Raw genomic sequence first — 55906 nt, forward strand, 5'->3', positions numbered from 1 at the left:
CATCAGGTTTGGTGGCGATAGCGAAGAGGTCACACCCGTTCCCATACCGAACACGGAAGTTAAGCTCTTCAGCGCCGATGGTAGTTGGGGGTTTCCCCCTGTGAGAGTAGGACGCCGCCAAGCTTTTCTAAAGGATCAGTTCCACAAGGAACTGGTCTTTTTTGTGTTTTTGAGAGGTTTGACACCATATAAATGTGGAAATAATATTGTTAGTTGAGCGATTATCTTGAAAAATCGATCGAAAAAATTTATAGTAAGATTAAAGTCAAATATAGTCAAAGTCAATGGAGGAGGAGGCGGAGTGGCACAAAATATTTCTGATATCATCGAGCAGTATTTGAAGGAAGTCTTGGATCAGAATGGTCGAGAAATATTAGAAATTAAGCGCAATGAGATTGCAGATAAGTTTCAGTGCGTACCTTCACAAATTAATTATGTTATCAATACACGCTTTACGAGCGAAAGAGGCTATATCGTTGAAAGTAAGCGTGGCGGCGGTGGCTATATCCGCATCATTAAAGTCAAAATGAATGATGAAGTCGACTTATTGAACCACATTATTTCCCAAATCTATCATCGTTTATCACAGGCTGCATCTGATCATATCATCATGCGTCTTGTGGAAAACAACATTCTATCCGAAAGAGAAGCTAAGATGATGATCAGTGTCATGGACCGTTCTGTTTTGCACATTGATTTACCTGAACGAGATGAACTGCGGGCTCGGATGATGAAAGCGATGTTAAATGCTTTGAAATTAAAGTAAAGCGGGTGAAAAGATTGATTTGTCAAGAATGCAATGAGAGACCAGCCACTTTTCACTTTACAAAAGTTATAAATGGAGAAAAACAAGAAATGCACATATGTGAACAATGTGCAAAAGAAAACAGTGATTCATATGCTATGAGTGGAAACCAAGGTTTCTCGATTCACAACTTATTATCAGGCTTACTGAATATTGATCCTAGCTTTACCACAAGTGCTAACAAAGGATCATCTATTTTTCAAGAAGCGAGAGAAGTGGATCAATGTCCTAAGTGTGGCTTAACCTTTCAGCAGTTCAGAAAAACAGGCCGTTTTGGCTGTGCAGAATGTTATCGTACATTTGATCAGTACCTCAATCCTGTTTTACGGAAAGTCCATAGTGGAAATACAGTCCATAATGGAAAAGTTCCTAAACGGATTGCCGGCAGCCTGCATGTACGCCGGAAACTTGAGTTGATGCAGCAAGAGCTGAAGCAGTTGATTGAACAGGAAGAGTTCGAAAAAGCAGCGGAAGTTCGAGATCAAATTCGTGCATTAGAGCATGAGCAATCTCAGCAGAGGGAGGGAGATTAACGATATGTCGCTCCAGCATTTTATTCAAGACGCTTTAAGTCAATGGATGAAACAAAAAGGGCCAGAAAGTGACATTGTTCTAAGCAGTCGTATTCGGCTAGCGCGCAATCTAGAGCATGTTCGTTTCCCAACTCAGTTTTCTCAAGAGGAGGCTGAAGCTGTTCTCCAGCAATTCGAGCAAAAGTTTGCTAGCCAGGAAGTGAAGGACATTGGAAACTTTGTTCTGATTCGAATGAATGAAACACAGCCTTTAGCAAAGAGGGTACTCGTTGAAAAGCATTTGATTAGCCCCAACTTGGCAGAATCAAGATTTGGCGGCTGCTTGCTTTCTGAAAACGAGGAAATCAGTGTCATGCTAAATGAAGAGGACCATATTCGTATTCAATGCCTGTTCCCAGGTTTTCAGCTGGCCAATGCACTTAAAGTGGCTAATCAGGTAGACGACTGGATTGAAGAGCAAGTAGATTATGCGTTTTCGGAAAAGCGAGGATACTTAACAAGCTGTCCGACCAATGTAGGTACAGGTATAAGGGCTTCGGTCATGATGCACTTACCAGCATTAGCTCTCACACGACAAATGAATCGGATTATTCCTGCAATTAATCAATTAGGTCTTGTCGTCAGAGGAATTTATGGTGAGGGTAGCGAAGCAATAGGAAACATCTTTCAAATTTCAAATCAAATGACACTTGGTCAAGCAGAAGAAGATATTGTGGATGATTTGAATAGTGTGACAGCTCAGCTCATTGAACAAGAGCGATCTGCACGAAAAGCCTTATATCAAACATCTAAAATTGAACTTGAGGATAGAGTGTACCGCTCCTTAGGGATATTGGCCAATTGTCGTATGATTGAATCAAAAGAAACGGCAAAGTGTCTGTCTGATGTGCGGCTTGGAATTGATTTAGGTATCATTAAGGGGCTTTCAAGTAATATACTGAATGAACTCATGATTTTGACACAGCCTGGCTTCCTTCAACAATATTCAGGAGGAGCCTTGGAGCCAAATGAACGAGATATAAAACGAGCAGCGATTATCAGAGAAAGGCTGCGCTTAGAAATGCATAGGAATGGACAGGAGGATGAAACGATATGATGTTTGGAAGATTCACTGAAAGAGCTCAAAAGGTATTAGCACTTGCACAAGAAGAAGCCATTCGCCTAGGCCATAAGAACATTGGAACAGAACACATTTTACTTGGTCTTGTACGTGAAGGTGAGGGCATCGCCGCAAAAGCGTTAGAAGCACTGGGCCTTGTTTCAGATAAAATCCAAAAAGAAGTCGAAAGCTTGATTGGAAGAGGGCAAGAGGTGTCTCAAGCTATTCCTCATTATACGCCTAGAGCGAAGAAGGTCACGGAGCTGTCTATGGATGAAGCAAGAAAGCTAGGTCATTCCTATGTAGGGACAGAACATATTCTTTTAGGTCTTATTCGTGAGGGAGAGGGTGTAGCTGCCCGTGTCTTAAATAACCTCGGAGTGAGCTTAAATAAAGCACGTCAGCAAGTGTTGCAGCTGCTTGGCAGCAATGAAACTGGTGCATCAGCGGCAGGATCGAATAGCAATGCAAATACACCAACCTTAGATAGCTTGGCAAGAGACTTAACGGCTATTGCAAAAGAGGACAGCTTGGACCCTGTCATTGGCAGAAGTAAAGAAATTCAGCGTGTCATTGAGGTGCTAAGCAGAAGAACAAAGAATAACCCAGTTCTGATTGGTGAGCCTGGTGTTGGTAAAACCGCGATCGCAGAAGGTCTTGCACAGCAAATTATTCATAACGAAGTGCCTGAAATCCTGCGTGATAAACGAGTGATGACACTCGATATGGGAACCGTTGTAGCGGGAACGAAATATCGTGGTGAATTCGAGGATCGTTTGAAAAAAGTCATGGACGAAATTCGTCAGGCTGGAAATATCATTCTCTTCATTGATGAGCTTCATACACTGATTGGCGCAGGTGGAGCAGAGGGTGCGATTGATGCGTCTAATATTCTGAAACCATCCCTGGCACGTGGTGAGCTTCAATGTATCGGTGCTACAACGTTAGATGAGTACCGTAAATATATCGAGAAGGATGCGGCACTAGAACGTCGTTTCCAACCAATTCAAGTGGATCAGCCGTCCGTTGATGAAAGTATTCAAATCTTAAGAGGACTTAGAGATCGTTATGAAGCACATCACCGTGTGTCCATTACAGATGAAGCGATTGAGGCGGCAGTGAAGCTGTCTGACCGTTATATCTCTGATCGTTTCCTTCCAGATAAGGCGATTGATCTAATTGATGAGGCAGGTTCGAAGGTACGTTTACGTTCATTCACGACACCGCCTAATCTAAAGGAACTAGAGCAAAAGCTGGATGAAGTACGTAAGGAAAAGGATGCGGCTGTTCAAAGTCAAGAATTTGAAAAAGCAGCTTCCCTACGTGACACAGAGCAGCGCTTGCGTGAAAAAGTAGAAGTCACAAAGAAATCGTGGAAAGAAAAGCAGGGACAAGAGAATTCTGAGGTATCTGTAGATGATATCGCAATGGTCGTCTCTAGCTGGACGGGAGTGCCTGTTTCGAAAATTGCTCAAACCGAAACAGATAAGCTTCTGAATATGGAACAATTGCTCCATTCTCGCGTGATTGGTCAGGATGAAGCGGTTGTCGCTGTAGCGAAAGCTGTGAGACGTGCGCGTGCTGGTCTAAAAGACCCGAAACGTCCGATTGGCTCCTTTATCTTCTTAGGCCCAACAGGTGTTGGTAAGACTGAGCTTGCAAGAGCACTGGCCGAGTCTATTTTCGGTGATGAAGAAGCGATGATCCGTATTGATATGTCTGAATACATGGAGAAACATTCTACATCAAGACTTGTTGGTTCACCTCCAGGCTATGTTGGCTATGATGAAGGTGGCCAGCTGACTGAAAAAGTGAGAAGAAAACCTTATTCTGTAGTGCTTTTAGATGAGATTGAAAAAGCGCATCCTGATGTGTTTAATATCTTACTGCAAGTATTAGAAGATGGTCGTCTTACTGATTCTAAAGGACGTACAGTTGACTTTAGAAATACTATTTTGATTATGACTTCAAACGTTGGGGCTAGTGAACTGAAGCGCAATAAATATGTTGGCTTTAACGTACAGGATGAAGGTCAAAATTACAAAGATATGAAAGGCAAAGTAATGGGTGAGTTGAAACGTGCGTTTAGACCTGAATTCATCAACCGTATTGATGAAATCATTGTCTTCCACTCGCTTGAAAAGAAACATCTAAAAGAGATTGTGTCTCTCATGTCTGATCAATTAACAAAACGTTTAAAAGAGCAAGACCTCTCAATTGAACTGACAGAAGCAGCAAAAGCGAAGATTGCCGACGAAGGTGTAGACCTTGAGTATGGTGCTCGTCCGTTAAGAAGAGCGATTCAAAAGCACGTTGAGGATCGACTTTCTGAGGAATTGCTGAGAGGTAATATTGAAAAGGGTCAACATATCGTATTAGATGTGGAAGATGGAGAAATTGTCGTAAAAGCGACGGCTGCTACGAACTAATATAGTAAGAAAAAAGTGTGAGGCATACCAGTCAGATGTATGCCTCCCTTTACTTATTTTCTGATCAGTATAAGGAGTTGTATTCTTCAATCTATGGCTAAGACAAAATCAAAATTTATATGCCAATCGTGCGGTTATGAGTCAGCCAAATGGATGGGGAAATGTCCTGGCTGCGGCACGTGGAACAGTATGACAGAAGAGGTCGTTCGCAAAGAGCCGGCAAACCGTCGAAGTGCTTTTAATCATTCTGTTCAAACCATTCAAAAACCTTCACCTATTTCTGCAATTGAAACATCCGAAGAACCCCGAATTAAAACGAATTTAGAAGAATTTAACCGAGTATTAGGAAGTGGAATTGTCAAAGGCTCTCTCGTTCTCATTGGCGGAGACCCTGGGATTGGGAAGTCCACATTATTATTACAAGTATCAGCCCAGCTCTCAGACCAAAATCAGAATGTGTTATACATATCTGGTGAGGAGTCCATTAAACAAACGAAGCTAAGAGCGGATCGCCTCGGCATTGATAGCACCTCTTTACATGTTTTGGCTGAAACCGATATGGAGTATATAACGTCTTCTATACAAGAGATGAAACCCGCTTTTGTGGTGGTGGATTCGATTCAAACCGTTTATCAAAGTGATATTACGTCAGCTCCTGGATCTGTTTCTCAGGTAAGAGAATGCACAGCGCAGCTGATGAAGATTGCCAAAACGAATGGTATTCCGATTTTTATCGTTGGTCACGTGACCAAAGAAGGCTCGATCGCAGGTCCACGCCTTTTAGAGCATATGGTGGACACGGTTCTTTATTTTGAAGGGGAGCGGCATCATACGTTTCGCATCTTACGAGCAGTGAAAAACCGATTTGGTTCAACGAATGAATTAGGGATTTTTGAAATGAGAGAAGAAGGGCTCACGGAAGTATTAAACCCATCAGAAATTTTCTTAGAAGAGCGGTCAGCAGGTGTATCTGGTTCGTGTGTTGTTGCCTCAATGGAAGGAACAAGACCCGTCCTTGTGGAGATACAAGCATTAATTTCGCCGACAAGCTTTGGCAATCCACGGAGAATGGCTACAGGCCTTGATCATAATCGTGTGTCATTGCTAATGGCCGTTTTAGAAAAACGTGTAGGGCTGCTTTTGCAAAACCAAGATGCGTATTTAAAGGTCGCAGGCGGTGTGAAGCTTGACGAACCAGCGATTGACTTGGCCATTGCTGTCAGTATTGCATCAAGCTTTAAAGACGCAGCGCCACAACCAGCGGATTGCTTTATAGGAGAAGTTGGTCTGACGGGAGAAGTCAGAAGAGTATCAAGAATTGAACAGCGTGTGCAGGAAGCTGCTAAACTAGGATTTAAGCGAATGTTTATTCCTCAGGCGAATATAGACGGATGGAAAAAGCCGAGAGGGATTGAGCTAGTCGGTGTAGAAAATGTAGCGGAGGCACTTCGTATTTCACTAGGGGGATCATAGAAATGGAAAAAGAGAAAAAAGGAGCGAGAGAAGTTGATCTCTTAGATATCGTACAGTTTGTGGCACCAGGGACACCTTTGCGAGTAGGGATTGAAAATGTCCTGAGAGCCAATACTGGCGGGCTCATTGTTGTTGGTTATAACGACAAAGTAAAAAGTGTGGTGGATGGAGGATTTCATATTAATTCCGCCTTCTCCCCAGCACACTTATATGAATTGGCCAAGATGGATGGGGCCATTATTTTAAGCGATTCTGGTCAAAAAATCTTGTATGCGAATACACAACTGATGCCAGATGCAACGATTCATTCATCAGAAACAGGCATGAGACACCGAACGGCTGAACGTGTAGCCAAACAGACAGGCTGCTTAATCATTGCCATTTCTGAACGGAGAAACGTCATTACTTTATACCAAGGAAATCGTCGTTACACGTTGAAAGATATCGGCTTTATTTTAACAAAGGCCAATCAAGCCATTCAAACACTTGAGAAATATAAAACCATTTTAGATCACGCCATTTCAGCGTTAAGCGCCCTAGAATTTGAAGAGCTTGTCACCTTTGGTGATGTACTATCCGTGCTGCATCGCTACGAAATGGTGCTCAGAATCAAAAATGAAATTAACATGTATATCAAAGAGCTCGGGACAGAAGGACACTTGATCCGTCTTCAAGTCAATGAGCTGATTACAGATATGGAGCAGGAAGCGGCTCTATTTATTAAAGATTACGTGAAAGAAAAGATTAAAGATCCATATGTTTTGCTTAAACAACTCCAAGATATGTCTAGCTTTGAGCTTTTAGATGATTCCATTCTGTACAAGTTACTTGGATATCCAGCATCTACAAATGTTGACGATTATGTGTACACAAGAGGGTTCAGATTACTTCACAAAATCCCTAGATTGCCAATGCCTATTGTTGAAAATGTGGTCGAAGCGTTTGGTGTGTTAGATCGAATTATGGAAGCAGATGTACAAGAATTGGATGAAGTAGAAGGAATTGGAGAAGTAAGGGCGAAAAAGATAAAAAAAGGATTAAAAAGGTTACAAGAAAAACATTATATTGACCGTCAGCTGTAGAAGAGAAATTTTCCTCAATTACGGTTAAAAATGGATGAATATGGGTATATTAATGATGCTTTTTGTTTTCTGTTGATCATGATAGAAAACTTAAACATATATCAATGTTAGATGAAGGTGGATTGACAGATGAAAAATAAAGGAGGTGAAGGTATGTTAAAAAGAATCGTTCAGGCGTTTTTTATCATTTTTGGTGCAGTTGTAGGGATTTTTATCATTCCAGAGTTATTTCTGCTGTTAAATGTAAAGGACATACCTCTCATAACAAATGCTTACTCTTCAGCACTAATAGGAGCCGCTGTGTTCTTTATCATCGGCCAATGGTGCACAGGCTATGTTGTTAATTGGGTGAAATGGATCGAGGATTCTCTATTAAAGGCGCCTCTTCCTGATCTTATATCTGGAAGTTTCGGTTTAGTATTTGGACTTATTCTAGCATATCTTATTGTAAACGTGATCCCGCTAAACAATATCCCATATCATATTTTTGGTACCATTATTCCGATTTTTCTGGCTTTCTTTTTAGGATACCTTGGATTTCAGGTAGGGTTTAAGAAGAAGGATGAAATGATGGGGCTGTTCTCTCGATCTGCAAAGGTCAGCAAGAAAAAAGGTGCAGCTGATGATGAACCTGAAATAGAAGATAAAAAGCTGAAAATTTTAGACACAAGTGTTATCATTGATGGAAGAATCGCAGATATTTGTCAAACTGGATTTTTAGAAGGAATAATGGTAATTCCTCAATTTGTTCTCGAGGAACTACAGCATATTGCAGACTCTTCTGATGTATTAAAGAGAAATAGAGGCCGAAGAGGTCTTGATATTTTAAATCGTATCCAAAAAGAATTGGATATCAAAGTTGAAATTTACGAAGGTGACTTCGAAGACATTCAAGAGGTTGATAGCAAGCTTGTGAAGCTCGCTAAATTAACTTCAGGTGTTGTTGTGACAAATGATTTTAATTTAAATAAAGTATGCGAACTTCAAAAAGTAGCAGTGTTAAACATCAATGATCTAGCCAATGCGGTCAAACCGGTTGTACTGCCTGGGGAAGAAATGAAGGTACAGGTCATTAAAGATGGGAAAGAGCATAACCAAGGTGTTGCCTACTTAGATGACGGTACGATGATTGTGGTCGAAGAAGGACGCAATTACATTGGAAAAGACATTGATGTGCTTGTCACAAGTGTGCTGCAGACTGCTGCTGGAAGAATGATTTTTGCGAAGCCAAAACTTCTGGAGAAGGCGCTCTAAAGGGAGAACGAACATGTATTATGAAGTAGTTATTCCGGCTGCGGGGCAGGGGAAACGAATGAAGGCCGGTCGCAATAAGCTTTTTATTGAATTGAAAAGAATGCCGGTCATCATTCACACACTAAAGGTGTTTGACGCCCATTCACAATGCAAACGCATGATCTTAGCGATCAATGAAGAAGAGCGTCGTGACTTTGAAAGGCTACTAAAGGTACACGCTTTTCAAACGCCTGTTTCACTTGTCACTGGCGGTGAAGAACGTCAGCAAAGTGTATATGAAGGATTGAAGGCTGTGAAAGATGCGGACATCGTGCTTGTTCATGATGGAGCAAGGCCTTTTATTAAGCATACACAGATCGACTTGCTCGTTAAGGCAGCGATTGAAAAAGGCTCCGCAGTCGTAGCGGTACCAGTGAAAGACACAATCAAACGCGTTCAAGAAGGCAAAGTGGAGCAAACCATTGAACGTCAGAGCTTGTGGGCAGTCCAGACCCCACAAGCTTTTCGTCATTCTATTTTAAAAGAGGCGCATGAATATGCGGAGCGGACAGGCTTCCTTGGAACAGACGACGCCAGCCTTGTGGAACAATTACATGGTAAGAGTGTGTATATTGTCCAGGGAGACTATACCAATATTAAACTGACAACACCAGATGATTTACTGGTTGCCAAGGCAATTATGGATGCGGAAAGAGGGTACTAGATCATGTTGAGAATAGGACAAGGCTTTGATGTACATCAATTAACAGAGGGAAGACCTCTTATTATCGGCGGGGTTACCATTCCCTATGAAAAGGGCCTGCTTGGGCATTCAGACGCTGACGTACTGCTTCACACGGTGGCAGATGCCTGTCTAGGTGCGATTGGTGAAGGAGATATCGGCAGACATTTCCCAGATACTGATCCCGAGTTTAAGGATGCAGATTCTTTTAAATTACTTCAGTATGTGTGGGCACTTGTGAAAGACAAAGGCTATACACTGGTGAATATTGACTGCACCATCATGGCGCAAAAGCCAAAAATGGCACCTTACATTCAACCAATGTGCGAGAAAATCGCAGAAGCGCTTGAGGCAGATGTCACACAGGTAAATGTCAAAGCAACAACAACTGAGAAACTTGGATTTACAGGTAGAGGCGAAGGAATTGCTTCTCAGGCGACAGTGCTTCTTCAGAAAAAGTAAAATCCATTTTGATGAGAATGGTATTTGATGATAAAATACGTTTATAAAAAAATGGTGTCAGACAACATGATGCAGATGAAAGGAAGTTAAACTCATGGGAAATGAAGTGCGTGTTCGTTATGCACCGAGTCCAACTGGGCATTTACATATTGGGAATGCTAGAACGGCTCTTTTCAACTATTTGTTCGCCCGCAGCCAAGGCGGCAAATTTATTATTCGAATCGAAGATACGGATCAAAAGCGTAATGTAGAAGGTGGAGAAGAAAGCCAGCTTCGCCATTTGCAGTGGCTCGGCATTGATTGGGACGAGAGTATTGATAAAGATGGCGGCTATGGCCCTTACAGACAATCAGAGCGTAATGATATTTACAAAAAATATTATGACGAGCTGCTAGAAAAGGACTTGGCTTATAAGTGCTATTGTACGGCTGAAGAATTAGAAGAAGAGCGTGAAGCACAAATCGCCCGCAGTGAAATGCCTCGATATTCTGGTAAATGCAGTCATTTATCAAAAGAAGAAGAGGATAAGCTCATTGCTGAAGGAAGAGAGCCAAGTATTCGCTTCCGTGTTCCAAAGGGAGAAATCATCAAATTTGGCGATATGGTCAAGGGTGATATTTCGTTTGAAACAGACGGCATCGGTGACTTTGTCATTGTGAAGAAAGATGGTACACCAACTTATAACTTCGCTGTAGCAGTGGATGATCATTTGATGAAAATGACTCACATTCTTCGCGGAGAGGATCACATTTCGAATACACCTAAACAAATCATGATTTTCAATGCATTTGGCTGGGATGTTCCGCTGTTCGGACATATGACGTTGATTGTGAACGAGAACCGTAAGAAATTAAGTAAGCGTGATGAATCGATTATTCAATTCATCGAGCAATATAAGAACTTGGGCTATTTACCAGAAGCCTTGTTTAATTTCATTGCATTACTTGGATGGTCTCCAGTTGGCGAAGAAGAACTATTTACAAAAGAGCAATTCATCGATATTTTCGATGTAAACCGACTTTCTAAGTCACCAGCTCTATTCGATATGCATAAACTAAAATGGGTGAATAACCAATACGTGAAAGCACTTGATCTTGATCAAGTCATTGCATTAACACTTCCACATCTTCAAAAGGCTGGCAAGGTAAGCGAGCAACTGACAGAAGAAGAAAACACGTGGGTACGCAAACTTATTTCTCTATATCACGAACAATTGAGCTACGGAGCAGAAATTGTTGAGTTAACAGAGTTGTTCTTTAAGGAGCAAATTGAGTATAATCAAGAGGCAAGCGAAGTTCTAGCAGAGGAGCAAGTACCAGAAGTCATGGCCTCTTTTGCAAGTCAGCTCGAACGTCTTGAGTCTTTCACACCTGATGAAATCAAGGCTGCCATTAAAGCGGTACAAAAAGAAACAGGGCATAAAGGCAAGAAACTATTCATGCCAATTCGTGTGGCTGTCACAGGACAAACGCATGGCCCAGAACTTCCGCAAAGTATTGAACTACTAGGTAAAGAAACGGTATTAAACCGCATTAAACAAATATAAGGAAAATCGTTGCGAGGGAGAAGTACAATGTTTTCGTCCATCACAGAAAGAGTCTTCACCGGCTGAAAGAGACTTATGGGCAGACGTTGGAAATGCACCCTCAAGACCCTTGAGGAACACGTACGTTAGTATGCAAGGGCGGTACCCTCCGTTACGGGATTAAGTTGAGAAAGCTTGCAAGATAAGGAGCTTTCTAAACAGAGTGGAACCGCGTTTTCAAAACGTCTCTGTCATATGGCAGAGACGTTTTTTATTTGTCCAAAAAAGAGAGCAAGTCCTAAGAGAGATTCATGGGGAAGAACGGGGGGAGCATGTGTTTTTCAAAATGCTGAAAGAAGATATTGATACTGTGTTTGATCAAGATCCTGCTGCTAGAAGCTATATTGAAGTAGTGCTAACCTATTCAGGGCTTCATGCGATTTGGGCTCATCGTATCGCGCACGCATTTTATAAACGTAAGCTATATTTTCTTGCGCGGATCATTTCTCAGGTCAGCCGATTTTTCACAGGGGTTGAAATTCACCCAGCGGCAACCATTGGCAGGCGCTTCTTCATTGATCACGGCATGGGTGTCGTGATTGGGGAAACATGTGAAATTGGAGACAACGTCACTGTTTTCCAAGGCGTGACATTAGGGGGAACAGGGAAAGAAAAGGGAAAGCGGCATCCGACCATTTTAGACGATGCCCTCATTGCGACAGGTGCAAAGGTGCTTGGTTCCATTACAGTAGGAAAAGGGTCCAAGATTGGTGCAGGGTCGGTTGTGTTAAAGGACGTCCCAGACCATTCCACCGTTGTAGGTATACCTGGGCGCGTGGTCGTTCAAAATGGAAAGAAAATCAATCGCGATCTCAATCATCAAGATTTGCCAGATCCAGTTTCCGATCGTTTTAAAGAATTGGAACGAGAAATGGAAAAGCTAAAACGTGAGCTGGCTTCATTGAGCAGAAAGGAAGAACAATCATGACGATCAATATTTATAATACATTAACGCGTAAGAAGGAAGAATTTGTCCCGCTTGAACCAGGAAAGGTCAAGATGTATGTGTGCGGACCGACCGTTTATAACTACATTCATATCGGGAATGCAAGACCGGCGATTGTATATGACACCGTACGTAAGTATTTAGAATACAGCGGTTATGATGTAAATTTTGTATCAAACTTTACAGATGTAGATGATAAACTCATCAAAGCAGCCAATGAGCTCGGAGAAGATGTCCCGACCATTGCTGATCGGTTTATCCAAGCCTACTTCGAAGACGTCAGTGCACTAGGCTGCAAAAAAGCAGACCTTCACCCGCGAGTAACAGAAAACATGGATGACATCATTGCGTTTATCGCCACATTGATTGAAAAAGGCTACGCCTATGAAGCGGATGGCGACGTGTATTACAGCACGCGTTCTTTTGAAGGCTACGGAAAGCTTTCTCACCAATCGATTGATGAACTGAAGACAGGTGCTCGTATTCGTGTAGGTGAAAAGAAACGAGATGCACTGGACTTTGCTTTATGGAAGGCTGCAAAGGATCAGGAAATCTCATGGGATAGCCCGTGGGGCGAAGGACGTCCAGGCTGGCACATCGAGTGCTCGGCAATGGTCAAAAAATATTTAGGTGATACGATCGACATTCATGCTGGCGGACAGGATTTAACGTTCCCTCACCATGAGAATGAGATCGCCCAATCTGAGGCTTTGACAGGGAAACCTTTTGCGAAGTATTGGATGCATAACGGGTATATTAATATTGAGAATGAAAAAATGTCAAAATCACTTGGTAATTTTGTGCTGGTGCATGACATTATTAAAGAACAAGATCCAGATGTACTTCGATTCTTTATGTTATCTGTTCATTACCGTCACCCTATTAATTACTCAATTGATTTATTGGACAGTACAAATAGTGCTTTTAACAGACTCAAAACATCGTATGCCAATTTACATCATCGTCTTGAGAGCAGCACCAATCTAACAGACAATAATACCGAATGGCTGGCTAAGATTGAAGAGCAGCGCGCGACATTTATTTCTGAAATGAATGATGACTTCAATACTGCGAATGCCATCTCTGTCTTATTTGAACTAGCGAAGCAGGCAAATTACTATATGGAGAATGATCATACTTCTGAGGAAGTGATCAAGGCATTTATCAGCTTGTTCCAAGAGATCACAACTGTTCTTGGCTTCTCATTAGAAGAAAAGCACACGCTTGACGAAGAAGTAGAAGCGTTAATTGAGAAACGAAATGAAGCTAGGAGAAATCGTGACTTCGCACTGTCTGATCAAATTCGTGACCAGTTAAAGAGCATGAATATTGTATTAGAGGACACTCCTCAAGGTACTCGCTGGAAAAGAGGAGAATAGGCATGTTGAATTTTGAAAAGCTGAAAGACGGTAAACAGTTGAACGGACTTGCGCTTGCTTATATGGGTGATGCCATATTTGAAGTATATGTGAGGCATCACCTCCTCCAAACGGGGGCGACAAAACCAAATGAGCTGCATAAACGAGCAAGCAAGATTGTTTCAGCTAAATCTCAGGCCGCTATTTTATTTACTCTTCAGCAGCAGGGCTTTTTCACTGAGGCGGAAGAAGCGGTGCTGAAAAGAGGAAGAAATGCAAAATCAGGCACAGTGCCTAAAAACACAGACGTTCAAACGTATCGTTATAGTACGGCGCTTGAAGCGCTTATGGGTTATTTATTTATTGAACAGCAGGACGAACGCTTAGAAGAGCTGATTAGTCAGGCGATTGAAATCGGAACGTCAGGGAGGAAGACAAATGAGTCAGCAACATGATTATGTGATTGGGAAAAATGCAGTGATTGAGACACTGAAGTCAGATCGAGAGTTATACAAGCTCTGGATGGCTGAAAACACTGTAAAAGGACAAGCCCAGCAGGTCATTGAACTCGCTAAAAAGCAAAATATCACCATTCAGTATGTTCCGAGGAAAAAGCTTGATCAAATGGTATCAGGTCAGCACCAGGGAATCGTTGCACAAGTAGCGGCATATGAATATGCGGAATTGGACGATCTGTATCAAATCGCTGAAAAGCGGAATGAACAGCCATTTTTCCTTATTTTAGATGAAATCGAAGATCCTCATAATTTAGGGTCCATTATGCGTACGGCAGATGCTGTAGGTGCGCACGGGATTGTCATTCCAAAAAGGCGAGCAGTCGGCTTGACGACAACCGTTGCCAAGGCATCTACTGGGGCTATCGAACATATTCCTGTCGCAAAAGTGACCAATCTCTCAAGAGCTCTTGATGAGATGAAAGAAAGAGGAATCTGGGTCGCAGGAACAGATGCGTCTGCTAAGCAGGATTACAGACAATTTGATGGAACAATGCCTCTAGCTCTTGTGATCGGCAGTGAAGGAAAAGGAATCGGTCGATTGATCAGGGAAAAATGTGATTTCCTGATTAAACTGCCAATGGCCGGGAAGGTCACTTCATTAAACGCATCAGTTGCCGCTAGTCTATTGATGTATGAAGTGTATCGAAAACGTTATCCGTTAGGAGAATAGAGATGGACATCCTCTTAGTCGATGGATACAACATGATAGGTGCGTGGCCTCGTTTGCAGCACTTAAAGGAAAACAGCTTTGAAGAAGCCAGAGACGTATTGATTCAAAATTTAGCAGAATATCAAGCATACACAGGGTATCGAGTCATTGTCGTATTCGATGCCCATATGGTTAAAGGAATCGAGAAAAAGCGGACAAACCACCGAGTAGAGGTCATCTTTACGAGAGAGAATGAAACGGCTGATGAGCGGATTGAAAAGCTGGCGCAAGATTTAAATAATATTCGGACGCAAATTCATGTAGCGACCTCTGATTTTACGGAACAGTGGGCGATCTTTGGACAAGGTGCTCTTCGCAAGTCGGCTAGAGAGCTTTTAAGAGAGATTGAAGTGATTGAACGAAAGATTGAAACACGGGTCAAAAAGATTACTTCTGATAAACCAGCATCCAAAATTGAATTGTCAGAAGATGTATTGAAAACGTTTGAAAAATGGCGGCGTGGGAATTTGGAATAGCTTGACGATATTTCAACCATTAATGTATAATATTTCTATCTAGGTGCGGTCGGGGGGATCGAAGTGAATCTAAACAACAGCAAGGGTAAGTCCATCAGAGAGCAATTTTGCCAGTTGGAAGATGAACAAGTCATTGAAAGGGTTCATGTCGGAGATAGTGATGCGCTAGATTATTTAATTACGAAATACCGCAATTTTGTACGTGCGAAAGCAAGATCTTATTTCTTGATTGGAGCGGATCGAGAGGACATTGTCCAAGAGGGGATGATCGGACTTTATAAGTCTATCCGCGATTTCAGAGAGGACAAGCTTACTTCATTTAAGGCTTTTGCAGAATTATGTATTACCCGCCAAATTATCACCGCAATTAAAACAGCTACTCGCCAAAAACATATCCCGTTAAATTCCTATGTATCATTAGACAAGCCGATATACGATGAAGAATCGGACAGAACATTGTTGGACGTCATTTCCGGTGCTAAAGCGCTTAACCCAGAAGATTTAATCATTAGCAAAGAAGAATTTGATGATATTGAAATGAAAATGGGTGAACTATTAAGCGAGCTGGAAAGAAAGGTACTTGTGCTTTATCTTGATGGCAGATCCTATCAGGAGATTTCTGAAGATTTAAACCGTCATGTGAAATCAATTGATAATGCACTCCAAAGAGTAAAGAGAAAATTAGAGAAATATTTAGAGCTGCGCGAGATCAGTCTCTAGTCAAACCTATATTGACAGCTTTTTCGACACTGTGATAAGGTACTAAGGAAATGATGTCGAGAAAATAGGTGTAAATATGAGGAAAAGAATCACTCTAGCCTGTAAAGACTGCGGAAGCCGCAATTATACGACAATGAAAAGTGTTGCTTCAGCAGCTGAAAGATTAGAAGTTAAGAAATATTGCAAGAATTGTAATTCACATAAAACACATTTAGAAACGAAGTAAGATTTGCGTTCTTTAATCTGTGGAGGTCTTTTACATGCGTATTATCAGTTTCTTAAAAAGTGTCGGGAAAGAAATGAAAAAGGTCAGCTGGCCAAAGAAAAACGAAATGGTCCGCTACACAATCACTGTTATTTTAACAGTTGTATTCTTTGCAATCTTTTTCTCTTTTCTTGATATAGGAATCTCACAATTAATCGAATTAATTCATTAATACTTGAATAATGGTCTGCTGAACGTGCTATAATAGATCATAATATGACTTGCCAAAAAACCCGTTTTACGGGTTTTTTCAATTGCTTGAAAATATTTACGGTACTCGATATTCGTCAAATAGACATTATGAAATGTGGGGAGGGAAGGACTGAATAGTCCTGATCTAAAATGGAAAAGAATTGGTATGTTGTGCATACGTACTCTGGTTATGAAAACAAAGTAAAAGCGAACTTGGAAAAACGTGTTGAATCAATGGGCATGCAGGATAAAATCTTCCGCGTAGTCGTACCAGAAGAAGAAGAAACTGATTTTAAAAACGGTAAGAAAAAAGTGGTCAAAAAGAAAGTATTCCCTGGCTATGTCCTAGTGGAAATCGTCATGACTGACGATTCTTGGTATGTTGTTCGTAATACACCAGGTGTGACAGGGTTCGTTGGATCAGCTGGATCAGGCTCAAAGCCGACTGCGCTGCTGCCAGGCGAAGCTGAAACCATTCTGAAGAGAATGGGTCTAGAAGAACGCAAAACAGAAATCGACTTTGAACTGAAAGAAACAGTCAAGGTCATCGATGGACCATTTGCTAACTTCACAGGATCTATCGAAGAGATTGATTACGATAAAAGCAAAGTCAAAGTATTCGTTAATATGTTTGGTAGAGAAACACCTGTGGAACTTGAGTTCACGCAGATCGACAAATTGTAATTTAAAAGAGCTTGAAATGAGTGTATAGAAGTGGTAATATAGCAAAGGTACGTCTTGAGTTCACTCAAGATCGCTAGCTAGTTATTTCGTCATTCATATAAAGAATGAAGTTGTTGAGTGGGAGGGGGATTCCCCTATTACCACATCACGGACTTTAAGGAGGTGTGTCTCGTGGCTAAAAAAGTAGTAAAAGTTGTTAAATTGCAAATTCCTGCTGGAAAAGCTAACCCAGCTCCACCAGTTGGACCTGCACTAGGTCAAGCCGGTGTTAATATCATGGGATTCTGTAAGGAGTTTAACGCTCGTACAGCTGACCAAGCTGGTCTTATCATTCCTGTTGAAATTTCGGTTTTTGAAGACCGTTCATTTACATTTATTACTAAAACTCCACCTGCTGCAGTATTACTTAAAAAAGCAGCTGGTATTGAGTCTGGTTCTGGTGAACCTAACCGTAATAAAGTGGCAACTGTTAAGCGTGATAAAGTACGCGAAATCGCGGAAACAAAAATGCCTGACTTAAACGCTGCTAGCGTTGAATCAGCTATGCGCATGGTTGAAGGTACTGCACGCAGTATGGGTATTGTCATCGAAGATTAATTTTTTGTCTTGTTGGGTTGCGAGTTTGGTTTTGACAAGTTCGCAACCCTTATTCGTGGGAGGTTATTCCGCTAAAACCACATAAGGAGGATTTTTATAATGGCTAAAAAAGGTAAAAAGTATGTAGAAGCTGCGAAGCTAATCGAACGTACTAAAGCGTATGATGTAGCTGAAGCTGTTTCTCTTACAAAAAAAGCAAATACAGCGAAATTTGATGCGACTGTAGAAGTTGCTTTTCGTTTGGGCGTAGACCCTCGTAAAAACGATCAACAAATCCGCGGTGCAGTTGTACTTCCTAACGGAACTGGTAAAACTCAACGCGTTCTTGTGTTCGCTAAAGGCGAAAAAGCAAAAGAAGCAGAAGCTGCTGGAGCAGACTATGTTGGAGATTCTGATTACATCACAAAAATCCAACAAGGTTGGTTCGATTTCGATGTAATCGTTGCGACACCTGACATGATGGGTGAAGTTGGTAAGATCGGTCGTGTACTTGGACCAAAAGGTCTTATGCCAAACCCTAAAACAGGAACTGTTACATTCGAAGTAGAAAAAGCAATCAATGAAATCAAAGCTGGTAAAGTAGAATACCGCGTTGATAAAGCTGGTAACATCCACGCGCCAATCGGAAAGGTTTCTTTCGAGGACGAAAAGCTTGTTGAGAACTTTGCAACAATCTATGAGACAATCCTTAAAGCAAAACCTGCAGCGGCTAAAGGTGTATACGTGAAAAACGTTTCTGTTACATCTACTATGGGCCCTGGCGTGAAAGTGGATCCATCTTCTTTCTCTGCAAAATAATTCTTGACTTATCACAATCGTTTTGATAATATCAAAATGTTGTAAAATAGAATAATGTCCATTTATACCGTAGACAGCAGGGGCCTTATGGCTTAATTAACCCGCCGAGGTGTATATGTCACAGTCTTACGTTAACGTATGCTTGTATATACAGCCTCCATGTCTTAATGGAGGCTTTTTATATGGAGAACCGTTCGTTAGGAACGTGATGGCCTGATCGGTATAAGTGTTACACAAAGAATGTACAGGAGGTGTAACCATGAGCAATGCAATCGATACTAAAAAAGTAGTCGTTGATGAAATTACTTCTAAATTTAAAGACAGTATGTCTACTGTAATTGTAGATTACCGTGGTCTTTCAGTTTCTGAAGTGACTGAACTTCGTAAGCAACTTCGTGATGCTGGCGTAGAATTCAAAGTTTACAAAAACACTTTGACTCGCCGTGCAGTTGAACAAGTTGAACTAACTGGTTTAAACGATTTCTTAACAGGTCCAAACGCTATCGCATTCAGTAACGAAGATGTTATCGCACCTGCGAAAATCATCAACGAATTTGCGAAAAGCCACGAAGCTTTAGAAATCAAAGCTGGTGTCATCGAAGGAAACGTAGCGACTGTAGAAGAAGTGAAGGCTCTTGCGGAACTTCCGTCTCGCGAAGGCTTACTATCTATGTTGCTTAGCGTTCTTCAAGCTCCAGTTCGTAACCTTGCTCTTGCTACTAAAGCAGTTGCAGATCAAAAAGAAGAACAAGGCGCTTAATGCGTACTTTACGTAAAATAACTTTAAATGGAGGAATTACAAATGGCTTTAAATATCGAAGAAATCATTGCTTCAGTTAAAGAAGCAACTGTACTTGAGTTAAACGACTTAGTAAAAGCAATCGAAGAAGAATTTGGCGTAACTGCTGCTGCTCCTGTAGCTGTAGCTGCTGCTGGTGGTGCTGCTGCTGAAGAAAAAACTGATTTTGATCTAGTACTTTCTGGTGCTGGGGACCAAAAAATCAAAGTTATCAAAGTTGTTCGTGAAATCACTGGTCTTGGCTTGAAAGAAGCTAAAGAACTTGTTGACAACACTCCAAAACCACTTAAAGAAGGTATTGCTAAAGAAGAAGCTGAAGAACTTAAAGCTAAGCTTGAAGAAGTTGGCGCTTCTGTAGAAGTTAAGTAATCTTCGCCTAATCTTTTGGGAAAGCTCGCTTTTACTGGCGGGCTTTTTCTTTTCTAATCTCCTGAAACGATTGAACCAAGAGGAGGTCCATTCATCGTGAGTGACCACTATTATACGGAAAAGCCATCAGTGAAAAGCAATAAACAGACATGGGACTTCACCTTGAGAAACCGTACCTTTACTTTTACAAGTGACAGTGGAGTGTTTTCTAAGAAAGAAGTCGACTACGGTTCAAGGCTATTAATTGAAGCTTTTGAAGAACCTGAATTGGATGGCGATGTGTTAGATGTCGGTTGCGGTTATGGACCGATCGGCTTATCGTTAGCAAACGAAATGACTAGCCGCACCATTCATATGATTGATGTGAACGAAAGAGCAGTCGAACTTTCAAAGGAAAACGCTAAGCATAATCGCATCGATAATGTCCGCATCTATCAAAGTGATTTATTCTCGAATGTTCATTCATCAGCTGCTTTTGCCTCTATACTGACCAATCCCCCAATACGGGCAGGGAAGAAAGTTGTACATGCGATCTTTGAAAAAAGTGCTGATCATTTATTGCCAGAAGGTGAGTTGTGGGTGGTTATTCAGAAAAAGCAAGGTGGGCCATCTGCGATTGAAAAATTAGAGCAGCTCTTTGGAGAAGTCGCGGTCGTTATGAAAAAAAAGGGCTACTATATTATCAAAGCTAAAAAAGTTTGACGCAGTTTCCTAGCTGTGTTAACATTATAAAATGCCAATGTGTATATTTTGCTTGATAGGCTTAAAAAACAACTATTTTGTATAAATTATGCATACTTGGGAAAACTAATAAAATCGGTATTTGTTTTTGGATGTGGTTTTCTTATTTTAGAAACCCTTTTTTCTTTTGTCTTGTAAAAGTATTTCTTTACTGACATTTGAAAGACAGAAATACTTTTTACACATATAATACGCATGATTTGAGGGGTGAATCAGTTGACAGGTCAACTAGTTCAGTATGGACGACACCGCCAGCGCAGAAGCTACGCACGCATAAGCGAAGTGTTAGAATTACCAAATCTCATTGAAATTCAAACCTCTTCTTATCAGTGGTTTCTTGATGAGGGTCTTAGAGAGATGTTTCAAGATATATCCCCAATTGAGGATTTTACTGGTAACCTTTCTCTTGAATTCATTGATTACAGCCTAGGGGATCCTAAGTATCCTGTAGCAGAATCAAAAGAACGTGATGTAACTTACTCTGCTCCACTAAGAGTGAAAGTTCGTTTAATTAACAAAGAAACTGGAGAAGTAAAAGACCAAGATGTGTTCATGGGGGATTTCCCAATCATGACAGACACAGGTACTTTTATCATTAATGGTGCGGAACGTGTAATCGTTTCTCAATTAGTGCGTTCTCCGAGTGTATATTTCAGTGGTAAAGTAGACAAAAACGGTAAAAAAGGTTTTACTGCGACTGTCATTCCAAACCGTGGCGCATGGTTAGAATACGAAACTGATGCGAAGGATGTAGTTTATGTACGCATCGATCGCACACGTAAGTTGCCGGTTACGGTTCTTTTGCGTGCTCTCGGCTTCAGCTCTGATCAAGAGATTCTTGACCTCATTGGCGAGAATGAATACTTACGCAACACGCTGGAAAAAGACAATACAGAGAATGCGGATAAAGCACTTCTCGAAATCTACGAGCGCCTCCGTCCTGGAGAGCCGCCAACTGTTGAAAATGCGAAAAGCTTGCTAGACTCTCGCTTCTTTGATCCGAAGAGATATGACCTAGCAAATGTTGGTCGCTACAAGATTAATAAGAAGCTTCATATTAAAAATAGACTGTTCAATCAAAAGTTGGCTGAAACACTAGTTGATCCTGAAACAGGTGAAATTCTAGCAGAAAAAGGTCAAATTTTAGACAGAAGAGTTCTTGATAAAGTTCTTCCATACTTAGAAAACGGCATCGGATTTAGAAAGCTTTATCCGAACGGTGGCGTAGTAGAAGATGAAGTAGAACTTCAATCTATCAAGATTTATGCACCAACTGATCAAGAAGGCGAGCAAGTGATCAACGTGATTGGTAATGCATATGTAGAGGAAGCTGTGAAAAATATCACGCCTTCTGACATCATTGCTTCAATCAGTTACTTCTTTAACCTGCTTCATGGAGTAGGTGACACAGATGATATCGATCACCTTGGTAACCGTCGTCTGCGTTCTGTAGGTGAACTTCTGCAAAACCAATTCCGTATTGGTTTAAGCAGAATGGAGCGTGTTGTTCGTGAAAGAATGTCGATTCAAGACACGAACACGATCACACCTCAGCAGCTGATTAACATTCGTCCTGTGATCGCTTCTATCAAAGAGTTCTTTGGTAGCTCTCAGCTTTCTCAGTTCATGGATCAAACAAACCCGCTTGCTGAATTGACGCACAAACGTCGTCTGTCGGCGCTTGGACCGGGTGGTTTGACACGTGAGCGTGCAGGAATGGAAGTTCGTGACGTTCACTACTCTCACTATGGCCGTATGTGTCCTATTGAAACACCAGAGGGTCCAAACATCGGTTTGATCAACTCTCTATCTTCATTTGCAAAAGTGAATCGCTTCGGATTTATTGAAACACCTTACCGCCGGGTTGACCCTGAAACAGGTAAAGTGACACCGAGAATCGATTACTTAACTGCTGATGAAGAGGATAACTATGTTGTAGCACAAGCGAACGCTATATTAGGTGAAGATGGTTCGTTTATCGATGATAATATCATTGCTCGTTTCAGAGGGGAAAACACAGTTGTTCCTCGAAACCGCGTTGACTACATGGACGTTTCGCCAAAGCAAGTTGTTTCTGCGGCGACAGCATGTATCCCATTCTTAGAAAACGATGACTCTAACCGTGCTCTAATGGGAGCGAACATGCAACGTCAGGCTGTGCCTTTGATGCAGCCGGAATCACCGATTGTTGGTACAGGTATGGAGTATGTATCAGGGAAAGACTCTGGTGCTGCTGTTATCTGCCGCTATCCAGGTGTTGTAGAACGTGTTGAAGCGAAAAACATTTGGGTTCGTCGCTATGAAGACGTTGACGGACAACAAGTCAAAGGAAACCTAGACAAATACAGCTTGCTGAAATTTGTCCGGTCTAACCAAGGGACTTGCTACAACCAGCGTCCAATCGTAAGTGTTGGAGATGAAGTCGTTAAAGGAGAAATCCTTGCAGACGGTCCTTCTATGGAAAAAGGTGAATTGGCTCTAGGACGTAACGTGATGGTCGGCTTCATGACATGGGACGGTTACAACTACGAGGATGCGATCATTATGAGTGAGCGCCTTGTAAAAGATGACGTCTATACTTCTATCCATATTGAAGAATATGAATCAGAAGCTCGTGATACAAAGCTTGGACCAGAAGAAATCACACGTGATATTCCAAACGTTGGGGAAGATGCTTTACGCAACCTTGACGAACGTGGAATCATCCGTATTGGTGCAGAAGTAAAAGACGGAGACCTTCTTGTAGGGAAAGTAACGCCTAAAGGTGTAACAGAACTGACAGCTGAAGAACGTCTATTACATGCAATCTTCGGTGAAAAGGCTCGTGAAGTTCGTGATACGTCTCTACGTGTTCCACACGGCGGCGGCGGAATTATCCACGATGTAAAAGTCTTTAACCGTGAAGATGGAGATGAATTACCACCAGGTGTGAACCAGTTAGTCCGCGTATACATCGTTCAGAAGCGTAAAATTTCTGAAGGTGACAAAATGGCCGGACGACATGGTAACAAAGGGGTTATCTCTAAAATCCTTCCAGAAGAAGATATGCCGTATCTTCCAGATGGAACGCCGATTGATATCATGTTAAACCCTCTAGGGGTACCATCTCGTATGAACATCGGTCAGGTGCTTGAGCTTCATATGGGTATGGCTGCACGTTACCTTGGCATTCACATTGCGTCACCTGTATTTGATGGTGCTCGTGAGGAAGATGTTTGGGAAACGCTTGAAGAAGCAGGTATGTCCCGTGATGCGAAAACAGTCCTTTATGACGGTCGAACTGGTGAACCATTCGACAACCGTGTATCTGTTGGAATCATGTATATGATCAAACTGGCTCACATGGTTGACGATAAACTTCACGCACGTTCAACTGGACCATACTCACTTGTTACGCAGCAGCCACTTGGCGGTAAAGCACAGTTTGGTGGTCAGCGTTTCGGAGAGATGGAAGTATGGGCACTTGAAGCTTACGGTGCTGCATACACACTTCAAGAGATCTTAACTGTTAAATCGGATGACGTTGTGGGTCGTGTGAAAACATACGAAGCCATCGTCAAAGGGGATAACGTACCTGAACCAGGTGTCCCTGAATCATTCAAAGTGTTAATCAAAGAACTTCAAAGTTTAGGTATGGATGTCAAAATCCTATCTGGTGATGAAGAAGAGATAGAAATGAGAGATTTAGAAGACGATGAGGAAACGAAGAAAGCAGACGGATTAGCGTTATCTAATGACGAAGATGCTGCAGACCTCGCACCTGTCGATCTTGAACGTGACGCAGTCACAAAAGAATAGCAGAAACGATTAGAGCAAGTGACTAGGGTATAACCCGAAGATTAAAAGGGAGGTAGGCCCCTTGCTAGATGTGAACAATTTTGAGTATATGAACATCGGTCTCGCATCACCTGATAAAATCCGTTCTTGGTCTTTTGGTGAAGTGAAAAAGCCTGAAACGATTAACTATCGTACACTGAAACCTGAAAAAGATGGTCTCTTTTGTGAACGTATCTTCGGACCACAAAAAGACTGGGAATGTCATTGTGGAAAGTATAAACGCGTTCGTTATAAGGGTGTTGTATGTGACCGTTGTGGTGTAGAAGTAACACGGGCAAAAGTCCGTCGTGAGAGAATGGGGCATATCGAACTGGCTGCCCCAGTTTCCCACATTTGGTATTTCAAAGGTATCCCAAGCCGTATGGGTCTTGTTCTTGATATGTCACCACGTGCGTTAGAAGAAGTGATCTACTTCGCTTCTTACGTCGTGACAGATCCGGGCAACACACCGCTTGAGAAGAAACAACTTCTTTCTGAGAAAGAATTCCGTGCTTATTTAGATAAATACGGTAATACGTTCCAAGCAGCTATGGGTGCTGAAGCAATCAACAAACTTCTTCAAGATATCGATCTTGTAAAAGAAGTGGATACACTGAAAGAAGAGCTGAAAACTGCCCAAGGACAGCGTCGTACTCGTGCGATCAAACGCCTTGAAGTGTTAGAAGCCTTCCGTAACTCAGGAAACAAACCGTCTTGGATGATTCTTGATGTACTTCCGGTAATTCCACCAGAATTACGTCCAATGGTTCAGCTTGATGGTGGACGTTTTGCTACTTCTGACTTGAACGACCTTTATCGTCGTGTCATCAACCGTAACAATCGTCTGAAACGTTTATTAGATCTTGGCGCGCCAAGCATCATCGTTCAGAACGAGAAGCGTATGCTTCAGGAAGCTGTCGATGCCTTGATTGATAATGGACGTAGAGGTCGACCAGTAACAGGACCAGGAAATAGACCGTTGAAATCTCTTTCTCACATGTTGAAAGGGAAACAAGGACGTTTTCGTCAAAACTTGCTTGGTAAACGTGTTGACTATTCCGGACGTTCCGTTATCGTCGTAGGCCCACATTTGAAAATGTATCAGTGTGGACTACCGAAAGAAATGGCTCTTGAATTATTCAAACCATTTGTGATGAAGGAGCTTGTTGAAAAAGGATTAGCTCACAACATTAAGAGTGCGAAGCGTAAAATTGAGCGTGTGCAGCCGGAAGTATGGGATGTTTTAGAATCAGTTATTCGCGAGCACCCAGTCTTACTAAACCGCGCACCAACTCTTCACAGACTTGGTATTCAAGCGTTTGAACCTACACTTGTGGAAGGGCGCGCGATTCGTCTGCATCCACTTGTATGTACAGCCTACAACGCTGACTTTGACGGTGACCAAATGGCGGTTCACGTACCATTATCTGCTGAAGCTCAAGCTGAAGCTCGTATCTTAATGCTTGCTGCTCAAAACATTTTGAACCCGAAAGATGGAAAACCAGTTGTTACGCCATCTCAGGATATGGTGCTTGGTAACTACTACCTAACACTTGAGCGTAAAGGTGCTATCGGAGAAGGTATGGTCTTCAAAGATACGAATGAAGCCCTTCTAGCTTATCAAAATGGTTATGTGCATCTTCATACACGTGTAGCTGTTGCAGCTAGCTCGTTGAAGAATGTGACATTCACTGATGAACAGCGTTCTAAATTGTTGATTACAACAGTTGGAAAACTGATCTTTAACGAAATCTTACCGGAATCATTCCCATACATGAATGAGCCGACTAAGAGTAATATTGAAGAAAAAACACCTGATCGTTTCTTCCTTGAAAAAGGTGAGGATGTCAAAGCTGCGATCGAGAAACAAGAAATCAATGCGCCGTTCAAAAAAGGTATTTTAGGAAAAATCATTGCGGAAATCTTTAAGAGATTCCACATCACTGAGACTTCTAAAATGCTTGACCGCATGAAAAATCTTGGGTTCAAATATTCTACTAAAGCCGGTATTACCGTTGGTGTATCTGATATCGTCGTATTAGATGATAAGCAGAAAATCCTTGAAGAAGCACAAGCAAAAGTAGATAACGTCCTGAAGCAATTCAGACGTGGTTTGATTACAGAAGAAGAGCGTTATGAGAGAGTAATTTCAATCTGGAGTTCTTCTAAAGATGTCATCCAAGGTAAACTGATGAAGTCCCTTGATGAAGTCAACCCGATCTACATGATGAGTGACTCTGGAGCGCGTGGTAACGCATCTAACTTCACTCAGCTGGCTGGTATGCGTGGTCTGATGGCCAACCCGGCTGGACGTATCATTGAACTTCCGATTAAATCTAGTTTCCGTGAAGGTTTAACCGTATTAGAATACTTTATTTCCACTCACGGAGCGCGTAAAGGTCTTGCCGATACAGCCCTTAAAACAGCTGACTCAGGTTACCTCACGCGTCGTCTCGTTGACGTTGCACAGGATGTCATCATCCGTGAAACAGATTGCGGTACAGACCGTGGAATCTTGGCGAAGTCCATTAGAGAAGGAAATGAAATTATTGAGAAACTTGAAGAACGTCTTATCGGACGTTTTGCAAGAAAACCAATTGTTCATCCTGAAACGGGCGAAGTCATGGTCGACGAAAACGAGCTAATTGATGAAGATAAAGCACTTGAAGTAGTCGAAGCAGGTATTGAGGAAGTATGGATCCGTTCTGCATTTACATGTAACACGCCTCATGGTGTATGTAAACGATGCTACGGCCGTAACCTTGCAACTGGTACTGACGTTGAAGTTGGTGAAGCAGTTGGAATCATCGCTGCACAATCGATTGGTGAGCCAGGAACACAGCTTACAATGCGTACGTTCCACACCGGTGGGGTAGCAGGAGACGATATCACACAAGGTTTACCTCGTATTCAAGAGCTATTTGAAGCACGTAATCCGAAAGGGCAAGCGACCATCTCTGAAATTGATGGTGTCGTTGCTGAAATCAACGATGTTCGTGACAAGCAGCAGGAAATTGTGGTTCAAGGCGAAGTTGAAACTCGTTCTTACACAGCTCCTTATAATGCACGCCTGAAAGTTGTTGAAGGTGACAAAGTCACTCGTGGTCAAGTGCTGACAGAAGGTTCTATTGATCCGAAAGAGCTTCTAAAAGTGACTGACATGACAGCTGTTCAAGAATATCTGCTTCATGAAGTACAAAAAGTATACCGTATGCAAGGGGTAGAAATCGGAGATAAGCACGTAGAGGTAATGGTTCGCCAAATGCTTCGTAAAGTGCGTGTCGCTGATGCAGGGGATACAGATGTATTGCCAGGCACACTTCTTGATGTACATCAATTCACTGAAGCGAACAAAAAAGTACTATTCGAAGGCAAGCGTCCTGCAACAGGCCGTCCAGTTCTTCTTGGTATTACAAAAGCATCACTTGAAACAGACTCATTCTTGTCTGCTGCATCCTTCCAAGAAACGACTCGTGTCCTAACAGATGCGGCGATTAAAGGAAAACGTGATGAACTGCTTGGCTTGAAAGAGAATGTGATCATTGGTAAACTTGTTCCTGCTGGAACGGGAATGCCAAACTACCGTAAAGTTAAGCCGATTTCACAAGTGCAGCCGACTGACGATATGGTTCCTGTAGAGTAATCTTTCTCATAAGATTTCCATAAACATCATCAAAAAATGGTGAAGGATGTCAAGATAATCTGTCATACGATATTGACATCCTTCTGCCATGATGATAATATAACCAAGGTGCTCAAAATAAAACCTGTTACTTTGGAGGATATTCGATGTCTTATGATAAAGTATCACAGGCTCAGTCCATTATTATTGGTACGAAGCAAACAGTAAAAGCTCTGAAACGAGATTCAGTAAAGGAAATCGTCGTAGCGAAAGATGCTGATCCTACTTTAACAGCTAGTGTAATGAAACTAGCGCAAGAGAAGGGTGTAGACATTTTAGTGGTAGATTCCATGAAAAAGCTCGGCAAGGCCTGCGGAATTGAAGTTGGGGCAGCAGCTGTTGCCATTATGTTATAACGTACTTGTTTGTTTTTGCATGCTTTAATTGCAAAAGCATTGTTTTTTGCCTTTTGATGAACCACCTGGGTATGTGGGTTATAAAAAAAGTAATGAAGGGAGGAATAACAACATGCCTACAATTAATCAGCTAATACGCAAAGGACGCGTGAGTAAAGTTGAAAACTCAAAGTCTCCTGCACTTAACAAAGGATACAACAGTTTCAAAAAAGAGCACACTAACGTAACATCTCCACAGAAGCGCGGGGTTTGTACTCGTGTCGGTACAATGACACCGAAAAAACCAAACTCAGCACTACGTAAATATGCTCGTGTACGTTTGTCTAACCTGATTGAAGTAACAGCTTACATTCCTGGTATCGGTCATAACCTACAAGAGCACAGTGTAGTACTTATCCGTGGCGGACGTGTAAAAGACTTACCGGGTGTACGTTACCACATCGTTCGTGGTGCGCTTGATACTGCCGGAGTTGACGGTCGTATGCAAGGACGTTCTAAATACGGAACAAAACGCCCTAAACAAAGCAAATAATATAAACAAACATAAGGGTTTTTAGAAGTTGATATCAGATCAGTGGAGTCAGGTATCTGACAATGAAATTGAGATGAGAGACAGATAGAAATCCTTTTAAAAGAGAAGGGAGGCTATTCAGATGCCACGTAAAGGTCCTGTTGCAAAAAGAGACGTTTTGCCAGATCCAATTTACAATTCTAAACTTGTATCTCGTTTGATCAACAAAATGATGATCGACGGTAAAAGAGGAAAGTCACAAACAATTCTCTACAAGTCATTTGATATCATCAAAGAACGTACTGGTAATGAAGCGATGGAGGTTTTCGAACAAGCCTTGAAAAACATCATGCCAGTTCTTGAAGTTAAAGCACGTCGTGTAGGTGGAGCTAACTACCAAGTACCTGTAGAAGTTCGCCCAGACCGTCGTACGACTTTAGGTCTTCGCTGGTTAGTTAACTACGCTCGTCTTCGTGGAGAAAAAACGATGGAAGAGCGTCTTGCTAACGAAATCCTTGACGCAGCTAACAACACTGGTGCTGCTGTGAAGAAACGTGAAGATACACACAAAATGGCAGAAGCGAACAAAGCATTCGCTCACTACCGCTGGTAGGATTTATACCAAACTAAAAAAACTATTCCCTAATAAGGAAGGAGAAATTACCCAATGGCAAGAGAGTTCTCCTTAGACAAAACTCGTAATATTGGTATCATGGCTCACATCGATGCCGGTAAAACGACAACGACTGAGCGTATCTTGTACTACACTGGTCGTATCCATAAAATTGGTGAAACTCACGAAGGAGCTTCACAAATGGACTGGATGGAGCAGGAGCAAGAACGTGGTATTACAATCACTTCTGCTGCTACTACAGCACAATGGAAAGGTTACCGTGTAAACATCATTGATACACCAGGACACGTAGACTTCACTGTTGAAGTTGAACGTTCTTTACGTGTACTTGATGGTGCGGTTGCTGTTCTTGATGCACAATCAGGTGTAGAGCCACAAACTGAAACAGTTTGGCGCCAAGCAACAACTTACGGAGTACCTCGTATCGTATTCGTTAACAAAATGGATAAAACAGGTGCGGACTTCCTTTACTCTGTAGGCACATTAAGAGATCGTCTTCAAGCAAACGCTCATGCAATCCAATTGCCGATCGGTGCTGAAGACCAATTCGAAGGAATCATCGACCTTGTAGAAAACGTAGCATACTTCTACGAAGATGACCTTGGAACTCGCTCTGATGCACAAGAAATCCCTGCTGAGTATAAAGACAAAGCTGAAGAGCTTCGTAGCAGCTTAATTGAAGCTGTGGCTGAGCTTGATGAAGAGCTTATGGAAAAATACCTTGAGGGTGAAGAAATTACAATTCCTGAATTGAAAGCTGCAATCCGTAAAGGAACATTGAATGTTGAATTCTATCCAGTTCTTGTTGGATCTGCTTTCAAAAACAAAGGTGTTCAGCTTGTACTTGACGCTGTGCTTGATTACCTTCCTGCACCAACTGATGTTGCTGCAATCAAAGGTACCTTGCCAGATACAAATGAAGAGGTTGTACGTGAGTCTACTGATGACGCACCATTCGCAGCCCTTGCATTTAAAGTAATGACTGACCCTTATGTTGGGAAACTAACTTTCTTCCGCGTATACTCTGGAACACTTGATTCTGGTTCTTACGTGAAGAACTCTTCTAAGAACAAGCGTGAACGTGTTGGACGTATCCTTCAAATGCACGCAAACAGCCGTGAAGAAATCTCTACTGTTTACGCAGGGGATATCGCAGCAGCTGTAGGTCTTAAAGATACATCAACTGGTGACACTCTTTGTGACGAGAAAAGTCTTGTTATCCTTGAGTCTATGGATTTCCCAGAGCCAGTTATCGATGTAGCAATCGAGCCTAAATCTAAGGCTGACCAAGATAAAATGGGTATCGCTTTAGCTAAACTAGCTGAAGAGGATCCAACATTCCGTACACAAACAAACACTGAAACTGGTCAAACGATCATCTCTGGTATGGGTGAGCTTCACCTTGATATCATTGTTGACCGTATGAAGCGCGAGTTCAAGGTTGAAGCTAACGTAGGAGCTCCTCAAGTTGCGTACCGTGAAACATTCCGTTCTAGTGCAAAAGTTGAAGGTAAATTCGTACGTCAGTCTGGTGGACGCGGTCAGTTCGGACACGTTTGGATCGAATTCGAACCAAACGAAGAAGGCGCAGGCTTCGAATTCCAAAATGCAATCGTCGGTGGGGTTGTTCCTCGTGAATACATTCCAGCTATTCAAGCAGGTCTTGAAGATTCACTTGAAAATGGTGTATTAGCAGGATTCCCATTAATCGACATCAAAGCTAAATTATTTGATGGATCATACCACGATGTTGACTCTAACGAAATGGCGTTTAAAATTGCTGCATCTATGGCATTGAAAAATGCTGTCAGCAAATGTAACCCAGTTCTACTTGAGCCAATGATGAAAGTAGAAGTCGTTATCCCAGAAGAATACATGGGAGACATCATGGGTGATATCACATCTCGTCGTGGACGTGTAGAAGGTATGGAAGCTCGCGGTAACGCTCAAGTTGTTCGCGCTATGGTTCCACTTTCTGAAATGTTCGGATATGCAACTTCACTCCGTTCTAACACACAAGGACGCGGTACTTTCACTATGCACATGGATCACTACGAAGAAGTGCCTAAGAGCATTAGTGAAGAAATCATCAAAAAAAATAAAGGTGAATAATTGATTTTGCCTTTAAACTAAAGTATAACTACTATTGAAGATCAGAAAGTGAGAGGTAACTCTTCACTTTCTATCACTCTATACCAAATACAATGAACCTTTTAAGGAGGATTTTTAGAATGGCTAAAGAAAAATTCGACCGTTCCAAATCGCATGCTAACATTGGTACAATTGGACACGTTGACCATGGTAAAACAACTCTAACTGCTGCTATCTCAACAGTTCTTCATAAGAAATCTGGTAAAGGTACAGCTATGGCTTATGACCAAATCGATGGTGCTCCAGAAGAGCGTGAACGTGGAATTACAATCTCAACTGCACACGTTGAGTATGAAACTGAATCTCGTCACTATGCACACGTAGACTGCCCAGGACACGCTGACTATGTTAAAAACATGATCACTGGTGCTGCTCAAATGGATGGCGCGATCTTAGTAGTATCTGCTGCTGACGGTCCAATGCCACAAACACGTGAGCACATCCTACTTTCTCGTAACGTAGGTGTACCATACATCGTAGTATTCCTTAACAAATGTGACATGGTTGACGATGAAGAGTTACTTGAACTTGTTGAAATGGAAGTTCGTGACCTTCTTTCTGACTATGACTTCCCTGGTGATGATGTACCAGTTATCAAAGGTTCTGCTCTTAAAGCTCTTGAAGGAGATGCTGATTACGAAGCAAAAATCTTTGAACTTATGGATGCGGTTGATGAGTACATCCCAACTCCAGAGCGTGACACTGAGAAGCCATTCATGATGCCAGTTGAGGACGTATTCTCAATCACTGGTCGTGGAACAGTTGCTACTGGTCGTGTTGAGCGTGGACAAGTTAAAGTCGGTGATGAAGTTGAAATCATCGGTCTTCAAGAAGAAAACGGTAAAACAACTGTTACAGGTGTTGAAATGTTCCGTAAACTTCTTGACTATGCTGAAGCTGGTGACAACATCGGTGCACTACTTCGTGGTGTATCTCGTGAAGATATCCAACGTGGTCAAGTACTTGCTAAACCAGGTACAATCACTCCACATAGCCGTTTCAAAGCTGAAGTTTATGTACTTTCTAAAGAAGAGGGTGGACGTCATACTCCATTCTTCGCTAACTACCGTCCGCAGTTCTACTTCCGTACAACTGACGTAACTGGTATCGTACATCTTCCAGAAGGTACTGAAATGGTAATGCCTGGCGATAACACTGAGATGGAAGTTGAACTTATCTCTACTATCGCTATCGAAGAAGGAACTCGTTTCTCTATCCGTGAGGGTGGACGTACTGTAGGTTCTGGCGTCGTTTCAAATATCATTAAGTAATAAACTTATAAAAGAGACTCCTTGCAAAAGGGTCTCTTTTTTTGCTTTTCCAGATCAAAACGGCTACTATAAGCTATAGAATCTAAATGGAACCGAGAGGATCACTGGAATGGCGAAGACATATTTGAAAAAATGGTTGATCGGCGGAGTTGACCAATGGATTATGATGAAAGAAGATCACCCAAAAGAAACGAAACCCGTTCTGTTATTTTTACACGGTGGGCCTGGCTCAGCTCAAATCAGTTATATCGATTCCTTTCATGAGGAACTTGACCAAGACTTTACAGTCGTCCACTGGGATCAACGCGGTTCAGGGCTTTCTTATCATAAGAATATTCCTGCTGCATCAATGACCATTCAGCAGTTTATTGAGGATACAGTTGAACTGACAGAAAAGCTCCTTTCATATCTAGGTCATTCAAAACTGTACATCGCTGGATACTCATGGGGATCCTTAATTGCGATACAAGCAGTACATAAGCGTCCGGATTTATATCATGCATATTATGGGATTAGTCAGGTAGTAGATGTATTGAAAGAAGATATCGTGTCGTACGAGCTTCTTTTGAAGAAATACCATCACAATCGTCTGTTCACTAGCTGTCTGCGATTACTGACACCTCCCCCATGGAAACGAACCTCTGCTCATGCTTTATTCTCTCTATATAAGGAGTTCGTAAATGCAGGTCTCACGCATAGATGGAAGCCACTTTTTCAAATGCTGCGCGGGATTCTTCATAGTAAGCATTATCAGCTAATAGATAAATGGAGATTTCTTAAAGGGCAGAAGTTTAGTCAGGACATGCTGTGGAGTGAGCTGTTGAATGAGAGCATTCAATACCGAGTTTCTACTATATTAATACCGTGCTACTTTATCATTGGTGAACATGACATGATTACACCAGCTGCTGTATCAAAACCATATGTTGATCAATTAACAGCACCAATAAAAGAATGGTTCATCTTTAAAGAATCTGCACATTCCCCGCATATTGAAGAGCCAGCTGAATTTATTCGTGTCGTAAGAAAGACTGCTATACATCATCTTCAGGGAAAGCTTGATTTATAGGTTGAACCCCTGTATAATATTAAAAGTGTGCAAATCATAAATTTATCCGATTTATTATTGCAACACGCAGACCAATTTGGTACAATAGTGCATGTTGGTCTTTGACTGCGATGAAGTGAGAGGTTGCTGACACACCCGGCCGCTTTGCCATGGCAAGGTGATCAGGTTTTTCTCACGGAGAACTGTCTAACGTAAGTAGGCGAAAAGGAGGGAAAATAATGGCAAAACAAAAAATTCGTATTCGTTTAAAAGCATATGATCATAGAATTCTTGATCAATCTGCTGAGAAGATTGTTGAAACGGCTAAGCGTTCTGGTGCTAGTGTATCTGGTCCAATCCCGCTTCCAACTGAAAAATCAGTTTACACAATCCTTCGTGCGGTGCATAAGTACAAAGATTCTCGTGAGCAATTCGAGATGCGTACTCACAAACGTCTAATCGACATCGTGAATCCAACTCCGCAAACAGTTGATGCACTTATGCGTTTAGATTTACCATCTGGTGTAGATATCGAAATCAAACTTTAATTCAAATAGAAAACACATATTATAGGAGGTGTGACGAATGACCAAAGGAATCTTAGGTAGAAAAATTGGTATGACGCAAGTATTCGCAGAAAACGGTGATCTTATCCCTGTAACTGTTGTTGAGGCTGCTGCTAACGTTGTTCTTCAAAAGAAGACTGCTGACACGGATGGCTATGAAGCAATCCAAATCGGTTTTGACGACAAACGTGAAAAGCTTTCTAACAAACCAGAGAAAGGCCACGTTGCTAAAGCGGAAACTGCTCCTAAGCGCTTCGTAAAAGAATTACGCGGTGTGGAGTTAGATGCGTATGAAGTTGGTCAGGAAGTCAAGGTTGATATTTTCGCAAATGGAGATATCGTAGATGTAACAGGAACATCAAAAGGTAAAGGATTCCAAGGGGCTATCAAGCGCCACGGACAATCACGCGGACCAATGACTCACGGTTCACGTTATCACCGTCGTCCTGGTTCAATGGGACCTGTTGATCCAAACCGCGTATTCAAAGGTAAACTTCTTCCAGGACGTATGGGCGGAGAGCAAATCACTGTCCAAAACCTTGAGATCGTTAAAGTTGATGCAGAACGCAATCTTCTGTTGATCAAAGGAAACGTACCAGGAGCTAAAAAATCTCTAGTAACTGTAAAGAGTGCAGTTAAAACTAAATAACTCTCTTAGGAAAGGAGGAAACAAGTCATGCCAAAAGTAGCATTATTTAACCAAAACGGTTCTACTAACGGTGAAATCGAATTAAACGCTTCTGTGTTTGGAATCGAGCCAAACGAAAGCGTAGTATTCGATGCTATTCTTATGCAAAGAGCTTCCTTACGTCAAGGAACTCACAAAGTAAAAACTCGTTCTGAAGTACGTGGCGGAGGTCGTAAACCTTGGAGACAGAAGGGTACAGGTCGTGCTCGTCAAGGTTCTATCCGTTCACCACAATGGCGCGGAGGCGGTATCGTATTCGGTCCATCACCACGCAGTTATTCTTATAAATTACCTAAAAAAGTTCGCCGCTTGGCTATCAAGTCAGTATTGTCTTCTAAAGTAATCGACAACAACATCATCGTTCTTGAAGATCTAACTCTTGATGCAGTGAAAACGAAAGAATTCGCAGGCATCCTTAAAGGATTATCTGTTGAGAAGAAAGCGTTGATCGTCACTGCGGATGCAAACGAAACAGTAGCTTTATCTGCTCGTAACATCCCTGGAGTAACAGTTGTTGAAGCTAAAGGTATCAACGTTCTTGACGTTGTCAACCACGACAAACTTCTGATCACTAAAGCAGCGGTTGAAAAAGTAGAGGAGGGACTTGCATAATGAAAGATCCTCGTGATGTTCTAAAGCGCCCTATCATTACTGAACGTTCTGCTGATCTAATGACAGAGAAGAAGTACACGTTCGAAGTTGATGTCAGAGCTAACAAAACAGAAGTGAAAGACGCTGTTGAAGAAATCTTTGGAGTGAAAGTTGAGAAAGTCAACGTTCAAAACTACAAAGGGAAATCTAAACGCGTTGGACGCTACACTGGTATGACTAGCCGTCGCAGAAAAGCGATCGTGAAATTAACTGCTGACAGCAAAGAAATCGAAATTTTTGAAGCGTAAATCTTAAAAAGAAGGAGGGAAATTCAAAATGGCGATTAAAAAGTATAAACCAACCAGTAATGGTCGTCGTGGCATGACTACTTCAGATTTTGCTGAAATCACGACTGACAAACCAGAAAAATCGTTGCTTGCACCGCTACACAAAAAAGGCGGACGTAACAACCAAGGTAGATTGACTGTTCGTCATCAAGGTGGCGGTCATAAACGTCAATACCGTATCATCGACTTTAAGCGTGATAAAGACGGTATACCTGGACGCGTTGCTACAATCGAGTATGATCCAAACCGTTCAGCGAACATCGCTCTTATAAACTATGCAGATGGTGAGAAACGTTACATTCTTGCTCCAAAAGGAATTCAAGTTGGTATTGAAGTTACTTCTGGACCAGAAGCTGACATCAAACCAGGTAATGCTCTTCCACTTATCAACATCCCAGTTGGTACAGTTGTGCATAACATTGAATTAAAACCAGGTAAAGGTGGACAATTAGTTCGTTCTGCTGGTACTTCTGCTCAAGTTCTTGGTAAAGAAGGTAAATACGTTCTTGTACGTTTGAACTCAGGAGAAGTTCGCATGATTCTTTCTGCTTGCCGTGCGACTATCGGTCAAGTAGGAAACGAGCAACACGAATTAATTAACATCGGTAAAGCTGGACGTTCTCGCTGGAAAGGCGTACGCCCAACAGTTCGTGGTTCTGTAATGAACCCTAACGATCACCCACACGGTGGTGGTGAAGGACGCGCTCCAATCGGACGTAAATCACCAATGTCTCCATGGGGTAAACCGACTCTTGGATTCAAGACTCGTAAGAAAACCAACAAGTCTGATAAATTCATTGTACGTCGTCGTAAAAACAAGTAACGGGGTTGTCTACGGTTCATTTAGGACCGTAGTTCAATCACGAAGGGAGGTTCCACAATGGCTCGCAGCTTAAAAAAAGGACCATTTGTTGATGATCATTTGATTGCTAAAGTCGAGAAATTGAATGAAACTGACAAAAAGCAAGTCGTAAAAACTTGGTCTCGTCGTTCTACAATTTTCCCACAATTCATCGGTCACACAATCGCTGTCTATGACGGACGCAAACATGTACCTGTTTTCATTTCTGAAGATATGGTAGGTCACAAATTGGGCGAATTCGCACCAAGCCGTACTTACAAAGGTCATGCTAGTGACGATAAAAAAACAAGACGCTAATGAGAGGAGGCTTTTAAATGCAAGCTAAAGCTGTCGCAAGAACAGTCCGTATTGCTCCTCGTAAAGCACGTCTAGTAATGGACCTGATCCGAGGTAAGCAAGTAGGAGAAGCAGTTTCTATCTTAAACCTTACACCTAAGGCTGCTTCACCAATTATTGAAAAAGTATTAAAATCTGCTATCGCAAACGCTGAGCACAACTACGAGTTGGACGCTAACAGCCTAGTGATTACTCAAGCATTCGTTGACGAAGGTCCAACACTTAAGAGATTCCGTCCACGTGCTATGGGTCGTGCGAGCGCAATTAACAAACGTACTAGCCACATTACAATCGTTGTATCAGAAAAGAAGGAGGGATAATCCGTGGGTCAAAAGGTAAATCCAGTAGGTCTTCGTATTGGCGTCATTCGTGATTGGGAATCTAAATGGTTCGCAGGTAAAGATTACGCTGACTTCTTACATGAAGACTTGAAAATCCGTGAATTCATCAGCAAGCGTTTGTCTGACGCGTCTGTTTCTAAAGTAGAAATCGAACGTGCTGCAAACCGCGTAAATATCACAATCCACACGGCTAAACCAGGTATGGTAATTGGTAAAGGCGGATCTGAAGTTGAAGCACTTCGTAAAGCTCTTAACAGCCTAACTGGCAAACGTGTACACATCAACATTCTTGAAATCAAGAGAGCAGATCTTGATGCTCAGCTAGTTGCTGAAAACATCGCTCGTCAACTTGAAAATCGTATTTCATTCCGTCGTGCACAAAAACAAACAATCCAACGCACAATGCGTGCTGGAGCACAAGGAATCAAAACAATGGTTTCTGGTCGTCTTGGCGGTGCAGATATTGCTCGTTCTGAATATTACAGTGAAGGTACTGTTCCGTTGCACACACTTCGTGCTGACATCGACTATGCTACTGCTGAAGCTGACACTACTTATGGTAAGCTTGGCGTAAAAGTATGGATCTATCGTGGAGAAGTCCTTCCAACTAAGAAGAATACTGCGGAAGGAGGAAAATAATATGTTATTGCCAAAACGCGTGAAGTATCGCAGAGAACATCGTGGAAAAATGCGTGGTCGTGCAAAAGGTGGCACTGAAGTACATTTCGGTGAGTTCGGTATCCAAGCTCTAGAAGCTTCATGGATCACTAACCGTCAAATCGAAGCTGCTCGTATTGCTATGACTCGTTACATGAAACGTGGCGGTAAAGTTTGGATTAAAATTTTCCCTTCTAAGCCATACACAGCAAAACCTCTAGAAGTCCGCATGGGTTCCGGTAAAGGTGCTCCAGAAGGATGGGTAGCTGTAGTAAAACCGGGCAAAGTTTTATTTGAAATTTCTGGTGTGTCTGAAGAAGTTGCTCGTGAAGCTCTTCGTCTTGCATCTCACAAATTGCCAATTAAAACGAAGTTCGTAAAACGTGAAGAAATTGGTGGTGAATCAAATGAAAGCTAATGAAATTCGTGACCTTACCACTGCTGAAATTGAACAAAAAGTAAAGTCTCTTAAAGAAGAACTTTTCAATCTTCGTTTCCAATTAGCGACTGGGCAGCTTGAAAACACTGCTCGCATTCGTGAAGTGCGTAAATCAATCGCACGCATGAAAACTGTGATTCGTCAAAGAGAAATCGCTGCTAATAAATAATAATTAGAGGGGAGGCCCCGCAAACATGAGCGAACGTAACCAACGTAAAGTGTATCAAGGTCGTGTTGTTTCTGACAAAATGGATAAAACCATCACTGTTGTTGTTGAAACATACAAAAAGCATTCACTTTATGGCAAACGTGTAAGATACTCTAAAAAGTTAAAAGCACATGATGAAAACAACCAAGCAAAAATCGGAGACATCGTAAAGGTCATGGAAACTCGTCCTTTATCTGCGACTAAACGCTTTCGTCTAGTTGAAGTTGTCGAAGAAGCTGTTATTATCTAATAAAGTTCGGATTTCTTTTTCCGAAGGGAGGTAACATTAATGATTCAACAGGAGACTCGTTTAAAAGTAGCTGACAACTCTGGCGCACGCGAAGTACTAACGATTAAAGTTCTTGGTGGCTCTGGACGTAAGACGGCTAACATCGGTGATGTGATTGTTTGTACGGTTAAACAAGCAACACCAGGAGGCGTTGTCAAAAAAGGTGAAGTTGTGAAAGCAGTTATCGTTCGTACAAAGAGCGGAGCTCGCAGAAACGATGGATCTTACATCAGTTTTGATGAAAATGCATGTGTCATCATCCGTGACGACAAGAGCCCGCGTGGAACTCGTATCTTCGGACCAGTAGCACGTGAACTTCGTGAAAATAACTATATGAAAATTGTTTCTCTAGCACCAGAAGTACTTTAATGAATACAATCCCCGACTCAAGGAGGTGCGATTAAATGCATGTTAAAAAGGGCGATAAAGTAGTGGTTATCTCTGGTAAAGATAAAGGTAAACAAGGAGTCATCCTTGCTGCTTTCCCTAAGAGTGACCGTGTTTTAGTAGAAGGTATTAACCTTGTGAAAAAACACTCTAAACCAACCCAAGCTAACCCTCAAGGCGGAATTTCTGAACAGGAAGCGTCGATTCACGTATCAAACGTAATGCCGCTTGATCCTAAAACGGGTGAAGTGACACGTGTTGGATATAAAGTTGAGGACGGAAAGAAAGTCCGTGTAGCGAAAAAATCTGGGCAAGTTCTAGATAAATAGTAAATAAGGAAGGGAGGTCTTTCTCATGAACCGCCTTAAAGAAAAGTATGTAAAAGAAATTACACCTGCATTAGTTTCTAAGTTTGAATACAATTCAGTAATGCAAGTGCCAAAAATCGAAAAAATCGTGATCAACATGGGTGTTGGTGACGCAGTTCAAAACGCTAAAGCAATCGATACTGCTGTTGAAGAATTAACGTTTATCGCTGGTCAAAAACCTGTCGTTACTCGTGCGAAGAAGTCTATTGCTGGATTCCGTCTACGTGAAGGAATGCCAATCGGTGCGAAAGTAACACTTCGCGGAGAGCGCATGTATGATTTCCTTGATAAACTTATTTCTGTATCTTTACCACGTGTACGTGACTTCCGTGGGATTTCTAAGAAATCTTTCGACGGACGTGGAAACTACACGCTTGGTATTAAAGAACAGTTAATCTTCCCAGAAATTGATTACGATAAAGTATCAAAGGTCCGCGGTATGGATATCGTTATCGTTACTACTGCCAATACGGACGAAGAAGCACGTGAGTTATTAACTCAAGTAGGTATGCCGTTCCAGAAATAATCAATGAAAGGGAGGCGAAATCGTGGCTAAAAAGTCTATGATTGCGAAGCAACAACGCAAACAAAAGTTTAAAGTTCAAGAGTATACGCGCTGCGAACGTTGTGGACGTCCACATTCAGTTATTCGTAAGTTTAAACTTTGCCGTATTTGTTTCCGCGAACTTGCATATAAAGGACAAATTCCTGGCGTTAAAAAAGCCAGCTGGTAATCCCCATAAATGGGAAGGAGGTTATTAAATAATGGTTATGACAGATCCGATTGCAGATTTGCTGACTCGTATTCGCAATGCGAACATGGTACGTCATGAGAAGCTAGAAGTACCGGCTTCAAAAATCAAAAGAGAAATTGCTGAAATCTTAAAGCGTGAAGGTTTTATCCGTGACGTTGAATACGTTGAAGACAGCAAACAAGGAATTATCCGTATGTTCCTTAAATACGGTCAAAACAACGAGCGTGTTATCACTGGTCTTAAAAGAATCAGTAAACCTGGTTTACGCGTATATGCGAAATCAAATGAAGTACCACGTGTACTTAACGGACTTGGAATCGCAATTATTTCTACATCACAAGGTGTTTTATCGGACAAAGAAGCCCGTGCTAAACAAGCTGGTGGAGAAGTACTTGCTTACGTATGGTAAAAAAAGCTTAAGATGAATGGAGGTGCTTGGTATGTCTCGCATAGGTAAAAAACTAATTGAGATCCCTTCAGCTGTTACTGTGACAAACAACGATAACACAGTGACAGTAAAGGGACCAAAAGGTGAACTAACTCGTACGTTTCACCCTGATATGGAAATTAAAATTGAGGACAACGTCTTAACTGTAAGCCGTCCGTCTGAAAATAAAGAACACCGTGCATTACATGGTACAACACGTAGCTTGCTTGCAAACATGATTGAAGGTGTATCTAAAGGTTTCGAGAGAGGTTTAGAACTTATCGGTGTCGGTTACCGTGCAGCTAAATCTGGAAACAAACTTGTTCTTAACGTTGGATACTCTCATCCAGTTGAAATCGTTCCTGAGGCTGGAGTTGAAGTCGAAGTTCCATCTCAAACGAAAGTAATCGTTAAAGGTATCGATAAAGAGCGTGTAGGAGCTCTTGCTTCTAACATCCGCGCTGTCCGTTCTCCAGAGCCTTACAAAGGTAAAGGAATTCGTTACGAAGGTGAATTCGTTCGCCGTAAAGAAGGAAAAACTGGTAAGTAAGATCGCTTAATGTGAAGAAAGGAGTGACTCGGATGATTACGAAAACTAGCAAAAACGCTACTCGTCTTAAAAGACACGCTCGTGTTCGTGCGAAACTTTCAGGTACTGCTGAAAGACCTCGCCTTAACGTTTTCCGTTCTAACAAGAATATCTACGCTCAAGTAATTGATGATGTTAACGGTGTAACACTTGTAAGTGCTTCTACTCTTGATAAAGAGTTAAAGATCGAGAATAGTTCTGACACTGCAGCTGCTACTAAAGTTGGCGAAGTTGTTGCAAAACGCGCTGTTGAAAAAGGAATCTCTAACGTGGTATTTGACCGCGGAGGATACCTATATCATGGACGTGTAAAAGCTCTAGCTGAAGCTGCTCGTGAGGCTGGACTTAAATTTTAATAAAAGAAGGAGGGACACATCCGAATGAGTCGTATTGACCCAAGCAAATTAGAGTTAGAAGAACGCTTAGTTACGGTTAACCGCGTAGCGAAAGTTGTTAAAGGTGGACGTCGTTTCCGTTTTGCAGCTTTAGTTGTTGTCGGTGACAAAAACGGTCATGTTGGTTTCGGTACTGGTAAAGCACAAGAAGTACCAGAAGCAATCCGCAAAGCTGTTGAAGATGCGAAAAAGAATTTAATTGAAGTACCAATGGTTGGAACTACAATTCCACATGAAATCATCGGTCGATTCGGTGCAGGAAACGTTCTATTGAAGCCTGCTTCAGAAGGTACAGGAGTTATCGCTGGAGGCCCAGTGCGTGCGGTACTTGAGCTTGCTGGTCTAGCTGATATCCTTTCTAAATCTCTAGGTTCTAATACACCGATCAACATGATCCGCGCAACACTTCAAGGTTTAAGTGAACTTAAACGTGCTGAAGATGTAGCGAAGCTTCGTGGAAAATCTGTAGAAGACCTGTTAGGATAAGGAGGGAACAATAATGGCAAATAAATTAGAAATTACCCTCAAACGCAGTGTAATCGGTCGCCCTGAAGATCAGCGTGTCACTGTTCGTACTCTTGGTTTAAAGAAAACAAACCAAACAGTCGTACATGAAGACAATGCAGCGATCCGCGGCATGATTAACAAGGTGTCTCATTTAGTTTCTGTTAAAGAACAATAAAACAATTTTTAATCGATAAGGAGGTGCCCAAATGAAACTTCATGAATTGAAGCCTTCAGAAGGTTCACGTAAAGTACGCAACCGTGTTGGTCGTGGTATTGGATCAGGTAACGGTAAAACTTCTGGTAAAGGTCATAAAGGTCAAAACGCTCGTTCTGGCGGCGGTGTACGCCCTGGATTCGAAGGTGGACAAATGCCTTTATTCCAACGCCTTCCAAAACGTGGTTTTACAAACATCAACCGTAAAGATTACGCGGTAATCAACTTAGACAGATTAAACAGTTTTGACGAAGGAACGGAAGTCACTCCTGAACTTCTTCTAGAGACTGGTGCATTAAGCAAGTTAAAAGCAGGAGTAAAAATTCTTGGCAACGGTAAATTAGAAAAAAAATTAACTGTAAAAGCCAATAAATTCTCTGCTTCTGCGAAAGAAGCGATTGAAGCTGCTGGCGGTACAGCCGAGGTGATCTAACTTGTTTAAGACAATCTCCAATTTTATGCGCGTGAAAGATATACGGAATAAGATTATATTCACACTTTTAATGTTAGTCGTCTTTCGTATAGGTGCTTTCATCCCTGTGCCTAATGTGAACGCTGAAGTTCTCCAGGCACAGGATCAAATGAGTGTTTTCGGGATCCTCAATACATTTGGGGGCGGGGCACTTTTCCAATTCTCCATTCTTGCAATGGGGATTATGCCGTATATCACTGCTTCGATTATCATCCAGCTCTTGCAGATGGATGTTGTGCCGAAGTTTACTGAGTGGTCAAAGCAAGGAGAGGTTGGCCGCCGAAAATTAGCACAATTCACAAGGTATTTTACAATTGTTCTAGGATTTATCCAGGCGTTAGGAATGTCATATGGATTCAACAATATGGCAGGAGGCATGCTGATTGAAAACCCTGGGGTGTCAACGTATCTCTTAATTGCGGTCGTACTCACTGCGGGAACAGCATTTTTAATGTGGCTGGGTGAGCAAATTACTGCTCACGGTGTTGGTAACGGTATATCGATTATTATCTTTTCCGGTATCATCGCAGGTATCCCTCAAACATTAAAACAAGTGTACGCTCAGCAGTTTGTAGGTGGAGATGGACAGCTGTTCATGCAAATCCTTAAAATTGCCCTTATTGTTATTGCCATCCTTATCATTGTTATAGGTGTTATTTACATTCAAATGGCAGTGAGAAAGATTGCAATTCAATATTCAAAAGGAACTGGCCGTGCACAAATGTCTGCTAGTCAAGCAACGCATCTTCCATTGAAAGTGAATCCAGCAGGGGTGATTCCAGTCATCTTTGCCGTTTCGTTCATTATTACTCCGCAGACGGTCGCATCCTTCTTCGGAACGAATAATGTCACAACTTGGATAACCAACAACTTTGACTATACTAAGCCAATCGGTATGACGATTTATGTAGCACTGATTGTTGCTTTCACATATTTTTATGCCTTTGTCCAAGTAAATCCTGAACAAATGGCTGAAAATCTGCAAAAGCAGGGTGGCTATATCCCGGGAGTTCGTCCAGGGAAAATGACTCAAGATAGAATTACGAGTATTTTGTACCGACTCACTTTTGTGGGCGCCATTTTCTTAGCCGTGATTTCAATACTTCCTATCTTTTTCATTCAATTCGCTGGATTACCTTCCGCTGCACAAATTGGCGGCACAAGTCTTCTCATTGTTGTAGGTGTTGCACTTGAAACAATGAAACAACTTGAAAGCCAATTAGTGAAACGAAACTACCGTGGATTTATGAAATAAAACAGAGGGCTGGGCTCCTGCCCAACCTCTCTAAGTAAGGAAGGGGAAATCCGAAATGAACTTAGTCTTAATGGGGCTTCCGGGTGCTGGTAAAGGCACTCAGGCAGAACGAATTGTTGATGATTATGGGATCCCTCATATCTCAACAGGAGATATGTTCCGCGCTGCTATGAAAGAGGAGACACAACTTGGGCTCGAAGCAAAATCCTTTATCGATAAAGGAGAGCTTGTTCCTGATGAGGTCACAATCGGTATTGTTAGAGAAAGACTTGGCAAGAATGATTGTGAACAAGGTTTTCTTCTGGACGGATTTCCGCGAACAGTCGCTCAGGCTGAAGCTTTAGAAGAAATTCTAAAGGACCTTGGCAGAACGATTGATTATGTCATTAATATTAAAGTCGATAAAGATGCTTTGATGGAGCGTCTGACTGGCCGAAGAATATGCAAAAATTGCGGAGCGACATATCATTTAGTATTCAATCCACCTGCGAAAGAAAATGTTTGTGACAAATGTGGAGGCGAGCTTTATCAACGTGCAGATGATAATGCAGAAACCGTTTCGACTAGACTTGAAGTAAACTTAAAGCAGACTGAACCTTTACTGAACTTCTATTCAGAAAAAGGATATCTTGTAAACATTGATGGTGCAAAGCACATTAACGATGTATACGCAGATATCAAGGGCCTGCTTGGGGGATTAAATAAATGATTATCTGTAAAACTCCTCGCGAGCTTGAGATTATGAGAGAAGCTGGACGCATTGTCGCACTGACTCATGAAGAGCTGAAGAAACACATAAAACCAGGTATTTCGACAAAAGAATTGGATCAAATTGCCGAACGTTTTATTACAAAGCAGGGTGCAATCCCATCTTTTAAAGGGTATAATGGTTTTCGCGGGAGCATTTGCGTTTCGGTGAATGAAGAACTCGTTCACGGTATTCCTGGTAAACGGGTTTTACGTGATGGAGACATCATTAGTATCGATATCGGCGCAAAGTTAAATGGCTATCATGGTGACTCTGCTTGGACTTATCCAGTTGGGGTAATCAGTGATGAAGACCGCAAACTACTGGAAGTCACAGAGGAATCTCTATATAAAGGCTTACAGGAAGCAAAGCCAGGCGAACGTCTGTCGAACATTTCCCATGCCATACAAACGTATGTTGAAGGTGAGAATTTCTCAGTTGTTAGAGAATATGTTGGACATGGGGTCGGACAGGATCTTCATGAGGACCCTCAAATTCCTCATTATGGTCCGCCAAACAAAGGCCCACGGCTAAAACCTGGAATGGTGTTGGCCATCGAACCGATGGTGAACGCAGGCAGCCGATATGTGAAAACATTGGCTGATAACTGGACGGTTGTAACGGTTGATGGGAAAAAGTGTGCTCACTTTGAGCATACGATTGCGATTACAGATACAGGTTTTGATATACTGACTAAGATTTAGGTCTTCACCGAAGCCTTTCAGGCCCAAATCGGGCAGGTTGTCTGTATAGTCCAAGGAAAGAACAAGATCAGTATACAGTTGTCATCGACATGTTCGATGGCTGCCATGTACTAATCGCAGACGGAGAAAAAGCGTAAATTTCATTCTCCTAAGAAAAAATATCAATCATTTAACCTTTTATGATTGCGTATCTCCGGAAGTTCAGAACAGTATATTCAAAACAGGTCGGGTGATAGATGGACAATTGAGATGATCTCATTTGAACATTTGTCAGAGAGCAAATTACTGATTTGAAGAAGGGAGAACACTTGAATGGCGAAAGACGATGTAATTGAAGTGGAAGGTACTGTAGCAGAAACTTTGCCAAATGCAATGTTCAAAGTTGAACTAGAGAATGGTCATACAGTTTTGGCTCATGTATCAGGAAAAATCCGTATGCACTTCATTCGCATTTTACCTGGAGACAAAGTTACGGTAGAATTATCTCCATATGACTTAACTCGTGGTAGAATTACGTACCGTTACAAATAAAGCAACTCCGGAAGAAGGAGGTTGGAAACACATGAAAGTGAGACCATCTGTTAAACCTATCTGTGAAAAATGTAAAGTGATTCGCAGAAAAGGAAAAGTAATGGTGATCTGTGAAAACCCAAAACATAAACAAAAACAAGGCTAATAACAAGGAGGTGCCCAAATCATGGCTCGTATTGCTGGTGTAGATATTCCACGTGATAAGCGTGTTGTCATTTCTTTAACATATGTTTTTGGAATTGGTCGTACGACGGCTCAACAAGTCCTTAAAGAAGCAGGTGTTTCTGAAGACACTCGCGTTCGCGATCTAACTGAAGACGAACTTGGTAAAATCCGTGATATCATTGACAAACTTAAAGTAGAAGGTGACCTTCGTCGTGAAGTTTCACTTAACATTAAGCGTCTTATTGAAATCGGAAGCTACCGCGGAATCCGTCATCGCAGAGGACTTCCTGTTCGTGGACAAAACACAAAAAACAACGCGCGCACTCGTAAAGGTCCGCGTCGTACTGTAGCTAACAAGAAAAAATAAGTAAAGGAGGTAGTTAAAGAATGGCTGCTGCTCGTAAATCAAATACGCGTAAACGTCGCGTGAAAAAGAATATTGAAGCTGGAATCGCTCATATCCGTTCCACTTTCAACAACACGATTGTAACGATTACTGATGTTCATGGTAACGCAATTTCTTGGTCAAGTGCTGGCGCATTAGGATTCAGAGGTTCTCGTAAATCTACTCCTTTCGCTGCACAAATGGCTGCTGAAACTGCTGCTAAAGGTTCTATCGAACATGGTCTTAAAACACTTGAAGTAACTGTTAAAGGTCCTGGTTCTGGTCGTGAAGCTGCAATTCGTGCGCTTCAAGCTGCAGGTCTTGAAGTTACTGCAATCAGAGACGTAACTCCAGTTCCTCATAACGGATGCCGTCCACCAAAACGTCGCCGCGTGTAATTTGTTTGTATAGATTTTGTGTCCCTGTCAATAATGGGTTATGATACAGTGATTTATGAGACGAATACACGACTCGTTGCCTGAGCACATACGGGACTAAACAATGAGGAATTTCGGATGGAATCTCATATGATTCTATTCGAGGTTTCGACGTTTTGAAGGAGGGTTTTATTAGATGATCGAAATTGAAAAACCAAAAATCGAAACGGTTGAAATCAGCGACGATGCCAAGTATGGCAAGTTTGTCGTAGAGCCACTTGAGCGTGGATATGGTACCACTTTAGGGAACTCCCTTCGTCGTATCCTTTTATCCTCACTTCCTGGTGCAGCTGTAACATCGATCCAGATAGATGGTGTCTTACACGAATTCTCAACGATCGAAGGCGTGGTTGAAGATGTTACAACGATTATCTTAAACATTAAAAAGCTTGCACTCAAAATCTACTCTGAAGAAGAGAAGACGCTTGAAATTGATGTACAAGATGAAGGTACTGTAACAGCTGCTGATATTACACACGACAGCGATATTGAAATCTTAAATCCAGATCTTCAAATCGCAACTCTTGGTAAGAATGCGAGCTTCCGTGTTCGCTTAACTGCACAAAGAGGTCGCGGGTATAGTCCTGCTGATACAAACAAAAGAGACGATCAGCCTATCGGTGTGATTCCGATCGACTCAATCTATACACCTGTATCTCGTGTGACTTATCAAGTGGAGAACACCCGTGTTGGGCAAATCACAAACTATGATAAACTAACACTAGATGTATGGACTGATGGAAGCACAGGACCGAAAGAAGCGATCGCTCTAGGTTCTAAGATTTTAACTGAACACCTTAATATTTTCGTTGGGTTAACTGACGAAGCTCAGCATGCAGAAATCATGGTTGAAAAAGAAGAAGACCAAAAAGAAAAAGTGCTTGAAATGACAATTGAAGAGCTTGATCTTTCTGTTCGTTCTTACAACTGTTTGAAGCGTGCGGGTATTAACACTGTTCAAGAGCTTGCTAACAAGACAGAAGAGGATATGATGAAAGTTCGTAACCTTGGACGTAAATCTCTTGAAGAAGTGAAAGCGAAACTAGAAGAACTTGGACTGGGTCTTCGTAAAGACGATTGACTAGTTTCATTGTGAACTAGGATTTTCGTGTGTTTTTTATTCATACAGCATCTCTAATTAAGGAGGGGACATCACATGGCATACAGAAAGCTAGGACGCACTAGTGCACAACGTAAAGCAATGCTTCGTGACCTAACGACTGATTTGATCATCAACGAACGCATCGAAACAACTGAAACACGTGCGAAAGAACTTCGCTCTGTAGTTGAAAAAATGATCACTCTTGGCAAACGCGGAGATCTTCATGCTCGCCGTCAAGCTGCAGCTTACATTCGAAACGAAGTAGCTAACGCTGAAACAAACCAAGATGCACTTCAAAAATTATTCGCTGACGTTGCAACTCGCTACGAAGATCGCCAAGGTGGATACACTCGTATCATGAAGCTTGGACCTCGTCGCGGCGATGGCGCACCAATGGCTGTCATTGAATTAGTTTAATCACATATCGTGTATCTAAGAAAGGGCGGGACAGTTCATAACTGGATCTATGCCCTTTTTTAGATACTACGGCTTTTTAGGAATAAGCAAAGAAGAGGTTGAGCTGAGAGGAGGTCCGGTAGAGATGGGGAAGACATTAATTGACGTAAAGGACATTGTATTTCGTTATCACAAAGATGCGGACAAGCCCGCTTTAGATCAAGTGTCATTGCATGTGAATCAAAACGAATGGCTCGCCATTGTTGGTCATAACGGTTCAGGTAAATCCACACTTGCCCGTGTGCTGAATGGGCTCATTTTACCGGATGCTGGAACGGTCAAAGTTGGTGAGATTGAGCTGAAAGAAGAAAGTGTTTGGGATATTCGCAAAAAGGTCGGAATGGTCTTTCAAAACCCAGATAACCAATTCGTTGGCTCGACGGTTCGTGATGATGTGGCTTTTGGTTTAGAAAATAACGGGGTTGAGCGGGAATTGATGATTGAACGTGTAGATTGGGCTGTTAAACAGGTCAATATGCAGGAGTTTCTTGATCAAGAGCCGCACCATCTATCAGGCGGGCAAAAGCAGAGAGTAGCCATTGCAGGTGTGCTTGCCGCAAGCCCTGACATCATGATCTTGGATGAAGCAACATCAATGCTTGATCCGATTGGCCGGGAAGAAGTCTTAGAGACTGTCAGACTGCTGAAGGAACAAGGAACGGTTACGGTCATTTCCATCACACATGATTTAGACGAGGCTGCAAAGGCAGATCGCGTCATTGTGCTGAATGGTGGAAAGAAATTTGCCGAGGGAACACCAGAAGAAGTATTTGAACTAGATGAACAGCTGGTTCAGATTGGACTTGATCTGCCATTTTCCTACCGGTTGAGCAAGCAATTGAAGCAGCAAGGTGTGCCACTTGCAAATGCCCATTTGACACAAGAAGGATTGGTGAAAGAGCTATGGACATTACGATCAAAGAATTAGAGCATCGTTATCAAATGAAAACGCCGTTTGAGCGTCTCGCTTTGTATGATGTCAATGCTTCCATCAAAGAGGGCAGCTATGTCGCTGTCATTGGTCATACGGGCTCTGGCAAGTCCACATTACTGCAGCACTTAAATGGATTGCTCAAACCAACAAAAGGGAGCATTACGCTTGGAGATGCAGTCTTACAAGCCAACAAAAAGCAGAAGGATTTGAAATCCCTCCGGAAAAAAGTAGGTATCGTGTTCCAGTTTCCTGAGCATCAGCTCTTTGAGGAGACCATCCTTAAGGATATCTGCTTTGGTCCGATGAATTTCGGCGTTCCTCAGGAGAAGGCAGAAACGAAGGCGAAAGAGATGCTGAAGCTGGTCGGCCTTTCTGAATCCTTGTTATCTCGATCACCCTTTGAATTAAGCGGTGGTCAAATGAGACGTGTGGCGATTGCAGGTGTTCTAGCGATGGAGCCAGAAGTGCTTGTACTTGATGAGCCGACTGCAGGGTTAGATCCACGCGGACGGAAAGAAATCATGGACATGTTTTATGAACTCCATCAAAAAGCTAATCTCACCACGATCCTGGTTACACACAGTATGGAGGATGCAGCCCATTATGCGGATCAAATGATTGTAATGCATAAAGGGACAGTGAAGGCGACAGGTACGCCGAGAGAATTGTTTGCCAATCGTACAGACATGTCTTCTTTTGGTCTCGACCTCCCAGAAACGATTAAATTCCAGCAGGCTGTAGAAGAAAAGCTGGGCATCTCGTTTCCAAGGCCGCTTCTAACCATGGATGAAATGGCAGAAGCCTTAACAGCTCTTTATCAGGAGGACACGACATCATGATGGATAGTATGATTATCGGCAAATATGTGCCAGGTTCATCCTTTGTCCATCGTCTTGATCCAAGGACAAAGCTGTTATCAATTTTCTTTTTCGTTTTTATTGTCTTTTTTGCTAATAACTACATCACTTATGGGCTTTTAGGTGTATTTACGATCCTTGTGGTGATGGTTTCACAGGTGCCTCTTTACTTTATTCTCAAGGGAATGAAGCCGATCCTATGGATTGTCCTGTTTACCTTTATTCTTCATATTTTCATGACAAAGGATGGCGCCTTGCTATTTCACTTTGGTTTTCTGAATATTTATGAAGAGGGGTTAAAGCAGGGGATCTTCATTTCACTGCGTTTTGTGTATCTTATTATGATGACGACACTTCTTACGTTAACCACAACGCCAATAGAAGTGACGGACGGTATGGAGAAGCTGCTGCATCCGTTCCGTAAAATCAAACTACCTGTTCATGAGCTTGCCCTCATGATGTCAATCTCTCTTCGATTTATTCCGACTTTACTAGAAGAGACAGACAAAATCATGAAAGCACAAATGGCAAGAGGTGTTGATTTTACAAGCGGGCCTCTAAAGGATCGTTTAAAAGCGATCGTTCCTTTGCTTGTGCCGCTTTTCGTCAGTGCGTTTAAGCGTGCGGAGGAACTGGCGACCGCCATGGAAGCGAGAGGCTACCGCGGGGGAGAAGGGCGGACAAAATACCGACAGCTTGTCTGGGGCATGAAAGACACGTTTACGCTGCTTATATTCATCTTGTTAACGGCACTTCTTGTACTTTTGAGAAATTAGGTGATTCCTAGATGAAGGTGAAATGTACCGTATCATACGATGGGACACAATTTAAGGGCTACCAGGTGCAGCCTGGGCAGCGAACCGTTCAGACGGAGATTGAGTCAGCTCTTGCAAGAATGCATAAACAGGATGAACTGATTCCGATTGTGGCTTCTGGCCGTACAGACAGCGGTGTCCATGCAAAGGGACAGGTCATCCATTTTGACACCCCGCTTGCGATCCCGGTGGAGAGATGGCCTTTTGCCCTCAACAGCTTGCTGCCGGATGACATCCGTGTTCTAAAGGCTGAGGAAGTGGATGAGTCGTTTCATGCACGGTTTCATGTCGTTTCGAAGGAGTACCGTTATAAGGTCTCAACGGAAACACATCAAAATGTGTTCACGAGACAATATGCCTGCCACTATCCTTACCGGCTGGATGTCGAAAAAATGAAAGAAGCTGCTGGGCACCTTATTGGCACACATGACTTCACGAGCTTTTGTGCGGCCAATACGGAGGTTCAGGACAAGGTGAGGGATATTTACACCCTTGAGTGGGAAAACGTCTCAGACGGGCTTGAAATGCGTGTGAGAGGAAATGGCTTTTTATACAACATGGTGCGAATTATCGCTGGAACGTTACTTGAAATCGGATCTGGTAAATTTCACCCTGAGGAGATAAAAGCCATGCTTGCCGCCCGAAATCGCGAAGCGGCAGGCAAGACTGCGCCTAGTCACGGACTGTATTTATGGGAAGTTTTCTATGACAACTAAACCAGGTGTAACATGTTCTTGACACAGGAAGCAGAAAGTTATAAGATATCATATGGTATGTATTTCAACCCCACAAATAAGCCCCGGAAGACTTATCTTGTGTTTTGAAATAGAACGTAGCATTTGATTCAAGGAAAAATCATTGATTTATTTAGGAGGGAAACTCATGCGTACAACACCAATGGCGAACGCAAGCACAATTGAGCGCAAATGGCTAGTTGTTGATGCGGCAGGCAAGACTCTAGGTCGTCTTTCTACTGAAGTAGCATCACTTTTGCGCGGTAAGCACAAACCAACTTATACACCACACGTTGATACAGGTGATCACGTGATCATCATCAACGCTGAGAAAATTGAATTAACAGGTAAGAAATTGACGGACAAAATTTACTACCGTCACACGATGCACCCAGGTGGTTTGAAACAAAGAACTGCTCTTGAGATGCGTACAAACTACCCTGAAAAAATGTTGGAGCTTGCTATCAAAGGTATGCTTCCAAAGGGTCCACTAGGTCGTCAAATGTTCAAAAAATTAAATGTGTACCGTGGTTCTGAGCATCCACATCAAGCACAACAACCTGAAGTTTACGAACTTCGCGGTTAATTATAAGGGAGGTTAACAATTTGGCACAGGTTCAATATTACGGTACAGGTCGTCGTAAAAGTTCTGTAGCGCGCGTTCGCTTAGTTCCAGGTGAAGGCCGTATCGTCGTTAATAATCGTGAAATTACTGAATACATTCCATTCGCTGCTTTAATCGAAGACGTGAAACAGCCTTTGAACATCACAGAAACAGCTAACAGCTACGATGTTCTTGTAAATGTTCACGGTGGTGGATTCTCTGGTCAAGCTGGAGCAATTCGTCACGGTATCTCTCGTGCTCTTCTAGAAGTAGATCCTGAGTACCGTACACCACTTAAACGCGCTGGACTTCTTACTCGTGACCCTCGTATGAAAGAGCGTAAAAAATACGGTCTTAAAGGCGCACGTAGAGCTCCTCAGTTCTCAAAACGTTAATCAATTTTATATTGTATGGACGTTTTACAAAGGTTTGTTACAGACAAACCATATAAAAAAAGCATCAGCATTCTGCTGGTGCTTTTTTATTTGTGATTTTTTATGTGATTGATATTTATTTGTCTCATCCGCTTAGATACATATACAATATTTATAATATTAGACTATGGAAAGTTTACTATTCAAAACTTTAAACTGTAATCGTTTTCTACTTTTGGTGATAAGCATTCTGAAAAATTTTCAGCCCCATCAATTATTTTTTTAATTTACAATCATAAAACGATGTTTATGGAGGATGTCATATGAATCTAACAACAGAAAGGTGTCTCATACGACCATTTACTGAGGATGATTGGCAGGATGTCTATGTTTATACATCTAATGCTGCGGTGATGAAGTATATTCCAGAAGGCGTATTTTCTAAAGAAGACTCAAAGAAATTTGTAAAACATCACAGTGGGGAAAGTGCTAAACATTTTGCTGTAGTATTAAAAGAAGGTGATATATTAGTTGGACATATGGCGTTTCACCAATATTTTGGTGATCACACATATGAAATTGGGTGGGTTTTCAATCCTAAATACCAAAACAAGGGCTATGCATCTGAAGCGGCTTATTCTTTATTAAATCATGGATTTAAAACAATGAATTTACATAGGATCATCGCCACTTGTCAGCCTGAAAATATCCCTTCTTGGAGAGTGATGGAAAAATTGGGGATGAGAAGAGAGGGTTATTTTAAAAAGTGTATACCACAAGGAAATGAGTGGTGGGATGAGTTTTACTATGCCATCCTACAAGAGGAATGGCTCGTAAAGAAGGGTTGATAAGTTTTCTTGATATGAAGTGATTCATCATCCTAAATATTCTCTGGCTTTTTTAATTGATATAATCAGGTCAATAAGCGGAAGAGGGGCATGAGCATGAGGATCTTCGATGCACATTTTCATATCATTGATTTTGATTTTCCCATCCAAGAAAACCAAGGGTACACACCGCCGAGTTATGTGGTGAATGATTATAGGAAAGAGACGGCTGATTTGGGGATTTTAGGTGGAGCAATCGTCTCAGGGTCATTTCAAGGCTTTGACCAAGGCTATTTGTTGAAGGCACTAGATGAAATGGGGCCGTCTTTTTGTGGCGTGACTCAATTGCCTTTTACGGCAACCGATGAGGAAATTGTCCATTTGAATCAACATGGGGTAAAGGCTTTACGTTTTAATGTGAAGCGGGGAGGTTCGGAGGATATTTCGAAGCTCGATTATTTTGCGAGAAGGGTGTATGAGATTGCGGGATGGCATAGTGAGATTTACATAGACGCTAAGCATCTCCCTGACATGTCATTTACGCTTGAAAAACTGCCGGCCGTTTCAATTGATCATTTAGGTTTATCGGAAGAAGGATTGCCGCATTTGCTGCATTTGGTGGACAAAGGGGTTCGCGTGAAAGCAACGGGCTTTGGGCGTGTGGATCTAAACGTTGAACATGCATTAACGTCTATCTATCAAACGAATCCTGATGCACTGATGTTTGGTACAGACCTTCCATCCACAAGGGCGAAGCGGTCATTTGAATACGGTGATGTTGAGTTGATTCGACAGCTTTTTGATGAAAAAGCAGCTGATCAAATCTTATATAAGAACGCACATCAATGGTATTTTGGTCAATGAGTTCCACTTCATTTCATAGGAGGTGTGTTCATTGGATTTAAGTCAACTGACTTGTAGAGAAGCCACGTGGGAAGATCTTGACAAGATCGTCTTCATGCTCGCGGATGATATGTTAGGTCAAAAAAGAGAGCGTTACACGCAACCATTGTTAGAAAGCTATATTGAAGCCTTTCATTCAATCGATACTGATCCAAATATTGAACTCATTGTTGCGTGTGATCAGAAAGAAGCAGTCGGTGTTCTTCAATTAACCATGACGCCATTTCTTACACATCAAGGAGGTTGGAGGGCATCCATTGAAGGAGTTCGTACGGCTTCTTCTCATAGAGGAAAAGGAATCGGCACGCTGCTCATAAAATGGGCTATTCAACGCGCAAGTGACCGCAACTGTCATATGATTCAGCTGACAACAGACAAACAAAGACCAGATGCACGCCGTTTTTATGAAAAATTAGGGTTTGAAGCCACACATGAAGGAATGAAGCTGCATCTCTCCCCATGAATAAGAACACCAAGAAGCGAAGGGTTCACTTGCCTTTGCTTTTTTGTGACTTTATTTGAAATATTTGTTATATTAAATATATAAATCCTT

71 protein-coding genes, 1 rRNA gene and 2 other annotated features are annotated in these 55906 nt (G+C 42.0%); all 72 genes read left to right on the forward strand.

Annotation, left to right across the window (positions count from 1 at the left end; all coding sequences use genetic code 11):
• Positions 1-7: 7 nt before the first annotated feature.
• The 72 genes from rrf (at position 8) to C6W18_RS19095 (ending at position 55816) form a co-directional block, all read left to right on the forward strand.
• A 5S ribosomal RNA gene (gene rrf, locus C6W18_RS18740) occupies positions 8-123 on the forward strand.
• 178 nt (positions 124-301) lie between these two features.
• Positions 302-766, forward strand: a complete 465-nt coding sequence (locus tag C6W18_RS18745) for a CtsR family transcriptional regulator (RefSeq protein WP_034323278.1) — start codon at positions 302-304, stop codon at positions 764-766.
• Between the two features lie 14 nt (positions 767-780).
• Positions 781-1338 carry a protein-arginine kinase activator protein McsA gene (gene mcsA, locus C6W18_RS18750; protein ID WP_007496258.1) on the forward strand — a complete coding sequence of 186 codons (558 nt, stop codon included), beginning with the start codon at positions 781-783 and terminating at the stop codon, positions 1336-1338.
• Between the two features lie 4 nt (positions 1339-1342).
• Complete coding sequence (mcsB, locus tag C6W18_RS18755; RefSeq protein ID WP_105928547.1) at positions 1343-2434, forward strand: protein-arginine kinase McsB; 1092 nt, start codon at positions 1343-1345, stop codon at positions 2432-2434.
• Complete coding sequence (gene clpC, locus C6W18_RS18760; protein WP_034323269.1) at positions 2431-4866, forward strand: ATP-dependent protease ATP-binding subunit ClpC; 2436 nt, start codon at positions 2431-2433, stop codon at positions 4864-4866. Before mcsB ends, clpC begins: the two co-directional genes overlap by 4 nt.
• Positions 4867-4959: 93 nt before the next feature.
• Positions 4960-6339 carry a DNA repair protein RadA gene (radA, locus tag C6W18_RS18765; protein ID WP_105928548.1) on the forward strand — a complete coding sequence of 460 codons (1380 nt, stop codon included), beginning with the start codon at positions 4960-4962 and terminating at the stop codon, positions 6337-6339.
• A gap of 2 nt (positions 6340-6341) precedes the next feature.
• The gene (gene disA / locus C6W18_RS18770) at positions 6342-7421 is read left to right on the forward strand and encodes a DNA integrity scanning diadenylate cyclase DisA (protein ID WP_034323266.1); all 1080 of its coding nucleotides are present in this window, start codon (positions 6342-6344) and stop codon (positions 7419-7421) included.
• Between the two features lie 153 nt (positions 7422-7574).
• On the forward strand, positions 7575-8675 hold the full coding sequence (locus tag C6W18_RS18775) for a PIN/TRAM domain-containing protein (RefSeq protein ID WP_034323285.1): 1101 nt from the start codon (positions 7575-7577) through the stop codon (positions 8673-8675).
• Positions 8676-8688: 13 nt separating this feature from the next.
• On the forward strand, positions 8689-9378 hold the full coding sequence (gene ispD, locus C6W18_RS18780; RefSeq protein ID WP_034323263.1) for a 2-C-methyl-D-erythritol 4-phosphate cytidylyltransferase: 690 nt from the start codon (positions 8689-8691) through the stop codon (positions 9376-9378).
• Positions 9379-9381: 3 nt separating this feature from the next.
• Positions 9382-9858: a 2-C-methyl-D-erythritol 2,4-cyclodiphosphate synthase gene (gene ispF / locus C6W18_RS18785; RefSeq protein WP_105928549.1), complete on the forward strand. Its 477-nt coding sequence runs from the start codon at positions 9382-9384 to the stop codon at positions 9856-9858.
• Positions 9859-9952: 94 nt separating this feature from the next.
• Positions 9953-11404 carry a glutamate--tRNA ligase gene (gene gltX, locus C6W18_RS18790; protein WP_105928550.1) on the forward strand — a complete coding sequence of 484 codons (1452 nt, stop codon included), beginning with the start codon at positions 9953-9955 and terminating at the stop codon, positions 11402-11404.
• Positions 11405-11636 (forward strand) — a binding site (T-box leader).
• Between the two features lie 81 nt (positions 11637-11717).
• Positions 11718-12371 (forward strand): serine O-acetyltransferase, encoded by a 654-nt coding sequence (gene cysE / locus C6W18_RS18795; RefSeq protein ID WP_034323283.1) that lies wholly within the window; start codon positions 11718-11720, stop codon positions 12369-12371.
• A complete protein-coding gene (cysS, locus tag C6W18_RS18800) occupies positions 12368-13768 on the forward strand; it encodes a cysteine--tRNA ligase (RefSeq protein ID WP_105928551.1) in 1401 nt (466 codons plus the stop codon). Before cysE ends, cysS begins: the two co-directional genes overlap by 4 nt.
• 2 nt (positions 13769-13770) lie before the next feature.
• Complete coding sequence (locus C6W18_RS18805; RefSeq protein WP_034323254.1) at positions 13771-14202, forward strand: Mini-ribonuclease 3; 432 nt, start codon at positions 13771-13773, stop codon at positions 14200-14202.
• A complete protein-coding gene (gene rlmB / locus C6W18_RS18810; RefSeq protein ID WP_034323251.1) occupies positions 14186-14935 on the forward strand; it encodes a 23S rRNA (guanosine(2251)-2'-O)-methyltransferase RlmB in 750 nt (249 codons plus the stop codon). The genes C6W18_RS18805 and rlmB overlap by 17 nt, the downstream gene beginning before the upstream one ends.
• A 2-nt stretch (positions 14936-14937) precedes the next feature.
• A complete protein-coding gene (gene rae1 / locus C6W18_RS18815) occupies positions 14938-15450 on the forward strand; it encodes a ribosome-dependent mRNA decay endonuclease Rae1/YacP (protein ID WP_034323248.1) in 513 nt (170 codons plus the stop codon).
• A gap of 63 nt (positions 15451-15513) precedes the next feature.
• Positions 15514-16170, forward strand: coding sequence for an RNA polymerase sporulation sigma factor SigH (gene sigH / locus C6W18_RS18820; protein ID WP_008345424.1), 657 nt, complete (start codon positions 15514-15516; stop codon positions 16168-16170).
• Positions 16171-16246: 76 nt separating this feature from the next.
• Positions 16247-16396 (forward strand): 50S ribosomal protein L33, encoded by a 150-nt coding sequence (gene rpmG, locus C6W18_RS18825; protein ID WP_105928552.1) that lies wholly within the window; start codon positions 16247-16249, stop codon positions 16394-16396.
• A 34-nt stretch (positions 16397-16430) separates the two neighbouring features.
• Positions 16431-16607 (forward strand): preprotein translocase subunit SecE, encoded by a 177-nt coding sequence (secE, locus tag C6W18_RS18830; RefSeq protein WP_008345422.1) that lies wholly within the window; start codon positions 16431-16433, stop codon positions 16605-16607.
• A gap of 170 nt (positions 16608-16777) precedes the next feature.
• Entirely contained in the window at positions 16778-17311 is a 534-nt protein-coding gene (gene nusG / locus C6W18_RS18835) for a transcription termination/antitermination protein NusG (RefSeq protein WP_034323246.1), read from the forward strand.
• A 171-nt stretch (positions 17312-17482) separates the two neighbouring features.
• Positions 17483-17908 (forward strand): 50S ribosomal protein L11, encoded by a 426-nt coding sequence (rplK, locus tag C6W18_RS18840; RefSeq protein ID WP_003216956.1) that lies wholly within the window; start codon positions 17483-17485, stop codon positions 17906-17908.
• 99 nt (positions 17909-18007) lie between these two features.
• Entirely contained in the window at positions 18008-18706 is a 699-nt protein-coding gene (gene rplA, locus C6W18_RS18845; protein WP_034323243.1) for a 50S ribosomal protein L1, read from the forward strand.
• Positions 18707-18755: 49 nt separating this feature from the next.
• Positions 18756-18896 (forward strand) — a sequence feature (ribosomal protein L10 leader region).
• A 69-nt stretch (positions 18897-18965) separates the two neighbouring features.
• Positions 18966-19466, forward strand: coding sequence for a 50S ribosomal protein L10 (rplJ, locus tag C6W18_RS18850; RefSeq protein WP_003217048.1), 501 nt, complete (start codon positions 18966-18968; stop codon positions 19464-19466).
• A 42-nt stretch (positions 19467-19508) separates the two neighbouring features.
• Positions 19509-19874 carry a 50S ribosomal protein L7/L12 gene (gene rplL, locus C6W18_RS18855; RefSeq protein WP_034323240.1) on the forward strand — a complete coding sequence of 122 codons (366 nt, stop codon included), beginning with the start codon at positions 19509-19511 and terminating at the stop codon, positions 19872-19874.
• Between the two features lie 96 nt (positions 19875-19970).
• Positions 19971-20576 (forward strand): class I SAM-dependent methyltransferase, encoded by a 606-nt coding sequence (locus C6W18_RS18860; protein ID WP_105928553.1) that lies wholly within the window; start codon positions 19971-19973, stop codon positions 20574-20576.
• 255 nt (positions 20577-20831) lie between these two features.
• Positions 20832-24413, forward strand: a complete 3582-nt coding sequence (rpoB, locus tag C6W18_RS18865; RefSeq protein WP_007496297.1) for a DNA-directed RNA polymerase subunit beta — start codon at positions 20832-20834, stop codon at positions 24411-24413.
• 61 nt (positions 24414-24474) lie between these two features.
• Complete coding sequence (rpoC, locus tag C6W18_RS18870; RefSeq protein WP_105928554.1) at positions 24475-28074, forward strand: DNA-directed RNA polymerase subunit beta'; 3600 nt, start codon at positions 24475-24477, stop codon at positions 28072-28074.
• A gap of 146 nt (positions 28075-28220) precedes the next feature.
• A complete protein-coding gene (locus tag C6W18_RS18875) occupies positions 28221-28469 on the forward strand; it encodes a 50S ribosomal protein L7ae-like protein (protein WP_034323232.1) in 249 nt (82 codons plus the stop codon).
• Between the two features lie 112 nt (positions 28470-28581).
• Positions 28582-29001 carry a 30S ribosomal protein S12 gene (rpsL, locus tag C6W18_RS18880; RefSeq protein WP_003216962.1) on the forward strand — a complete coding sequence of 140 codons (420 nt, stop codon included), beginning with the start codon at positions 28582-28584 and terminating at the stop codon, positions 28999-29001.
• Positions 29002-29122: 121 nt separating this feature from the next.
• A complete protein-coding gene (gene rpsG, locus C6W18_RS18885; RefSeq protein ID WP_003216884.1) occupies positions 29123-29593 on the forward strand; it encodes a 30S ribosomal protein S7 in 471 nt (156 codons plus the stop codon).
• Between the two features lie 54 nt (positions 29594-29647).
• Complete coding sequence (gene fusA / locus C6W18_RS18890) at positions 29648-31726, forward strand: elongation factor G (RefSeq protein WP_034323229.1); 2079 nt, start codon at positions 29648-29650, stop codon at positions 31724-31726.
• Between the two features lie 119 nt (positions 31727-31845).
• The gene (tuf, locus tag C6W18_RS18895) at positions 31846-33036 is read left to right on the forward strand and encodes an elongation factor Tu (protein ID WP_034323226.1); all 1191 of its coding nucleotides are present in this window, start codon (positions 31846-31848) and stop codon (positions 33034-33036) included.
• A 109-nt stretch (positions 33037-33145) separates the two neighbouring features.
• The gene (locus C6W18_RS18900; RefSeq protein WP_105928555.1) at positions 33146-34105 is read left to right on the forward strand and encodes an alpha/beta fold hydrolase; all 960 of its coding nucleotides are present in this window, start codon (positions 33146-33148) and stop codon (positions 34103-34105) included.
• Between the two features lie 218 nt (positions 34106-34323).
• The gene (gene rpsJ, locus C6W18_RS18905) at positions 34324-34632 is read left to right on the forward strand and encodes a 30S ribosomal protein S10 (protein WP_003156464.1); all 309 of its coding nucleotides are present in this window, start codon (positions 34324-34326) and stop codon (positions 34630-34632) included.
• Positions 34633-34669: 37 nt separating this feature from the next.
• Positions 34670-35299, forward strand: coding sequence for a 50S ribosomal protein L3 (rplC, locus tag C6W18_RS18910; protein WP_034323221.1), 630 nt, complete (start codon positions 34670-34672; stop codon positions 35297-35299).
• A 27-nt stretch (positions 35300-35326) separates the two neighbouring features.
• Positions 35327-35950 carry a 50S ribosomal protein L4 gene (gene rplD, locus C6W18_RS18915; protein ID WP_034323219.1) on the forward strand — a complete coding sequence of 208 codons (624 nt, stop codon included), beginning with the start codon at positions 35327-35329 and terminating at the stop codon, positions 35948-35950.
• Entirely contained in the window at positions 35950-36237 is a 288-nt protein-coding gene (gene rplW, locus C6W18_RS18920) for a 50S ribosomal protein L23 (RefSeq protein WP_003217016.1), read from the forward strand. The genes rplD and rplW overlap by 1 nt, the downstream gene beginning before the upstream one ends.
• Before the next feature lie 28 nt (positions 36238-36265).
• Positions 36266-37099, forward strand: coding sequence for a 50S ribosomal protein L2 (gene rplB, locus C6W18_RS18925; protein WP_034323217.1), 834 nt, complete (start codon positions 36266-36268; stop codon positions 37097-37099).
• Between the two features lie 57 nt (positions 37100-37156).
• Positions 37157-37435, forward strand: coding sequence for a 30S ribosomal protein S19 (rpsS, locus tag C6W18_RS18930; RefSeq protein ID WP_034323215.1), 279 nt, complete (start codon positions 37157-37159; stop codon positions 37433-37435).
• Positions 37436-37452: 17 nt separating this feature from the next.
• Positions 37453-37794, forward strand: coding sequence for a 50S ribosomal protein L22 (rplV, locus tag C6W18_RS18935; RefSeq protein WP_007496316.1), 342 nt, complete (start codon positions 37453-37455; stop codon positions 37792-37794).
• A 3-nt stretch (positions 37795-37797) separates the two neighbouring features.
• The gene (gene rpsC, locus C6W18_RS18940) at positions 37798-38454 is read left to right on the forward strand and encodes a 30S ribosomal protein S3 (protein WP_003217241.1); all 657 of its coding nucleotides are present in this window, start codon (positions 37798-37800) and stop codon (positions 38452-38454) included.
• Position 38455: 1 nt separating this feature from the next.
• Positions 38456-38890: a 50S ribosomal protein L16 gene (gene rplP, locus C6W18_RS18945; protein WP_003225801.1), complete on the forward strand. Its 435-nt coding sequence runs from the start codon at positions 38456-38458 to the stop codon at positions 38888-38890.
• Positions 38880-39080, forward strand: a complete 201-nt coding sequence (gene rpmC, locus C6W18_RS18950; protein ID WP_003217155.1) for a 50S ribosomal protein L29 — start codon at positions 38880-38882, stop codon at positions 39078-39080. Before rplP ends, rpmC begins: the two co-directional genes overlap by 11 nt.
• A gap of 25 nt (positions 39081-39105) precedes the next feature.
• Positions 39106-39369 carry a 30S ribosomal protein S17 gene (gene rpsQ, locus C6W18_RS18955; RefSeq protein ID WP_012008705.1) on the forward strand — a complete coding sequence of 88 codons (264 nt, stop codon included), beginning with the start codon at positions 39106-39108 and terminating at the stop codon, positions 39367-39369.
• A 39-nt stretch (positions 39370-39408) separates the two neighbouring features.
• Complete coding sequence (gene rplN, locus C6W18_RS18960) at positions 39409-39777, forward strand: 50S ribosomal protein L14 (protein WP_003216882.1); 369 nt, start codon at positions 39409-39411, stop codon at positions 39775-39777.
• A gap of 35 nt (positions 39778-39812) precedes the next feature.
• Positions 39813-40124, forward strand: a complete 312-nt coding sequence (gene rplX, locus C6W18_RS18965) for a 50S ribosomal protein L24 (protein WP_034323211.1) — start codon at positions 39813-39815, stop codon at positions 40122-40124.
• Between the two features lie 25 nt (positions 40125-40149).
• Complete coding sequence (gene rplE, locus C6W18_RS18970; protein ID WP_034323208.1) at positions 40150-40689, forward strand: 50S ribosomal protein L5; 540 nt, start codon at positions 40150-40152, stop codon at positions 40687-40689.
• 22 nt (positions 40690-40711) lie between these two features.
• The gene (rpsN, locus tag C6W18_RS18975; RefSeq protein ID WP_008356542.1) at positions 40712-40897 is read left to right on the forward strand and encodes a 30S ribosomal protein S14; all 186 of its coding nucleotides are present in this window, start codon (positions 40712-40714) and stop codon (positions 40895-40897) included.
• Between the two features lie 31 nt (positions 40898-40928).
• On the forward strand, positions 40929-41327 hold the full coding sequence (rpsH, locus tag C6W18_RS18980) for a 30S ribosomal protein S8 (RefSeq protein ID WP_003217040.1): 399 nt from the start codon (positions 40929-40931) through the stop codon (positions 41325-41327).
• 31 nt (positions 41328-41358) lie between these two features.
• Positions 41359-41895 (forward strand): 50S ribosomal protein L6, encoded by a 537-nt coding sequence (gene rplF, locus C6W18_RS18985; protein WP_105928556.1) that lies wholly within the window; start codon positions 41359-41361, stop codon positions 41893-41895.
• Positions 41896-41927: 32 nt separating this feature from the next.
• Positions 41928-42290, forward strand: coding sequence for a 50S ribosomal protein L18 (gene rplR, locus C6W18_RS18990; RefSeq protein ID WP_034323204.1), 363 nt, complete (start codon positions 41928-41930; stop codon positions 42288-42290).
• A 24-nt stretch (positions 42291-42314) separates the two neighbouring features.
• Complete coding sequence (gene rpsE, locus C6W18_RS18995; RefSeq protein ID WP_007496332.1) at positions 42315-42815, forward strand: 30S ribosomal protein S5; 501 nt, start codon at positions 42315-42317, stop codon at positions 42813-42815.
• Between the two features lie 13 nt (positions 42816-42828).
• Positions 42829-43011: a 50S ribosomal protein L30 gene (gene rpmD / locus C6W18_RS19000; protein WP_003217067.1), complete on the forward strand. Its 183-nt coding sequence runs from the start codon at positions 42829-42831 to the stop codon at positions 43009-43011.
• 31 nt (positions 43012-43042) lie between these two features.
• Positions 43043-43483, forward strand: a complete 441-nt coding sequence (gene rplO / locus C6W18_RS19005; RefSeq protein ID WP_034323201.1) for a 50S ribosomal protein L15 — start codon at positions 43043-43045, stop codon at positions 43481-43483.
• A gap of 1 nt (position 43484) precedes the next feature.
• Entirely contained in the window at positions 43485-44777 is a 1293-nt protein-coding gene (gene secY / locus C6W18_RS19010) for a preprotein translocase subunit SecY (RefSeq protein ID WP_034323198.1), read from the forward strand.
• A 55-nt stretch (positions 44778-44832) separates the two neighbouring features.
• Positions 44833-45486, forward strand: a complete 654-nt coding sequence (locus C6W18_RS19015; protein ID WP_034323195.1) for an adenylate kinase — start codon at positions 44833-44835, stop codon at positions 45484-45486.
• Positions 45483-46229 (forward strand): type I methionyl aminopeptidase, encoded by a 747-nt coding sequence (gene map, locus C6W18_RS19020; protein WP_007496338.1) that lies wholly within the window; start codon positions 45483-45485, stop codon positions 46227-46229. Before C6W18_RS19015 ends, map begins: the two co-directional genes overlap by 4 nt.
• Before the next feature lie 312 nt (positions 46230-46541).
• The gene (gene infA, locus C6W18_RS19025; RefSeq protein WP_003217190.1) at positions 46542-46760 is read left to right on the forward strand and encodes a translation initiation factor IF-1; all 219 of its coding nucleotides are present in this window, start codon (positions 46542-46544) and stop codon (positions 46758-46760) included.
• A gap of 31 nt (positions 46761-46791) precedes the next feature.
• Entirely contained in the window at positions 46792-46905 is a 114-nt protein-coding gene (rpmJ, locus tag C6W18_RS19030) for a 50S ribosomal protein L36 (protein ID WP_003156543.1), read from the forward strand.
• Between the two features lie 21 nt (positions 46906-46926).
• Entirely contained in the window at positions 46927-47292 is a 366-nt protein-coding gene (gene rpsM / locus C6W18_RS19035) for a 30S ribosomal protein S13 (protein WP_003217023.1), read from the forward strand.
• Between the two features lie 20 nt (positions 47293-47312).
• Positions 47313-47708 (forward strand): 30S ribosomal protein S11, encoded by a 396-nt coding sequence (gene rpsK, locus C6W18_RS19040; protein ID WP_008356548.1) that lies wholly within the window; start codon positions 47313-47315, stop codon positions 47706-47708.
• Positions 47709-47883: 175 nt separating this feature from the next.
• Positions 47884-48828: a DNA-directed RNA polymerase subunit alpha gene (locus C6W18_RS19045; protein WP_105928557.1), complete on the forward strand. Its 945-nt coding sequence runs from the start codon at positions 47884-47886 to the stop codon at positions 48826-48828.
• 75 nt (positions 48829-48903) lie between these two features.
• Positions 48904-49266, forward strand: a complete 363-nt coding sequence (gene rplQ, locus C6W18_RS19050) for a 50S ribosomal protein L17 (protein ID WP_003216944.1) — start codon at positions 48904-48906, stop codon at positions 49264-49266.
• 124 nt (positions 49267-49390) lie between these two features.
• Positions 49391-50233, forward strand: a complete 843-nt coding sequence (locus C6W18_RS19055; protein WP_034323190.1) for an energy-coupling factor ABC transporter ATP-binding protein — start codon at positions 49391-49393, stop codon at positions 50231-50233.
• Positions 50209-51078 carry an energy-coupling factor ABC transporter ATP-binding protein gene (locus C6W18_RS19060; RefSeq protein ID WP_034323187.1) on the forward strand — a complete coding sequence of 290 codons (870 nt, stop codon included), beginning with the start codon at positions 50209-50211 and terminating at the stop codon, positions 51076-51078. Before C6W18_RS19055 ends, C6W18_RS19060 begins: the two co-directional genes overlap by 25 nt.
• Entirely contained in the window at positions 51075-51872 is a 798-nt protein-coding gene (locus tag C6W18_RS19065; protein WP_034323185.1) for an energy-coupling factor transporter transmembrane component T family protein, read from the forward strand. Before C6W18_RS19060 ends, C6W18_RS19065 begins: the two co-directional genes overlap by 4 nt.
• 11 nt (positions 51873-51883) lie before the next feature.
• Positions 51884-52627, forward strand: coding sequence for a tRNA pseudouridine(38-40) synthase TruA (gene truA, locus C6W18_RS19070; RefSeq protein WP_105928558.1), 744 nt, complete (start codon positions 51884-51886; stop codon positions 52625-52627).
• 166 nt (positions 52628-52793) lie between these two features.
• Positions 52794-53231, forward strand: a complete 438-nt coding sequence (gene rplM / locus C6W18_RS19075) for a 50S ribosomal protein L13 (protein ID WP_003217042.1) — start codon at positions 52794-52796, stop codon at positions 53229-53231.
• A 20-nt stretch (positions 53232-53251) separates the two neighbouring features.
• Positions 53252-53644, forward strand: a complete 393-nt coding sequence (gene rpsI / locus C6W18_RS19080) for a 30S ribosomal protein S9 (protein ID WP_034283876.1) — start codon at positions 53252-53254, stop codon at positions 53642-53644.
• 302 nt (positions 53645-53946) lie between these two features.
• Complete coding sequence (locus C6W18_RS19085; protein ID WP_105928559.1) at positions 53947-54471, forward strand: GNAT family N-acetyltransferase; 525 nt, start codon at positions 53947-53949, stop codon at positions 54469-54471.
• 96 nt (positions 54472-54567) lie between these two features.
• Complete coding sequence (locus tag C6W18_RS19090; RefSeq protein ID WP_105928560.1) at positions 54568-55314, forward strand: amidohydrolase family protein; 747 nt, start codon at positions 54568-54570, stop codon at positions 55312-55314.
• Between the two features lie 31 nt (positions 55315-55345).
• Entirely contained in the window at positions 55346-55816 is a 471-nt protein-coding gene (locus C6W18_RS19095) for a GNAT family N-acetyltransferase (RefSeq protein WP_142392827.1), read from the forward strand.
• The last annotated feature ends 90 nt before the right edge of the window (positions 55817-55906 follow it).

Origin of the sequence: Bacillus sp. LLTC93, assembly GCF_002993125.1 — a bacterium.
GTDB classification, from domain to species: domain Bacteria; phylum Bacillota; class Bacilli; order Bacillales; family Bacillaceae; genus Bacillus; species Bacillus zhangzhouensis.

Bases quoted from the DNA above. Each gene is read 5' to 3' on its own strand.
- mcsB (WP_105928547.1), top strand. From the start codon at position 1,343: ATGTCGCTCCAGCATTTTATTCAAGACGCTTTAAGTCAATGGATGAAA.
- clpC (WP_034323269.1), top strand. From the start codon at position 2,431: ATGATGTTTGGAAGATTCACTGAAAGAGCTCAAAAGGTATTAGCACTT.
- radA (WP_105928548.1), top strand. From the start codon at position 4,960: ATGGCTAAGACAAAATCAAAATTTATATGCCAATCGTGCGGTTATGAG.
- disA (WP_034323266.1), top strand. From the start codon at position 6,342: ATGGAAAAAGAGAAAAAAGGAGCGAGAGAAGTTGATCTCTTAGATATC.
- C6W18_RS18775 (WP_034323285.1), top strand. From the start codon at position 7,575: ATGTTAAAAAGAATCGTTCAGGCGTTTTTTATCATTTTTGGTGCAGTT.
- ispD (WP_034323263.1), top strand. From the start codon at position 8,689: ATGTATTATGAAGTAGTTATTCCGGCTGCGGGGCAGGGGAAACGAATG.
- ispF (WP_105928549.1), top strand. From the start codon at position 9,382: ATGTTGAGAATAGGACAAGGCTTTGATGTACATCAATTAACAGAGGGA.
- gltX (WP_105928550.1), top strand. From the start codon at position 9,953: ATGGGAAATGAAGTGCGTGTTCGTTATGCACCGAGTCCAACTGGGCAT.
- cysS (WP_105928551.1), top strand. From the start codon at position 12,368: ATGACGATCAATATTTATAATACATTAACGCGTAAGAAGGAAGAATTT.
- C6W18_RS18805 (WP_034323254.1), top strand. From the start codon at position 13,771: ATGTTGAATTTTGAAAAGCTGAAAGACGGTAAACAGTTGAACGGACTT.
- rlmB (WP_034323251.1), top strand. From the start codon at position 14,186: ATGAGTCAGCAACATGATTATGTGATTGGGAAAAATGCAGTGATTGAG.
- rae1 (WP_034323248.1), top strand. From the start codon at position 14,938: ATGGACATCCTCTTAGTCGATGGATACAACATGATAGGTGCGTGGCCT.
- rpmG (WP_105928552.1), top strand. From the start codon at position 16,247: ATGAGGAAAAGAATCACTCTAGCCTGTAAAGACTGCGGAAGCCGCAAT.
- secE (WP_008345422.1), top strand. From the start codon at position 16,431: ATGCGTATTATCAGTTTCTTAAAAAGTGTCGGGAAAGAAATGAAAAAG.
- nusG (WP_034323246.1), top strand. From the start codon at position 16,778: ATGGAAAAGAATTGGTATGTTGTGCATACGTACTCTGGTTATGAAAAC.
- rplA (WP_034323243.1), top strand. From the start codon at position 18,008: ATGGCTAAAAAAGGTAAAAAGTATGTAGAAGCTGCGAAGCTAATCGAA.
- rplJ (WP_003217048.1), top strand. From the start codon at position 18,966: ATGAGCAATGCAATCGATACTAAAAAAGTAGTCGTTGATGAAATTACT.
- rplL (WP_034323240.1), top strand. From the start codon at position 19,509: ATGGCTTTAAATATCGAAGAAATCATTGCTTCAGTTAAAGAAGCAACT.
- C6W18_RS18875 (WP_034323232.1), top strand. From the start codon at position 28,221: ATGTCTTATGATAAAGTATCACAGGCTCAGTCCATTATTATTGGTACG.
- rpsL (WP_003216962.1), top strand. From the start codon at position 28,582: ATGCCTACAATTAATCAGCTAATACGCAAAGGACGCGTGAGTAAAGTT.
- rpsG (WP_003216884.1), top strand. From the start codon at position 29,123: ATGCCACGTAAAGGTCCTGTTGCAAAAAGAGACGTTTTGCCAGATCCA.
- fusA (WP_034323229.1), top strand. From the start codon at position 29,648: ATGGCAAGAGAGTTCTCCTTAGACAAAACTCGTAATATTGGTATCATG.
- tuf (WP_034323226.1), top strand. From the start codon at position 31,846: ATGGCTAAAGAAAAATTCGACCGTTCCAAATCGCATGCTAACATTGGT.
- C6W18_RS18900 (WP_105928555.1), top strand. From the start codon at position 33,146: ATGGCGAAGACATATTTGAAAAAATGGTTGATCGGCGGAGTTGACCAA.
- rpsJ (WP_003156464.1), top strand. From the start codon at position 34,324: ATGGCAAAACAAAAAATTCGTATTCGTTTAAAAGCATATGATCATAGA.
- rplC (WP_034323221.1), top strand. From the start codon at position 34,670: ATGACCAAAGGAATCTTAGGTAGAAAAATTGGTATGACGCAAGTATTC.
- rplD (WP_034323219.1), top strand. From the start codon at position 35,327: ATGCCAAAAGTAGCATTATTTAACCAAAACGGTTCTACTAACGGTGAA.
- rplW (WP_003217016.1), top strand. From the start codon at position 35,950: ATGAAAGATCCTCGTGATGTTCTAAAGCGCCCTATCATTACTGAACGT.
- rplB (WP_034323217.1), top strand. From the start codon at position 36,266: ATGGCGATTAAAAAGTATAAACCAACCAGTAATGGTCGTCGTGGCATG.
- rpsS (WP_034323215.1), top strand. From the start codon at position 37,157: ATGGCTCGCAGCTTAAAAAAAGGACCATTTGTTGATGATCATTTGATT.
- rplV (WP_007496316.1), top strand. From the start codon at position 37,453: ATGCAAGCTAAAGCTGTCGCAAGAACAGTCCGTATTGCTCCTCGTAAA.
- rplP (WP_003225801.1), top strand. From the start codon at position 38,456: ATGTTATTGCCAAAACGCGTGAAGTATCGCAGAGAACATCGTGGAAAA.
- rpmC (WP_003217155.1), top strand. From the start codon at position 38,880: ATGAAAGCTAATGAAATTCGTGACCTTACCACTGCTGAAATTGAACAA.
- rpsQ (WP_012008705.1), top strand. From the start codon at position 39,106: ATGAGCGAACGTAACCAACGTAAAGTGTATCAAGGTCGTGTTGTTTCT.
- rplN (WP_003216882.1), top strand. From the start codon at position 39,409: ATGATTCAACAGGAGACTCGTTTAAAAGTAGCTGACAACTCTGGCGCA.
- rplX (WP_034323211.1), top strand. From the start codon at position 39,813: ATGCATGTTAAAAAGGGCGATAAAGTAGTGGTTATCTCTGGTAAAGAT.
- rplE (WP_034323208.1), top strand. From the start codon at position 40,150: ATGAACCGCCTTAAAGAAAAGTATGTAAAAGAAATTACACCTGCATTA.
- rpsH (WP_003217040.1), top strand. From the start codon at position 40,929: ATGGTTATGACAGATCCGATTGCAGATTTGCTGACTCGTATTCGCAAT.
- rplF (WP_105928556.1), top strand. From the start codon at position 41,359: ATGTCTCGCATAGGTAAAAAACTAATTGAGATCCCTTCAGCTGTTACT.
- rplR (WP_034323204.1), top strand. From the start codon at position 41,928: ATGATTACGAAAACTAGCAAAAACGCTACTCGTCTTAAAAGACACGCT.
- rpsE (WP_007496332.1), top strand. From the start codon at position 42,315: ATGAGTCGTATTGACCCAAGCAAATTAGAGTTAGAAGAACGCTTAGTT.
- rpmD (WP_003217067.1), top strand. From the start codon at position 42,829: ATGGCAAATAAATTAGAAATTACCCTCAAACGCAGTGTAATCGGTCGC.
- rplO (WP_034323201.1), top strand. From the start codon at position 43,043: ATGAAACTTCATGAATTGAAGCCTTCAGAAGGTTCACGTAAAGTACGC.
- C6W18_RS19015 (WP_034323195.1), top strand. From the start codon at position 44,833: ATGAACTTAGTCTTAATGGGGCTTCCGGGTGCTGGTAAAGGCACTCAG.
- map (WP_007496338.1), top strand. From the start codon at position 45,483: ATGATTATCTGTAAAACTCCTCGCGAGCTTGAGATTATGAGAGAAGCT.
- infA (WP_003217190.1), top strand. From the start codon at position 46,542: ATGGCGAAAGACGATGTAATTGAAGTGGAAGGTACTGTAGCAGAAACT.
- rpmJ (WP_003156543.1), top strand. From the start codon at position 46,792: ATGAAAGTGAGACCATCTGTTAAACCTATCTGTGAAAAATGTAAAGTG.
- rpsM (WP_003217023.1), top strand. From the start codon at position 46,927: ATGGCTCGTATTGCTGGTGTAGATATTCCACGTGATAAGCGTGTTGTC.
- rpsK (WP_008356548.1), top strand. From the start codon at position 47,313: ATGGCTGCTGCTCGTAAATCAAATACGCGTAAACGTCGCGTGAAAAAG.
- C6W18_RS19045 (WP_105928557.1), top strand. From the start codon at position 47,884: ATGATCGAAATTGAAAAACCAAAAATCGAAACGGTTGAAATCAGCGAC.
- rplQ (WP_003216944.1), top strand. From the start codon at position 48,904: ATGGCATACAGAAAGCTAGGACGCACTAGTGCACAACGTAAAGCAATG.
- C6W18_RS19055 (WP_034323190.1), top strand. From the start codon at position 49,391: ATGGGGAAGACATTAATTGACGTAAAGGACATTGTATTTCGTTATCAC.
- C6W18_RS19060 (WP_034323187.1), top strand. From the start codon at position 50,209: ATGGACATTACGATCAAAGAATTAGAGCATCGTTATCAAATGAAAACG.
- C6W18_RS19065 (WP_034323185.1), top strand. From the start codon at position 51,075: ATGATGGATAGTATGATTATCGGCAAATATGTGCCAGGTTCATCCTTT.
- truA (WP_105928558.1), top strand. From the start codon at position 51,884: ATGAAGGTGAAATGTACCGTATCATACGATGGGACACAATTTAAGGGC.
- rplM (WP_003217042.1), top strand. From the start codon at position 52,794: ATGCGTACAACACCAATGGCGAACGCAAGCACAATTGAGCGCAAATGG.
- C6W18_RS19085 (WP_105928559.1), top strand. From the start codon at position 53,947: ATGAATCTAACAACAGAAAGGTGTCTCATACGACCATTTACTGAGGAT.
- C6W18_RS19090 (WP_105928560.1), top strand. From the start codon at position 54,568: ATGAGGATCTTCGATGCACATTTTCATATCATTGATTTTGATTTTCCC.